At 69.2% G+C, this 55,072-nt stretch carries 57 protein-coding genes, 4 tRNA genes and 2 pseudogenes (1 of these 63 only partly in view); 27 read left to right on the top strand and 36 right to left on the bottom strand.

The features are described 5' to 3' along the window. Window positions 1-276 precede the first annotated feature (276 nt). The 12 genes from ACGFZQ_RS05985 to ACGFZQ_RS05930 form a co-directional block, all read right to left on the bottom strand. Window positions 277-675, bottom strand: a complete 399-nt coding sequence (locus ACGFZQ_RS05985) for a hypothetical protein (RefSeq protein ID WP_393839364.1) — start codon at window positions 673-675, stop codon at window positions 277-279. A gap of 20 nt (window positions 676-695) precedes the next feature. Next, entirely contained in the window at window positions 696-881 is a 186-nt protein-coding gene (locus ACGFZQ_RS05980) for a hypothetical protein (protein WP_393839363.1), read from the bottom strand. A 1,042-nt stretch (window positions 882-1,923) separates the two neighbouring features. Continuing rightward, window positions 1,924-5,823, bottom strand: coding sequence for a DNA-directed RNA polymerase subunit beta' (locus ACGFZQ_RS05975; protein ID WP_351748945.1), 3,900 nt, complete (start codon window positions 5,821-5,823; stop codon window positions 1,924-1,926). A 102-nt stretch (window positions 5,824-5,925) separates the two neighbouring features. After that, window positions 5,926-9,411, bottom strand: coding sequence for a DNA-directed RNA polymerase subunit beta (rpoB, locus tag ACGFZQ_RS05970; protein ID WP_351693782.1), 3,486 nt, complete (start codon window positions 9,409-9,411; stop codon window positions 5,926-5,928). Between the two features lie 554 nt (window positions 9,412-9,965). After that, window positions 9,966-10,349, bottom strand: a complete 384-nt coding sequence (gene rplL, locus ACGFZQ_RS05965) for a 50S ribosomal protein L7/L12 (RefSeq protein ID WP_351694530.1) — start codon at window positions 10,347-10,349, stop codon at window positions 9,966-9,968. A gap of 145 nt (window positions 10,350-10,494) precedes the next feature. Beyond that, on the bottom strand, window positions 10,495-11,025 hold the full coding sequence (gene rplJ / locus ACGFZQ_RS05960) for a 50S ribosomal protein L10 (protein ID WP_351748947.1): 531 nt from the start codon (window positions 11,023-11,025) through the stop codon (window positions 10,495-10,497). 295 nt (window positions 11,026-11,320) lie between these two features. After that, window positions 11,321-12,181 (bottom strand): hypothetical protein, encoded by an 861-nt coding sequence (locus tag ACGFZQ_RS05955; protein WP_393839362.1) that lies wholly within the window; start codon window positions 12,179-12,181, stop codon window positions 11,321-11,323. A 191-nt stretch (window positions 12,182-12,372) separates the two neighbouring features. After that, window positions 12,373-13,098: a 50S ribosomal protein L1 gene (gene rplA, locus ACGFZQ_RS05950; protein ID WP_351748951.1), complete on the bottom strand. Its 726-nt coding sequence runs from the start codon at window positions 13,096-13,098 to the stop codon at window positions 12,373-12,375. Window positions 13,099-13,179: 81 nt separating this feature from the next. Beyond that, on the bottom strand, window positions 13,180-13,614 hold the full coding sequence (gene rplK / locus ACGFZQ_RS05945; protein WP_037858373.1) for a 50S ribosomal protein L11: 435 nt from the start codon (window positions 13,612-13,614) through the stop codon (window positions 13,180-13,182). Between the two features lie 251 nt (window positions 13,615-13,865). Then, the gene (gene nusG / locus ACGFZQ_RS05940) at window positions 13,866-14,768 is read right to left on the bottom strand and encodes a transcription termination/antitermination protein NusG (protein ID WP_393839361.1); all 903 of its coding nucleotides are present in this window, start codon (window positions 14,766-14,768) and stop codon (window positions 13,866-13,868) included. A gap of 80 nt (window positions 14,769-14,848) precedes the next feature. Continuing rightward, window positions 14,849-15,136, bottom strand: coding sequence for a preprotein translocase subunit SecE (secE, locus tag ACGFZQ_RS05935; RefSeq protein WP_071385039.1), 288 nt, complete (start codon window positions 15,134-15,136; stop codon window positions 14,849-14,851). Between the two features lie 108 nt (window positions 15,137-15,244). Beyond that, window positions 15,245-15,317: transfer RNA gene (locus ACGFZQ_RS05930), tRNA-Trp, on the bottom strand. Window positions 15,318-15,579: 262 nt separating this feature from the next. On the opposite strand from ACGFZQ_RS05930, the gene ACGFZQ_RS05925 reads away from it, so the two are divergent. After that, the gene (locus ACGFZQ_RS05925) at window positions 15,580-16,806 is read left to right on the top strand and encodes a pyridoxal phosphate-dependent aminotransferase (protein ID WP_351693801.1); all 1,227 of its coding nucleotides are present in this window, start codon (window positions 15,580-15,582) and stop codon (window positions 16,804-16,806) included. Window positions 16,807-16,938: 132 nt separating this feature from the next. Then, window positions 16,939-17,979: an adenosine deaminase gene (locus ACGFZQ_RS05920; protein ID WP_393839360.1), complete on the top strand. Its 1,041-nt coding sequence runs from the start codon at window positions 16,939-16,941 to the stop codon at window positions 17,977-17,979. Window positions 17,980-17,991: 12 nt separating this feature from the next. Here the strand turns inward: ACGFZQ_RS05920 and ACGFZQ_RS05915 are convergent, their stop codons facing one another. Together ACGFZQ_RS05915 and ACGFZQ_RS05910 are read right to left on the bottom strand one after the other, a co-directional pair. Continuing rightward, on the bottom strand, window positions 17,992-18,660 hold the full coding sequence (locus ACGFZQ_RS05915; RefSeq protein ID WP_393839359.1) for a hypothetical protein: 669 nt from the start codon (window positions 18,658-18,660) through the stop codon (window positions 17,992-17,994). 18 nt (window positions 18,661-18,678) lie between these two features. Next, window positions 18,679-19,302, bottom strand: a complete 624-nt coding sequence (locus tag ACGFZQ_RS05910) for a TetR/AcrR family transcriptional regulator (RefSeq protein ID WP_351748060.1) — start codon at window positions 19,300-19,302, stop codon at window positions 18,679-18,681. 160 nt (window positions 19,303-19,462) lie between these two features. Between ACGFZQ_RS05910 and ACGFZQ_RS05905 the strand changes: the two genes are divergently transcribed. Continuing rightward, complete coding sequence (locus ACGFZQ_RS05905) at window positions 19,463-20,092, top strand: NAD(P)-dependent oxidoreductase (protein ID WP_393839358.1); 630 nt, start codon at window positions 19,463-19,465, stop codon at window positions 20,090-20,092. A gap of 64 nt (window positions 20,093-20,156) precedes the next feature. Here ACGFZQ_RS05905 and ACGFZQ_RS05900 read toward each other — a convergent pair whose 3' ends face one another. From ACGFZQ_RS05900 to ACGFZQ_RS05865, 8 genes are all read right to left on the bottom strand, one after another. Then, window positions 20,157-21,212, bottom strand: coding sequence for a UDP-N-acetylmuramate dehydrogenase (locus tag ACGFZQ_RS05900; RefSeq protein ID WP_393839357.1), 1,056 nt, complete (start codon window positions 21,210-21,212; stop codon window positions 20,157-20,159). A gap of 113 nt (window positions 21,213-21,325) precedes the next feature. Continuing rightward, a complete protein-coding gene (locus ACGFZQ_RS05895) occupies window positions 21,326-22,774 on the bottom strand; it encodes a DHA2 family efflux MFS transporter permease subunit (RefSeq protein ID WP_351748064.1) in 1,449 nt (482 codons plus the stop codon). 97 nt (window positions 22,775-22,871) lie between these two features. After that, window positions 22,872-23,453, bottom strand: coding sequence for a TetR/AcrR family transcriptional regulator (locus tag ACGFZQ_RS05890; protein ID WP_393839356.1), 582 nt, complete (start codon window positions 23,451-23,453; stop codon window positions 22,872-22,874). 149 nt (window positions 23,454-23,602) lie between these two features. Then, entirely contained in the window at window positions 23,603-24,031 is a 429-nt protein-coding gene (locus tag ACGFZQ_RS05885; RefSeq protein ID WP_393839355.1) for a MaoC family dehydratase, read from the bottom strand. Between the two features lie 7 nt (window positions 24,032-24,038). Next, window positions 24,039-24,503, bottom strand: a complete 465-nt coding sequence (locus ACGFZQ_RS05880; protein ID WP_351748069.1) for a MaoC family dehydratase N-terminal domain-containing protein — start codon at window positions 24,501-24,503, stop codon at window positions 24,039-24,041. 117 nt (window positions 24,504-24,620) lie between these two features. Then, window positions 24,621-24,785, bottom strand: coding sequence for a 50S ribosomal protein L33 (rpmG, locus tag ACGFZQ_RS05875; RefSeq protein ID WP_003948671.1), 165 nt, complete (start codon window positions 24,783-24,785; stop codon window positions 24,621-24,623). Window positions 24,786-24,874: 89 nt separating this feature from the next. Beyond that, window positions 24,875-24,947, bottom strand: a tRNA-Met gene (locus tag ACGFZQ_RS05870). Between the two features lie 44 nt (window positions 24,948-24,991). Beyond that, window positions 24,992-25,064, bottom strand: a tRNA-Thr gene (locus ACGFZQ_RS05865). Window positions 25,065-25,329: 265 nt separating this feature from the next. Between ACGFZQ_RS05865 and ACGFZQ_RS05860 the strand changes: the two genes are divergently transcribed. Beyond that, entirely contained in the window at window positions 25,330-26,598 is a 1,269-nt protein-coding gene (locus tag ACGFZQ_RS05860; protein ID WP_393839354.1) for an amidohydrolase family protein, read from the top strand. Between the two features lie 146 nt (window positions 26,599-26,744). Further along, a complete protein-coding gene (locus tag ACGFZQ_RS05855; RefSeq protein ID WP_382528336.1) occupies window positions 26,745-27,401 on the top strand; it encodes an SDR family oxidoreductase in 657 nt (218 codons plus the stop codon). Between the two features lie 55 nt (window positions 27,402-27,456). On the opposite strand, the gene ACGFZQ_RS05850 is transcribed toward ACGFZQ_RS05855, so the two are convergent. Beyond that, the gene (locus ACGFZQ_RS05850) at window positions 27,457-27,669 is read right to left on the bottom strand and encodes a hypothetical protein (protein ID WP_393839353.1); all 213 of its coding nucleotides are present in this window, start codon (window positions 27,667-27,669) and stop codon (window positions 27,457-27,459) included. Window positions 27,670-28,290: 621 nt separating this feature from the next. Here ACGFZQ_RS05850 and ACGFZQ_RS05845 point away from each other — a divergent pair. Next, complete coding sequence (locus ACGFZQ_RS05845) at window positions 28,291-29,079, top strand: NUDIX domain-containing protein (protein ID WP_393839352.1); 789 nt, start codon at window positions 28,291-28,293, stop codon at window positions 29,077-29,079. Here the strand turns inward: ACGFZQ_RS05845 and ACGFZQ_RS05840 are convergent. Then, window positions 29,063-30,070: an XRE family transcriptional regulator gene (locus tag ACGFZQ_RS05840; protein WP_393839859.1), complete on the bottom strand. Its 1,008-nt coding sequence runs from the start codon at window positions 30,068-30,070 to the stop codon at window positions 29,063-29,065. The two genes, ACGFZQ_RS05845 and ACGFZQ_RS05840, sit on opposite strands and share 17 nt — an antisense overlap. 802 nt (window positions 30,071-30,872) lie before the next feature. Here ACGFZQ_RS05840 and ACGFZQ_RS05835 point away from each other — a divergent pair. The 16 genes from ACGFZQ_RS05835 (at window position 30,873) to ACGFZQ_RS05760 (ending at window position 41,785) form a co-directional block, all read left to right on the top strand. Continuing rightward, complete coding sequence (locus ACGFZQ_RS05835; RefSeq protein WP_362564569.1) at window positions 30,873-31,142, top strand: DUF6284 family protein; 270 nt, start codon at window positions 30,873-30,875, stop codon at window positions 31,140-31,142. Then, window positions 31,139-31,588, top strand: a complete 450-nt coding sequence (locus ACGFZQ_RS05830) for a Pycsar system effector family protein (RefSeq protein ID WP_362564567.1) — start codon at window positions 31,139-31,141, stop codon at window positions 31,586-31,588. The genes ACGFZQ_RS05835 and ACGFZQ_RS05830 overlap by 4 nt, the downstream gene beginning before the upstream one ends. Further along, complete coding sequence (locus ACGFZQ_RS05825; RefSeq protein WP_393839351.1) at window positions 31,585-32,250, top strand: GGDEF domain-containing protein; 666 nt, start codon at window positions 31,585-31,587, stop codon at window positions 32,248-32,250. The genes ACGFZQ_RS05830 and ACGFZQ_RS05825 overlap by 4 nt, the downstream gene beginning before the upstream one ends. Then, window positions 32,247-33,116: a protein spdB gene (locus ACGFZQ_RS05820; protein WP_393839350.1), complete on the top strand. Its 870-nt coding sequence runs from the start codon at window positions 32,247-32,249 to the stop codon at window positions 33,114-33,116. The genes ACGFZQ_RS05825 and ACGFZQ_RS05820 overlap by 4 nt, the downstream gene beginning before the upstream one ends. Continuing rightward, window positions 33,116-33,508, top strand: a complete 393-nt coding sequence (locus ACGFZQ_RS05815) for an RRQRL motif-containing zinc-binding protein (RefSeq protein WP_393839349.1) — start codon at window positions 33,116-33,118, stop codon at window positions 33,506-33,508. Before ACGFZQ_RS05820 ends, ACGFZQ_RS05815 begins: the two co-directional genes overlap by 1 nt. Further along, window positions 33,492-33,872: a DUF6251 family protein gene (locus ACGFZQ_RS05810; protein WP_362564562.1), complete on the top strand. Its 381-nt coding sequence runs from the start codon at window positions 33,492-33,494 to the stop codon at window positions 33,870-33,872. The genes ACGFZQ_RS05815 and ACGFZQ_RS05810 overlap by 17 nt, the downstream gene beginning before the upstream one ends. Window positions 33,873-33,950: 78 nt before the next feature. After that, a complete protein-coding gene (locus tag ACGFZQ_RS05805) occupies window positions 33,951-34,157 on the top strand; it encodes a DUF6257 family protein (protein ID WP_393839348.1) in 207 nt (68 codons plus the stop codon). Between the two features lie 91 nt (window positions 34,158-34,248). Further along, window positions 34,249-36,330, top strand: a complete 2,082-nt coding sequence (locus ACGFZQ_RS05800; protein WP_393839347.1) for a cell division protein FtsK — start codon at window positions 34,249-34,251, stop codon at window positions 36,328-36,330. Window positions 36,331-36,479: 149 nt separating this feature from the next. Next, window positions 36,480-36,752: a hypothetical protein gene (locus ACGFZQ_RS05795; RefSeq protein ID WP_393839346.1), complete on the top strand. Its 273-nt coding sequence runs from the start codon at window positions 36,480-36,482 to the stop codon at window positions 36,750-36,752. Next, the gene (locus tag ACGFZQ_RS05790) at window positions 36,743-36,931 is read left to right on the top strand and encodes a hypothetical protein (RefSeq protein WP_393839345.1); all 189 of its coding nucleotides are present in this window, start codon (window positions 36,743-36,745) and stop codon (window positions 36,929-36,931) included. The genes ACGFZQ_RS05795 and ACGFZQ_RS05790 overlap by 10 nt, the downstream gene beginning before the upstream one ends. 11 nt (window positions 36,932-36,942) lie before the next feature. Then, window positions 36,943-37,485: a hypothetical protein gene (locus ACGFZQ_RS05785; protein ID WP_393839344.1), complete on the top strand. Its 543-nt coding sequence runs from the start codon at window positions 36,943-36,945 to the stop codon at window positions 37,483-37,485. Window positions 37,486-37,573: 88 nt separating this feature from the next. Continuing rightward, window positions 37,574-38,479, top strand: coding sequence for a bifunctional DNA primase/polymerase (locus ACGFZQ_RS05780; protein ID WP_393839343.1), 906 nt, complete (start codon window positions 37,574-37,576; stop codon window positions 38,477-38,479). Beyond that, entirely contained in the window at window positions 38,476-38,892 is a 417-nt protein-coding gene (locus ACGFZQ_RS05775) for a hypothetical protein (protein WP_393839342.1), read from the top strand. The genes ACGFZQ_RS05780 and ACGFZQ_RS05775 overlap by 4 nt, the downstream gene beginning before the upstream one ends. Then, window positions 38,889-40,034: a DUF3631 domain-containing protein gene (locus tag ACGFZQ_RS05770; protein WP_393839341.1), complete on the top strand. Its 1,146-nt coding sequence runs from the start codon at window positions 38,889-38,891 to the stop codon at window positions 40,032-40,034. The genes ACGFZQ_RS05775 and ACGFZQ_RS05770 overlap by 4 nt, the downstream gene beginning before the upstream one ends. Window positions 40,035-40,214: 180 nt before the next feature. Then, window positions 40,215-40,424: a helix-turn-helix transcriptional regulator gene (locus ACGFZQ_RS05765; RefSeq protein ID WP_393839340.1), complete on the top strand. Its 210-nt coding sequence runs from the start codon at window positions 40,215-40,217 to the stop codon at window positions 40,422-40,424. Continuing rightward, entirely contained in the window at window positions 40,421-41,785 is a 1,365-nt protein-coding gene (locus ACGFZQ_RS05760; protein ID WP_393839339.1) for a tyrosine-type recombinase/integrase, read from the top strand. Before ACGFZQ_RS05765 ends, ACGFZQ_RS05760 begins: the two co-directional genes overlap by 4 nt. A 153-nt stretch (window positions 41,786-41,938) precedes the next feature. Here ACGFZQ_RS05760 and ACGFZQ_RS05755 read toward each other — a convergent pair. Continuing rightward, window positions 41,939-42,020 (bottom strand) — tRNA-Tyr (locus ACGFZQ_RS05755). A gap of 223 nt (window positions 42,021-42,243) precedes the next feature. On the opposite strand from ACGFZQ_RS05755, the gene ACGFZQ_RS05750 reads away from it, so the two are divergent. Further along, the gene (locus tag ACGFZQ_RS05750) at window positions 42,244-42,732 is read left to right on the top strand and encodes a YajQ family cyclic di-GMP-binding protein (RefSeq protein ID WP_351748076.1); all 489 of its coding nucleotides are present in this window, start codon (window positions 42,244-42,246) and stop codon (window positions 42,730-42,732) included. A gap of 80 nt (window positions 42,733-42,812) precedes the next feature. Here the strand turns inward: ACGFZQ_RS05750 and ACGFZQ_RS05745 are convergent, their stop codons facing one another. Continuing rightward, a complete protein-coding gene (locus ACGFZQ_RS05745) occupies window positions 42,813-43,079 on the bottom strand; it encodes a GlsB/YeaQ/YmgE family stress response membrane protein (protein ID WP_351693843.1) in 267 nt (88 codons plus the stop codon). Window positions 43,080-43,268: 189 nt separating this feature from the next. On the opposite strand from ACGFZQ_RS05745, the gene ACGFZQ_RS05740 reads away from it, so the two are divergent. Beyond that, complete coding sequence (locus tag ACGFZQ_RS05740) at window positions 43,269-44,513, top strand: APC family permease (protein ID WP_393839338.1); 1,245 nt, start codon at window positions 43,269-43,271, stop codon at window positions 44,511-44,513. A gap of 30 nt (window positions 44,514-44,543) precedes the next feature. Here ACGFZQ_RS05740 and ACGFZQ_RS05735 read toward each other — a convergent pair whose 3' ends face one another. Beyond that, a complete protein-coding gene (locus tag ACGFZQ_RS05735; protein ID WP_393839337.1) occupies window positions 44,544-45,116 on the bottom strand; it encodes an SMI1/KNR4 family protein in 573 nt (190 codons plus the stop codon). A gap of 111 nt (window positions 45,117-45,227) precedes the next feature. Further along, window positions 45,228-45,519: pseudogene (locus tag ACGFZQ_RS05730) on the bottom strand (YccF domain-containing protein). A 118-nt stretch (window positions 45,520-45,637) separates the two neighbouring features. On the opposite strand from ACGFZQ_RS05730, the gene ACGFZQ_RS05725 reads away from it, so the two are divergent. The 3 genes from ACGFZQ_RS05725 (at window position 45,638) to ACGFZQ_RS05715 (ending at window position 47,473) form a co-directional block, all read left to right on the top strand. Next, the gene (locus ACGFZQ_RS05725; protein ID WP_393839336.1) at window positions 45,638-46,039 is read left to right on the top strand and encodes a YccF domain-containing protein; all 402 of its coding nucleotides are present in this window, start codon (window positions 45,638-45,640) and stop codon (window positions 46,037-46,039) included. 377 nt (window positions 46,040-46,416) lie between these two features. Then, on the top strand, window positions 46,417-47,049 hold the full coding sequence (locus ACGFZQ_RS05720) for a GNAT family N-acetyltransferase (RefSeq protein WP_393839335.1): 633 nt from the start codon (window positions 46,417-46,419) through the stop codon (window positions 47,047-47,049). Window positions 47,050-47,095: 46 nt separating this feature from the next. Then, the gene (locus ACGFZQ_RS05715; RefSeq protein WP_393839334.1) at window positions 47,096-47,473 is read left to right on the top strand and encodes a transposase; all 378 of its coding nucleotides are present in this window, start codon (window positions 47,096-47,098) and stop codon (window positions 47,471-47,473) included. Here the strand turns inward: ACGFZQ_RS05715 and ACGFZQ_RS05710 are convergent. The 8 genes and pseudogenes from ACGFZQ_RS05710 to ACGFZQ_RS05675 form a co-directional block, all read right to left on the bottom strand. Then, a pseudogene (locus ACGFZQ_RS05710) lies at window positions 47,448-47,546 on the bottom strand (YccF domain-containing protein); the annotation flags it as partial. The gene ACGFZQ_RS05715 and the pseudogene ACGFZQ_RS05710 sit on opposite strands and share 26 nt — an antisense overlap. Window positions 47,547-47,562: 16 nt before the next feature. Further along, a complete protein-coding gene (gene htpX, locus ACGFZQ_RS05705) occupies window positions 47,563-48,426 on the bottom strand; it encodes a zinc metalloprotease HtpX (RefSeq protein WP_351748081.1) in 864 nt (287 codons plus the stop codon). Between the two features lie 227 nt (window positions 48,427-48,653). Then, window positions 48,654-50,177 carry an NADH-quinone oxidoreductase subunit N gene (locus tag ACGFZQ_RS05700; protein WP_393839333.1) on the bottom strand — a complete coding sequence of 508 codons (1,524 nt, stop codon included), beginning with the start codon at window positions 50,175-50,177 and terminating at the stop codon, window positions 48,654-48,656. Continuing rightward, the gene (locus ACGFZQ_RS05695; protein WP_393839332.1) at window positions 50,174-51,748 is read right to left on the bottom strand and encodes a NuoM family protein; all 1,575 of its coding nucleotides are present in this window, start codon (window positions 51,746-51,748) and stop codon (window positions 50,174-50,176) included. Before ACGFZQ_RS05695 ends, ACGFZQ_RS05700 begins: the two co-directional genes overlap by 4 nt. A 6-nt stretch (window positions 51,749-51,754) precedes the next feature. Next, window positions 51,755-53,749: an NADH-quinone oxidoreductase subunit L gene (locus ACGFZQ_RS05690; RefSeq protein ID WP_393839331.1), complete on the bottom strand. Its 1,995-nt coding sequence runs from the start codon at window positions 53,747-53,749 to the stop codon at window positions 51,755-51,757. Next, the gene (nuoK, locus tag ACGFZQ_RS05685) at window positions 53,746-54,123 is read right to left on the bottom strand and encodes an NADH-quinone oxidoreductase subunit NuoK (RefSeq protein WP_393839330.1); all 378 of its coding nucleotides are present in this window, start codon (window positions 54,121-54,123) and stop codon (window positions 53,746-53,748) included. The genes ACGFZQ_RS05690 and nuoK overlap by 4 nt, the downstream gene beginning before the upstream one ends. Further along, on the bottom strand, window positions 54,123-54,788 hold the full coding sequence (locus tag ACGFZQ_RS05680; protein WP_351748088.1) for an NADH-quinone oxidoreductase subunit J: 666 nt from the start codon (window positions 54,786-54,788) through the stop codon (window positions 54,123-54,125). The genes nuoK and ACGFZQ_RS05680 overlap by 1 nt, the downstream gene beginning before the upstream one ends. Further along, on the bottom strand, window positions 54,785-55,072 hold the 3' portion of the coding sequence (locus ACGFZQ_RS05675; protein WP_393839329.1) for a NuoI/complex I 23 kDa subunit family protein. Its footprint extends 264 nt past the window's final position; only the last 288 of its 552 coding nucleotides appear in the window; the start codon falls outside the window, past its right edge — the gene reads right to left on this strand; it ends in the stop codon at window positions 54,785-54,787. Before ACGFZQ_RS05675 ends, ACGFZQ_RS05680 begins: the two co-directional genes overlap by 4 nt.

The raw sequence follows: 55,072 nt of genomic DNA, 5'->3' as shown, positions 1-55,072 counted from the left end.
TGCCGAACAGCACTCGAGAGCGCTCTTCCCGCTGGTCCGGGCCTGATCCGAGCGGTCTCGGAGACCACCGGTGTCGGCCCGCACGCCGGCGGGCGCGGAGTGGCTTCTCCACGACTCCGCGATCCTCGTCTCCGTCCGGTACCCCTCCCCCACTGTTGTCGGCCCTGGCGCCCAATCCGCCGAGCCTGACAGTGTTCTTCACCACGGCCGCGGTGGCGCCGGAGCCGTCCCCGCCCTACGTGATCTCCGAGACCGGGATTCCGTAGCGGGTGCCGTTCAGGTGCCCTCGGCCGCGGCCAGGGCCTCGACGACGAGGCTGTTCGGCAGGCGGCCCTTGGAACTGACCGGCCGCCCGTTCGCCTTGGCCCAACGCCCCACCTGTTCCGGGGCGACGTCAGGAGTGGCCCGCCCGGGATTCCGCACCGCGGCTTCCTCCTGCTCCGGCGACAGCACGTGATGGTCCGAGGCAGACGACCCGGCCAGTCCGGGAAGGCCGTCCTCCAGGGCGCCGGCGAAGGTACGCAGTCGGGCCGCGACAAGTTGGGGCGGTGCCGTCGCGATGAATTCGCCGTTCTTCGTCCTGACGGAGGCTGCCAGCAGTGGATTGCTCAGGAGCGAAAGTGCGTCCTCGATCTCACGAGGGCTGAGGGGATTTCTCTCCGTACCCTTGCTCATGCGCCAGATGTCGCGAGCGGTCAGCGCACCTCGTTGAATTCGATGTCATTCTCGTCGTTACCACTCTCCCAGAGAGCGCTCGACACCTGCCCGATGGCTTCAAGACTTCGTGTGACAGAAGTCCAGACAGAGTGCGCAGACTCGGAGAAGATGATGTCGAGCAACTCCTGAGGGAAGAGCCGCGCACAGCAGAACGATTGAGCCACTCCGCGATGTTGCTTGCGGAGATGAGGGGGATGTTTTTCCTCTTGGCCCACTGCGGCAGGCGACCACCGAAGTCCGGGCCCACCACGATGACCCGTTCCGCCTTGTGAATCTTCCGATGCTCCTCCAGAGCATCGAATTTGATGTCGTTCTCGTGGACCACACCAGCCGAGTCCGTCTTCACTTCGACAGTCACGCGGCAGCGCCTCGTGGGAGAAATACAGAAGACCACGAGCAGGTCTGTCTTTCCAGGTCCGCCATGCTGTTCGACTTCCATACCCAGGAGGCGAAAGGACCGCTACGGCTTCCTCGAACCGTCGGGGGTTAGCACTGTCGAAGGCCGCATCGAGGACCTGCACATGGTTACCCACGAGGTTTCTGCCGGCCTGGCTGCTGTCCGATGCGCCTGCTCGGCTGAGGATTTCTTGACGGTGAACTGGTCGACGCATTGCCGCCGCACTCGAAAGCCTCGACCAGAACGCACTGGCTAAGCGTAAGAGGCCCCATAGGCTTCGTCTGTGTGAGCTGGAGGGCATTGCGCAGCGAACGGCCACGATCAGTAAGCACCACCTGATTACTGTGATCCCACAGCTCCGCCCGTACAAAATCTCCGCCGCCTTGTTGAGCTCGGCGTGACTCCTTCCTGAATCAATCTCCCGCAACATCTCGCCCACGAAAGCGGACGTTCACGTGAAGAACCGCGGCCAAGTAATCGGTGTCCTCACGGTCCAGGAAGACCCTGGCTTCGTGCGACAGACGCAGCGTGTCCCTGCCTTTGACGAGGAGTCCGCAGGAGCCAAGACTGTGCACGGCCGCCTTGATTGTTGTCTCTGCACCGGTAATACGCCAGGTGAAGGGCCTCTCCACCGCCCCGTCGCAGCCGATCTCGCGCAGCAGGTCACGTATGGGATTAAGACCCTAGCTTTCATGCTGGCCTAGCGGATAAATCCTCCACTCAATGATGAAGTGGGAAACTGCTGCGAGTCCGAACACGCCGAAGGGCGGCCACCCCGCAACGGGGTGGCCGCCCCTCAGAACCCACTACTACTGGTTGTACGGACCGTAGTCGTAGTCCTCCAGCGGAACGGCCTGGCCGGAGCCCGTGCCGAACGGCGAGTAGTCGATGTCGTCGTAGCCGACGGCCGAGTACATCGCGGCCTTCGCCTCCTCGGTCGGCTCGACCCGGATGTTGCGGTAGCGGGAGAGACCCGTACCGGCCGGGATGAGCTTACCGATGATGACGTTCTCCTTGAGGCCGATGAGCGAGTCGGACTTGGCGTTGATCGCCGCATCCGTGAGGACTCGCGTCGTCTCCTGGAAGGACGCCGCCGACAGCCAGGACTCCGTGGCCAGCGAGGCCTTGGTGATACCCATGAGCTGCGGACGACCGGAGGCCGGGTGACCGCCCTCCTGGACCACACGACGGTTCTCGTGCTCGAACTTCGAGCGCTCGACCAGCTCGCCGGGCAGCAGCTCGGCATCGCCGGACTCGATGATCGTCACACGGCGCAGCATCTGCCGGATGATGATCTCGATGTGCTTGTCGTGGATCGACACACCCTGCGAGTTGTAGACCTTCTGGACCTCGCCGACCAGGTGGACCTGGACGGCACGCTGGCCCAGGATGCGCAGCACGTCGTGCGGGTTGGTGGCACCCACGGTGAGCTTCTGGCCCACCTCGACGTGCTCGCCCTCGCTGACCAGGAGCCGGGCGCGCTTCGAGATCGGGAACGCCGTCTCGTCGCTGCCGTCGTCCGGGGTGATGACGATCTTCTTGGTCTTCTCGGTCTCCTCGATCCGCACGCGGCCCTGGGCCTCGGAGATCGGGGCGACACCCTTCGGGGTACGGGCCTCGAAGAGCTCGACGACACGCGGCAGACCCTGGGTGATGTCGTCACCGGCCACACCACCGGTGTGGAAGGTACGCATCGTCAGCTGGGTACCGGGCTCACCGATGGACTGGGCGGCGATGATGCCGACCGCCTCACCGATGTCGACCAGCTTGCCGGTGGCCAGCGAACGGCCGTAGCACATGGCGCAGGTGCCGACGGCGGACTCACAGGTCAGGACCGAGCGGGTCTTGACCTCGGAGACGCCACGGGCGACCAGTTCCTCGATGAGGACGTCACCGAGGTCGGTGTTGGCCGGGGCCAGCACCACGCCGTCGACGACGATGTCCTCGGCCAGCGCACGTGCGTACACGCTGGTCTCGACGTTCTCCGCCTTGCGCAGCACGCCGTCCGCGCCGAGCTCCGCGATGTGCAGCTTGAGACCGCGCTCGGTGCCGCAGTCCTCCTCGCGGATGATGACGTCCTGCGAGACGTCCACCAGACGACGGGTCAGGTAACCCGAGTCGGCGGTACGCAGGGCGGTGTCGGCGAGACCCTTACGGGCACCGTGCGTGGAGATGAAGTACTCCAGCACCGACAGACCCTCACGGAACGAGGCCTTGATCGGACGCGGGATGGTCTCGTTCTTCGCGTTCGACACCAGACCACGCATACCGGCGATCTGCCGCATCTGCATCATGTTTCCTCGGGCACCCGAGTCAACCATCATGAAGATGGGGTTCGTCTTGGGGAAGTTCGCGTTCATCGCCTCGGCGACCTCGTTGGTCGCCTTGGTCCAGATCGCGATGAGCTCCTGCGTGCGCTCTTCCTTGGTGATCAGACCGCGCTCGTACTGCTTCTGGACCTTCTCGTCCTGCGCCTCGTAGCCCGCGACGATCGCCTTCTTCGCCTCGGGGACGACGACGTCGGAAATGGCCACGGTGACGCCGGAGCGGGTGCCCCAGTAGAAGCCGGCCGCCTTCAGGTTGTCGAGCGTCGCCGCCACGATGACCTTGGGGTAGCGCTCCGCCAGGTCGTTGACGATCTCGCCGAGCTGCTTCTTGCCCACCGAGTAGTCGACGAACGGGTAGTCCTCGGGCAGCAGCTCGTTGAAGAGCGCGCGGCCCAGGGTGGTGCGCAGCCGGAAGGTGTCACCGGTCTGGTACTCCGGCTCGCCCTCCTCGACGGCCGGCGGGGTCCAGCCGCGCGGCGGGATGGTGCCCACCGGGAAGCGGATGTCGATCGCCGACTGCAGCGCCAGCTCGCCGGCGTCGAACGCCATGGTCGCCTCGGCCGTGGAGCCGAACGCACGGCCCTCGCCCTTGGTGTCGCGCAGCTCGCCGTCGGTGGTGAGGAAGAACAGACCGAGGACCATGTCCTGGGTCGGCATCGTCACCGGACGGCCGTCGGCGGGCTTGAGGATGTTGTTCGAGGACAGCATCAGGATGCGGGCCTCGGCCTGCGCCTCCGCGGAGAGCGGCAGGTGCACGGCCATCTGGTCACCGTCGAAGTCCGCGTTGAACGCGGTGCAGACGAGCGGGTGGATCTGGATGGCCTTGCCCTCGACCAGCTGCGGCTCGAAGGCCTGGATGCCGAGGCGGTGCAGGGTGGGCGCACGGTTCAGCAGCACCGGGTGCTCGGCGATGACCTCTTCGAGGACGTCGTACACGACGGTGCGGCCGCGCTCCACCATGCGCTTGGCGGACTTGATGTTCTGCGCGTGGTTCAGGTCGACCAGGCGCTTCATCACGAACGGCTTGAAGAGCTCCAGCGCCATCGCCTTCGGCAGACCGCACTGGTGCAGCTTCAGCTGCGGACCGACGACGATCACGGAACGCGCCGAGTAGTCGACTCGCTTGCCGAGCAGGTTCTGACGGAAACGACCCTGCTTGCCCTTGAGCATGTCGCTCAGGGACTTCAGCGGGCGGTTGCCGGGACCGGTGACCGGGCGACCACGACGACCGTTGTCGAAGAGGGCGTCCACGGCCTCCTGGAGCATGCGCTTCTCGTTGTTCACGATGATCTCGGGCGCGCCGAGGTCGAGAAGCCGCTTCAGGCGGTTGTTGCGGTTGATCACACGGCGGTACAGGTCGTTCAGGTCGGAGGTCGCGAAGCGGCCACCGTCCAGCTGCACCATCGGGCGAAGGTCCGGCGGGATGACCGGGACGCAGTCCAGGACCATGCCCTTGGGGCTGTTGGAGGTCTGCAGGAACGCGGACACGACCTTCAGCCGCTTCAGGGCACGGGTCTTCTTCTGGCCCTTGCCGGTGCGGATGATCTCGCGGAGCTTCTCGGCCTCCTCGTCGAGGTCGAAGGACTCCAGGCGCTTCTGCAGCGCCGCGGCACCCATCGAACCGTCGAAGTAGGTGCCGAAGCGGTCCCGCAGCTCGCGGTAGAGGAGCTCGTCGCCCTCCAGGTCCTGGACCTTGAGGTTCTTGAAGCGGGTCCACACCTCGTCGAGGCGGTCGATCTCGCGCTGCGAACGGTCGCGCAGCTGCTTCATCTCGCGCTCGGCACCCTCGCGCACCTTGCGGCGCACGTCGGCCTTGGCACCCTCGGCCTCCAGCTCGGCCAGGTCGGCCTCGAGCTTCTTGGCGCGGGCTTCGAGGTCGGAGTCCCGGCGGTTCTCGACCTGCTGGCGCTCCACGGAGACATGGGCCTCCAGGGAGGGCAGGTCGCGGGTGCGGCGCTCCTCGTCGACGAACGTGATCATGTACGCCGCGAAGTAGATGACCTTCTCCAGGTCCTTCGGGGCGAGGTCGAGCAGGTAGCCCAGGCGCGACGGGACACCCTTGAAGTACCAGATGTGCGTGACGGGCGCGGCAAGCTCGATGTGGCCCATCCGCTCACGGCGCACCTTGGCGCGGGTCACCTCGACGCCGCAGCGCTCACAGATGATGCCCTTGAAGCGGACACGCTTGTACTTGCCGCAGTAGCACTCCCAGTCCCGGGTGGGGCCGAAGATCTTCTCGCAGAAGAGCCCGTCCTTTTCCGGCTTGAGGGTGCGGTAGTTGATCGTCTCGGGCTTCTTGACCTCGCCGTGGCTCCACTGACGGATGTCGTCAGCGGTGGCCAGGCCGATCCGGAGCTCGTCGAAGAAGTTGACGTCGAGCACTATGCGTCAATCCCTCTCAGGGTTGTGAGTCTTTGGTCTGATACGGGGGCCTGGGGGTCGGCGGGGGCCTCACACGGTGGCGAGGCCCCTACCGGACTCCCGTCAGACCTCTTCGACGCTGCTCGGCTCGCGCCGGGACAGGTCGATGCCGAGCTCCTCCGCCGCGCGGAAGACGTCCTCGTCGGTGTCACGCATCTCGATGGACATACCGTCGCTGGACAGCACCTCCACGTTCAGGCAGAGCGACTGCATCTCCTTGATGAGGACCTTGAAGGACTCGGGGATGCCGGGCTCGGGGATGTTCTCGCCCTTGACGATGGCCTCGTAGACCTTCACGCGGCCGGTGACGTCGTCGGACTTGATGGTCAGCAGCTCCTGGAGGGCGTACGCGGCGCCGTAAGCCTCCAGCGCCCACACCTCCATCTCGCCGAACCGCTGGCCACCGAACTGGGCCTTACCACCCAGCGGCTGCTGGGTGATCATCGAGTAGGGGCCGGTCGACCGGGCGTGCAGCTTGTCGTCGACCAGGTGGTGCAGCTTCAGGATGTACATGTAGCCGATGGAGATCGGGTCCGGGAACGGCTCACCGCTGCGGCCGTCGAACAGCCGCGCCTTGCCGGACGGCTGCACCAGGCGGTCGCCGTCGCGGTTCGGGATGGTGTGCTGGAGCAGACCCGCCAGCTCGTCCTCACGGGCACCGTCGAACACCGGGGTGGCGACGTTGGTGCGCGGGGCGACCTGGTCGGCGCCGATGACCTGGAGGCGCTGGGCCCAGTCGTCGGCGAGGCCGGAGACGTCCCAGCCGCGGCTGGCGAGCCAGCCGAGGTGGATCTCCAGGACCTGCCCCGGGTTCATTCGGGACGGGACACCCAGCGGGTTGAGGATGATGTCGACCGGGGTGCCGTCCTCCAGGAACGGCATGTCCTCGATCGGCAGGATCTTGGAGATGACACCCTTGTTGCCGTGCCGGCCGGCGAGCTTGTCACCGTCGGTGATCTTGCGCTTCTGCGCCACGTACACGCGCACCAGCTGGTTCACACCGGGGGGAAGCTCGTCGCCCTCCTCGCGGTCGAAGACGCGGACGCCGATGACCTTGCCGATCTCGCCGTGCGGGACCTTCAGCGAGGTGTCACGGACCTCACGGGCCTTCTCACCGAAGATCGCGCGCAGCAGGCGCTCCTCCGGCGTCAGCTCGGTCTCGCCCTTGGGCGTGACCTTGCCGACGAGGATGTCGCCGGCGACGACCTCGGCACCGATCCGGATGATGCCGCGCTCGTCGAGGTCGGCGAGGACCTCCTCGGAGACGTTCGGGATGTCCCGGGTGATCTCCTCGGGGCCGAGCTTGGTGTCACGGGCGTCGACCTCGTGCTCCTCGATGTGGATCGAGGAGAGGACGTCGTCCTGCACGAGGCGCTGCGACAGGATGATCGCGTCCTCGTAGTTGTGACCCTCCCACGGCATGAACGCCACGAGCAGGTTCTTGCCGAGGGCCATCTCGCCGTTCTCGGTGGCCGGACCGTCGGCGAGCACCTGGCCCGTGATGATCCGGTCGCCCTCGTTGACGATGACCTTCTGGTTGACCGAGGTGCCCTGGTTGGACCGGGAGAACTTGGCCAGGCGGTACGTGATGTACGTGCCGTCGTCGTTGGCGGTGGTGATGTAGTCCGCGGAGACCTCCTGGACCACACCGTCCTTCTCGGCCTTGACCACGTCACCGGCGTCGACGGCGGAGCGGTACTCCATGCCGGTGCCGACGAGCGGGGACTCGCTCTTGATGAGGGGCACGGCCTGGCGCATCATGTTCGCACCCATGAGGGCACGGTTGGCGTCGTCGTGCTCCAGGAACGGGATCATGGCGGTCGCGACCGACACCATCTGGCGCGGCGAGACGTCCATGTAGTCCACGTCTTCACCGGCGACGTAGTCGACCTCGCCGCCACGGCGGCGGACCAGGACGCGGTTCTCGGAGAAGCGCATGTCGTCGTTGAGGCCGGCGTTGGCCTGCGCGATGACGAATCGGTCCTCTTCGTCGGCGGTCAGGTAGTCCACCTCGTCGGTGACCTGGCCGTCGACGACCTTGCGGTACGGGGTCTCGACGAAACCGAACGCGTTGACGCGACCGTAGGAGGCGAGCGAGCCGATCAGACCGATGTTCGGGCCTTCGGGCGTCTCGATCGGGCACATACGGCCGTAGTGCGACGGGTGCACGTCACGGACCTCGAAGCCAGCCCGCTCACGGGAGAGACCACCCGGGCCAAGAGCCGACAGACGGCGCTTGTGGGTGAGACCCGACAGCGGGTTGTTCTGGTCCATGAACTGGGACAGCTGGCTGGTGCCGAAGAACTCCTTGATGGAGGCGACGACCGGCCGGATGTTGATCAGGGTCTGCGGCGTGATCGCCTCGACGTCCTGGGTGGTCATGCGCTCACGCACGACGCGCTCCATACGCGCCAGACCCGTACGGACCTGGTTCTGGATGAGCTCGCCGACGCTGCGCAGACGACGGTTGCCGAAGTGGTCGATGTCGTCGGTCTCGACGACGATCGAGCCACCGCTGTCGCCGACCGTCTCGGTCTCGCCCGCGTGCAGCTTCACCAGGTACTTGATCGTCGAGATGATGTCCTCGACGGTCAGGATGCCGGCGTCCAGCGGAGCGTCCGCGCCCAGCTTCTTGTTGACCTTGTAGCGGCCGACCTTGGCGAGGTCGTAACGCTTCGGGTTGAAGTACAGGTTCTCCAGGAGCGTCTGCGCGGCCTCGCGCGTGGGGGGCTCGCCCGGACGCAGCTTGCGGTAGATGTCGAGCAGCGCGTCGTCCTGGCCCTGGGTGTGGTCCTTCTCCAGGGTGGCGCGCATCGACTCGTACTCGCCGAACTCCTCGAGGATCTGCTCGGTCGTCCAGCCGAGCGCCTTGAGCAGCACGGTGACCGACTGCTTGCGCTTGCGGTCGATGCGGACACCGACCATGTCGCGCTTGTCGATCTCCATCTCCAGCCAGGCACCCCGGGACGGGATGATCTTGGCTGAGAAGATGTCCTTGTCGGACGTCTTGTCGATCGAGGAGTCGAAGTAGACACCCGGCGAACGGACCAGCTGCGACACCACGACGCGCTCGGTGCCGTTGATGACGAAGGTGCCCTTGTTCGTCATGAGCGGGAAGTCGCCCATGAAGACCGTCTGGGACTTGATCTCACCGGTCTCGTTGTTGGTGAACTCGGCCGTGACGAAGAGCGGGGCGGCGTACGTGAAGTCGCGCTCCTTGCACTCGTCGATGCTGTTCTTCGGCGGCTCGAAACGGTGGTCGCGGAAAGTCAGCGACATCGACCCGGAGAAGTCCTCGATCGGGGAGATCTCCTCGAAGATCTCCTCCAGACCGGACTTGGTGGGGACGTCCTGACCGGACTCCAGAGCCTCCTCGACCCGACTCTGCCAGGCGGTGTTGCCGAGCAGCCAGTCGAAGCTCTCGGTCTGCAGCGCGAGCAGGTTGGGAACCTCGAGAGGCTCCTTGATCTTTGCAAAGGAGATGCGCAGCGGGGCGGTGCTGGCGCCGTTGTTCGTATTCGCGTTCGAGGCAGTGCGCGAGGCGGCCAAGAGGGGGTCCTTCCGAGGGCTCGGACTCACTACGCGCTCCCCGGTCCCTTCCCGGACACAGAGACAGAAACCCCAGTTCAGAGGAGGTTCGGTCGTCGGCATTCGGGTGAGGGCAGACCCCTGGTGACGGGCAGGGGACAGCTAACAGGCAGCGCAAAGGGTCAGTGTAGCCACTTGGCACACTGATGTCCAGTCTCCATTTTCTGAGACCCTCGCCATCGTCAACGCCTGCGTCATGCCTGCCCTCAACGCACGTTGATACTGCCCTCTTCGTCGCCGATCCATGCCTCGGATTCGGACCGTTCTGGCGACGCGTCCTGAGAATTGCGCGCTGCGTGCGGTTCGTCAAGGCCCCCCTGCGCAAACCCGGTGCGCCAGGGACACGACGAAGATCACCATACCTCCCGCCGGGGCGGGTGCAAGGTAACCGTGGTCGGCCTCCCAGGAACGCCGAAGAGCGACCACCCGGATGGATGATCGCTCTTCGCGGTCCGCGCGTTACAGCCCCGGAGGACGTGTTTCAGCGCACAGAGGTCTGGTCGACCTCAGAGGCCTTACTTGACCTCGACGGAGGCGCCGGCGCCCTTGAGGGACTCGGCGGCCTTCTCGGCGGCGTCCTTGGCGACCTTCTCGAGGACGGGCTTCGGGGCGCCGTCCACGAGGTCCTTGGCCTCCTTCAGGCCGAGCGAGGTCAGCTCGCGCACGACCTTGATGACCTGGATCTTCTTCTCGCCGGCACCGGTGAGGATGACGTCGAACTCGTCCTTCTCCTCCTCGACCGGGGCGGCGGCGGCCGGACCGGCCGGGCCCGCGACGGCGACCGCGGCGGCGGCGGTGACGTCGAACTTCTCCTCGAACGCCTTCACGAACTCGGAGAGCTGGATGAGGGTCATGCCCTCGAACTCGGCGAGCAGTTCGTCCTGGGTGAGAGCCACGATGGCTTTCCTTCCACTAATTCGGCTGGTGCCGTATGTACATGTCTGGCGGGCGTACGCCTTGCGGCGTTACTGCGTAGACGTTCGGCCCGCTAACGACCTCTGCCTCGGCGGGGAGCCTCAGGCGGCGGTCATTTCGGGAGCCGAATTACTCGGCACCGCCCTGCTCGTCCTGCTTGGCACGGAGCGCGTCCACGGTGCGGACGAGCTTCGAGGGGAGCGCCTGGAAGAGCTGAGCAGTCTGCGTCTGCTTGCCCTTCATGGCACCCGCCAGCTTGGCGAGCAGAACCTCGCGGGACTCGAGGTCCGCAAGCTTCTTGATCTCGTCGGCGGACAGCGCCTTGCCGTCAAGGACACCGCCCTTGATGACGAGGTTCGGGTTGTCCTTGGCGAAGTCACGAAGACCCTTCGCCGACTCCACCGGGTCACCGGTGACGAAGGCGACCGCCGTCGGACCGTTGAACAGGTCGTCGAGCGTCGAGATCCCGGCCTCGTTGGCCGCAATCTTGGTCAGCGTGTTCTTCACCACGGCGTACTGGGCGTTCTCACCGAGCGAACGACGCAGCGTCTTGAGCTGCGCCACGGTGAGACCCCGGTACTCGGTCAGCACGGCGGCGTTCGAGCTGCGGAACTGCTCCGTCAGCTCGGCTACCGCGGCAGCCTTGTCGGGCCTTGCCATAGAGCGTCGGCCTCCTTCCGGGTGATGAGGACCGCTCAGAAGGGGCTGGGAAAACGAAACGCCCCGGCGCAGGCGCACGGGGCGTAGCTCGACCGATCACACACACCTGAGCATGTGTCCCGGGAGCACTGTCCACAGTCACCTGCGCGGGTCGTCCGCGGTTCAGCGGATCCTTCGGCCACCGCGCACTCTGACGAGCACACGGCAACGACCAGCGGTCTTTGGCTTCGTGAGGAGCGTACGGGACCGGTGCACTGTCAAGCAAATCCGGCCCTGCGACGCTGCCGTGCGGGGCTCAGGAGACGGTGCCGCCCTGTTTCTTCAGCAGCGTCCTGAAGTCCTCGGTGTCGCCGGCCGGGGGCCGCTCGGCGGTGACCTTCACGCCGTAGTCGCTGTAGTAGGCGGTCTGGGTCATCGCGCCGTTCGGCGTGGCGGCCTTCTCGACCTTCTTGACCAGCAGGTCCTTGTCGTCGACCCAGATGTCGACGGTCTCGGTGCCGACGCCGGCCTGGGTGAGCTGGTCGCGCAGCTCGCTCTCGCCGCTCAGGTCGGAGACGCTCACCGTGCCCGAGTAGTGGGTGGCGTGCACGCCGGAGACCTGCTCCTCGCCCGTCCTGCGCACGTCCCCGGAGGCAAGCAGCAGCCGTACCGACTGGTTGGGCGTGGTGTGGCGCATCAGGTCGGTCATCATCGCGCCCGAGCCGCCGCCCAGGGTGGCGAGGTAGTCGTACGGGTACCTGATCCAGTGCTTGCCGCCCAGCTGCCGGGCGAAGGCGGGGCCGACCTTGGCGTAGTAGGCGTCCCGGAGGTACCGGGTCTCCAGGGACGTGGAGTCGAGCCGGCGCATCAGGTCGGCGGTGCTGCCGCCGGTGTAGGTGATGGTGAGCGTGCCGGTGAGGCCGTCCGTCCAGCCGAGGGTGCCCTGGGCCTTGGTGGACATCAGGGAGCCCAGCGCCGTGGTGGAGCGGACCCGCACCGAACGGGCCCGGTGCGTGGACCGCTCGGCGGAGCGGAGGGCGGTCATGGCGCGGGCCTGCTGGGCGGCGGTGCTGCCCTCGGGGTCCGGGGCTGCCGAGGAGGTACAGGCGGCCACCCCGGTCAGCGCGGTCGCCACCGCGAACGCCAGGGCCACCCGGCGCACACTCGACCTCGTCATCTCGGCCCACCCCCCACACGAGTCCCGCACCCCCGACGCTAACCCAGGCCACTGACAGCCGTGCCCGAAGCCCGCCAAGGGCCGGGCCGGCGTACGGGGAAAACGGGGCGGGCCCCGCAACCCTCTCGGATTGCGGGGCCCGACCTGTTGGCGACGCGTCCCTGACGCGGCTGCCGGACCGAGCGCGGGGCTCAGACGGCGGCCGGGTCCTCCTCGGTGAGGAGGTTGCGGGTGCGGTTCGAGTCGACCGGGATGCCGGGGCCCATCGTGGTGCTGATGGCGGCCTTCTTGATGTAGCGGCCCTTGGCGGCGGACGGCTTCAGACGGAGGATCTCCTCCAGCGCGGCGCCGTAGTTCTCCACCAGCTTGTCGTCGTCGAAGGACGTCTTGCCGATGATGAAGTGCAGGTTCGAGTGCTTGTCGACGCGGAACTCGATCTTGCCGCCCTTGATCTCGGTCACGGCCTTGGCGGTGTCCGGGGTCACGGTGCCGGTCTTCGGGTTCGGCATCAGACCACGCGGGCCGAGGACGCGGCCGAGGCGGCCGACCTTGCCCATGAGGTCCGGGGTGGCGACGACGGCGTCGAAGTCCAGACGGCCCTTCGCCACCTCGTCGATCAGTTCGTCGGCGCCGACGATGTCGGCGCCCGCGGCACGCGCGGCCTCGGCACGGTCACCGGTCGCGAAGACCAGGACCCGGGCGGTCTTACCGGTGCCGTGCGGGAGGTTCACGGTGCCACGGACCATCTGGTCGGCCTTGCGCGGGTCGACACCCAGACGGAAGGCGACCTCGACAGTGCCGTCGAACTTGGTCGTGGAGGTCTCCTTGGCGAGACGGACGGCCTCGAGCGGGGCGTACAGCTTCTCCCGGTCGATCTTCTCGTCCGCAGCGCGAAGGGCCTTGCTGCGCTTGCTCACAACTTGCTCCTGTGGGTTCTGAAGGAGTCGTGGTGTACGGGCCGAGCAGGCCCTACCACGGTGGTTCTACGAAGGTGGGGTTCAGCCCTCGACCGTGATGCCCATGGAGCGGGCGGTGCCGGCGATGATCTTCGACGCGGCGTCCAGGTCGTTGGCGTTGAGGTCGGGCAGCTTGGTCTGGGCGATCTCGCGGACCTGCGCCTCGGTGATCTTGGCGACCTTGGTCTTGTGCGGCTCGCCGGAGCCCTTCTCGACACCAGCGGCCTTGAGGATCATCTTCGCGGCCGGCGGGGTCTTGGTGACGAAGGTGAAGGAACGGTCCTCGTAGACCGTGATCTCCACCGGGATGACCCAACCGCGCTGCGACTCGGTCGCGGCGTTGTAGGCCTTGCAGAACTCCATGATGTTGACGCCGTGCTGACCGAGCGCGGGGCCGACCGGCGGAGCCGGGTTCGCCGCACCGGCGTTGATCTGGAGCTTGATGAGCCCCGTGACCTTCTTCTTCTTGGGAGGCATAGCTCTCCGGGTCCTTTCATTTCGGGTCCTGCCTGCGCGAGGGGACCAACCCGAACGCAGGCATACCGCACAACGATAGCGGGTATAGATGCGCGGCCAAAAACCGAGCAGGTCAGGGGCCAGAAAAGGCGCCTGACCTGACACGGACGTCCACTCGGGCGCCCCGAAAGGGGCGCGGGGCTGCATCGAATATGCGGCTGCCGCCGCGCGGGCGCGACCAGCCCCCACCGGCCCGCAGCTGAGGTACTACCTCAGTTCTTCTGGATCTGGTCGAACGACAGCTCAACCGGCGTCTCACGCCCGAAGATCTCGACGAGACCCTTGACCTTCTTGGAGTCGGGGTTGATCTCGTTGATCGTCGCCTGCAGCGTGGCGAACGGACCGTCGGTCACCGTCACCGAGTCGCCCACCTCGAAGTCCAGCACCTGGACCTCGACCTTGCGCTGCGGCGCCGGCTTGCCCTCGGCCTCCGCCGCCTCGCGCGCCGCCTTCTCCTCGGCCTCCGGCGCGAGCATCTTGACGATCTCGTCCAGGGTCAGCGGGTAGGGGTCGTACGCGTTGCCGACGAAGCCGGTGACGCCGGGGGTGTTGCGGACGACACCCCACGACTCGTTGGTCAGGTCCATACGGACGAGCACGTAACCGGGCAGCTTGTTCTGCTTGATGGTCTTGCGGTCGCCGTTCTTGATCTGGACGACTTCTTCCTGCGGCACCTCGGCCTGGAAGATGTAGTCCTCGACGTTCAGCGAGACGGCGCGCTGCTCCAGGTTGGTCTTCACGCGGTTCTCGTAGCCGGCGTAGGTGTGGATGACGTACCACTCGCCCGGCAGCAGCCGCAGTTCCTCGCGGAGCGCCTGGACGGGGTCGACCGGCTCGGCCGGCTCTTCCTCGGCGGCGTCAGCGGCCTCTTCGGCGTCTTCCTCGGCAGACTCGTCGGCGCTTTCCGCGTCGACATCCTCTTCCGCGTCGACATCCTCGTCCTCATCCTCGACGTGGACCGCGGTCTCCTCGGCCGGCTCCCCCAGTGCGGCCTCGGCAGCCTCGAACTCGTCCTGCTCGTCCGCGCCCTCGACGATGTCGAGCTCGTCGTCGACCGTCTCGGCCGCCTGCCCGCGGGGCTCGGTGGCGTCGTCGTTCAGGTTCGGGTCAGACACGATGGCTGCTTCTTCCTGGATACATAGGGGTGGAACATGCGAAAAGGGGCGCCGGTACCACGGCGCCCTTCGCTCTGTGCTCAGCCGAAGACGTACTTGGCAGCGTGGTTGAGTCCATAGTCAATCACGGTCACCAGAGCGATCATGATGGCGACGAAGAAGATCACCACGGTGGTGTACGACGTCAGCTGGTTACGAGTCGGCCAGACGACCTTGCGGAGCTCCGCGATGATCTGGCGATAGAAGGTGGCAAGGCGCTTCAGCGGGCCCTTCTTGGCACGCTTACCGCCCTTGCGGGCCTTCTTCTTGGACTCCGACACCTCGTCCTGGGCATCAGGCGTATCGATGGAGCCCACGGCGTCCGTCATTCATCCTCACCTGATCCCGGGTCGTGGCCGTGCCGCGCCCGGTTCCTGAGCCGCACGGCGGTGCAATGCTTGTACGTACATGCGCACACATCCTGGCGGTGTGTGTAGCAGGGCCGGAGGGACTTGAACCCCCAACCGCCGGTTTTGGAGACCGGTGCTCTACCAATTGAGCTACGACCCTTTGCGGTGTCCCCCAACGTACCGCATCCGGCCGAGTGCTCGGAGTGCACCCGCTCGGTCGCGCCTGCTGAAGGCCAACGAGGAGAGAGTGTACGTGGTCCACGGCGCCGCGTCGAACAGAAAGTGGCAGTCCGGGGCGACCGTACGGAAGATCGTCCTGGCCGGGGACCGGATCCGCACGCTTGTTCACGGTCTGGCCCGTGGTTGTTCAGTCTGTGAAACCGGCGTGCCACGCAGGTTTCCGGTCTGAAACGATGGGCCCCATGAGCGCTGCAACCCCTCCCACCGAGCGCCGGGTCTCCGCCCGAGTCGGCGCGATCTCCGAGTCCGCCACCCTCGCCGTGGACGCCAAGGCCAAGGCCCTGAAGGCCGCCGGGCGCCCGGTGATCGGCTTCGGCGCCGGTGAGCCCGACTTCCCGACCCCGGACTACATCGTCGACGCCGCGATCGAGGCCTGCAAGAACCCGAAGTACCACCGGTACACGCCGGCCGGCGGTCTGCCCGAGCTGAAGGCCGCGATCGCCGCGAAGACGCTGCGCGACTCCGGCTACGAGGTGGACGCGAGCCAGGTCCTCGTCACCAACGGCGGCAAGCAGGCGATCTACGAGGCCTTCGCCGCGATCCTGGACCCGGGCGACGAGGTGATCGTCCCCGCCCCGTACTGGACGACGTACCCGGAGTCGATCCGTCTCGCCGGTGGTGTCCCGGTGGAGGTCGTCGCGGACGAGACGACCGGCTACCGCGTCTCCGTGGAGCAGCTGGAGGCGGCGCGCACGGAGCGGACGAAGGTCGTGCTCTTCGTCTCCCCGTCCAACCCCACCGGCGCGGTCTACAGCGAGGCCGAGACCGAGGCGATCGGCCGCTGGGCCGTCGAGCACGGGCTGTGGGTGCTGACCGACGAGATCTACGAGCACCTCGTCTACGGCGACGCGAAGTTCACCTCGCTGCCGGCGATCCTGCCCGAGCTGCGCGACAAGTGCGTCGTCGTCAACGGTGTCGCCAAGACGTACGCGATGACGGGCTGGCGGGTCGGCTGGGTCATCGGCCCCAAGGACGTCGTCAAGGCGGCCACGAACCTCCAGTCGCACGCCACCTCGAACGTCTCCAACGTGGCGCAGGTCGCCGCCCTGGCCGCCGTCTCCGGCGACCTGGAGGCCGTGGCGAAGATGCGCGAGGCCTTCGACCGGCGCCGCAGGACCATCGTGCGGATGCTCAACGAGATCGACGGCGTGGTCTGCCCGGAGCCCGAGGGCGCCTTCTACGTGTACCCGTCGGTCAAGGCGCTGCTCGGCAAGGAGATCCGCGGCAAGCGCCCGGCCTCCTCGGTGGAGCTGGCCGGGCTGATCCTGGAGGAGGCCGAGGTCGCGGTCGTACCCGGCGAGGCCTTCGGCACGCCCGGCTACCTGCGTCTGTCGTACGCGCTCGGTGACGAGGACCTCGCCGAGGGCGTGAGCCGGATGCAGAAGCTGCTGGCCGAGGCGCAGGACTGACCCTCTTTCCGCGCTCCACGCGCGCGTGCGGGCCGTTTCCCTCCGGGGAGGCGGCCCGTTCGCGTGTGCGAGCAAGGCCACGAAAGGGGAATCGGCTACCGGTGCGGCGGCTGCGTACGGCAGGATCCTGGAATGGAGCACGTACGTGATGTCTCTGAGCTGCCGAAGGCTCATCTGCATCTGCACTTCACCGGTTCGATGCGGCCGGCAACCGTCCTGGAGCTGGCCGACAAACACGGCGTACGCCTCCCCGAGGCGCTCACCGACGCCCTGACCAGTGGCGAACCACCGAGACTGCGGGCCACCGACGAACGCGGCTGGTTCCGTTTCCAGCGGCTGTACGACGCTGCGCGCTCCTGTCTCAGAGAGCCCGAGGACATCCGGCGCCTGGTCCGGGAGGCCGCCGAGGAGGACATCAAGGACGGCTCGGGCTGGCTGGAGATCCAGGTGGACCCGACGTCGTACGCACCGCGCCTGGGCGGGCTGATCCCGGCGCTGGAGATCATCCTGGACGCGGTGGAGACGACGTCCAGGGAGACGGGCCTCGGCATGCGCGTCCTGGTGGCCGCGAACCGTATGAAGCACCCTCTGGACGCGCGCACGCTCGCGCGGCTGGCCGTGCGGTACGCGGACCGGGGTGTGGTCGGCTTCGGGCTCTCGAACGACGAGCGGCGGGGCATGGCGCGGGACTTCGACCGGGCGTTCCACATCGCCCGTGAGGGCGGCCTGCTGGCGGCTCCGCACGGCGGCGAGCTGACCGGCCCGGCGTCGGTGCGGGACTGCCTGGACGATCTGCACGCCTCCCGGATCGGGCACGGCGTGCGGGCGGCGGAGGACCCGCGGCTGCTCAAGCGGCTGTCGGACCGGGGCATCACCTGTGAGGTGTGCCCGGCCTCCAACGTGGCGCTGGGCGTCTACGAGAAGCCCGAGGACGTTCCGCTGCGCACCCTCTTCGAGGCGGGCGTCCCGATGGCGCTCGGCGCCGACGACCCGCTCCTGTTCGGCTCCCGCCTGGCCGCGCAGTACGACATCGCGCGCGTGCACCACGGTTTCACGGACGCCGAACTCGCGGAGCTGGCCCGGCAGTCGGTACGGGGTTCGGCGGCGCCGGAGGACGTGAAGTCGAAACTGCTGGCGGGCGTCGACGAGTGGCTCACGGCACCGGTGTCCTGATCGGGGTCTTCGTCAGGGCCTTCGGAAGTGGGTGTACGGCGGGTACGCCTTGAAGCAGACCAGGACCTCGACGGGGTGCCCGCCGCCGGGCGGCTGTCGCAGCCCCCACAGCCCCGACAGCAGTGCCGGGTGTCCCTCGGCCACCCGCTTCTGCCGGGGCCCCCAGCCGGCCGTGTAGGCCAGGGACATGGCGGTCTCGGCGAAGGCGTCCCGGCCGCCGAAGAGGAAGAAGGTGTTCGCGTGGGTGGTGTGCCGTAGCTCGTCCCGGCGGTCGTGGTACCGCCACCGCGCGCGCCAGGCGGCGGCGTCCCGCGCGGTGCGCGCCTCGTCGGTGCGGACGGTGAGCGGGCTGCCGCCGTGCCGCAGCCGCCGGCGCAGCTCGGGCCACTGCGACGCGCGCAGGCCCAGCGAGCCGTGGGCCAGGACGAGGTCGACGAGCGGTCCCTGTCCCTCGTCGGGCGGCACCCCGTCCCGCAGCGGCACATGGACGATCGTGTGCGGTGAGTGGGCGGCGAACGAGAACAGCCCGGCGAGCCGGTTGAGCCCGTCGTGGCCGCCCGTGAGGGTGCCGACGGGCGCGGGCCGGCACAGGGAGGTGTGGCGCAGGGGCTGCCGGGGCTGGACGACGCGGTGCTCGTGCGGACCGGTGCGGGGCCGGAACTCGCTGAGTCTCAGCCGCATACGGAGTGCCTCATGGCATCAGGGTCGCGGGCGGCCGGGTTCCTCGGCAACGGAGATTCCGGCGAGCAGGGTGCGCACGAGCCGGGCGGCGAACGTGTCCACCGGCGGGCGCTGGCCGGTCGGGGTCGCCTCGAAGGCGAAGACGCGCTGGACGCAGGCGCCGAGCAGCAGGGAGGCGGCGGCGAACGTGTCGGCGCCCTGGTGGATCCGGCCGGCGGCCTGTTCGGCGCGCAGATAGGCGTCGAGGGCCTGGATCGGCACGTGCGGGCCGGCACCGATCGTCCGCAACTGCTCGTCGAGCCGGTGTTTGAGCTGCTTCTCGGCGTAGAGGGAGGCGGCGATCGGGAAGCTCTCCTCGTAGAAGAGGGCGGCCTGGCGTGCGATGTGGGTGAGGTTCTCCTCCAGGGAGCCCCGGCCGGGTTCGTGGGAGAGCTCGCCGAGCAGCGGGATCAGCCGGGGCAGCCGTTCGGACAGGACGTGCACGAACAGCTCTTCCTTGCTGGGGAAGTACTTGTAGAGCGCCGCCTCGGAGCAGCCGGCCGCCCTGGCGATCTCCTTGGTGGTGGCGCGGGCGAGCCCGGCGGTGCGCATCAGCTCGTGAGCGGCGTCGAGGATGCGGACGCGGGCCGGTTTCTGCTGCATGACGCCCAAGGATCACATGCCCTTTCCTGCGGATGCGACGGATGTCCCGAAGAGCCTTGACGGGTAGGTGAGTGCTTACCCACTCTAGAGACGAGCAGAGGTGAGTGAATACTCACCCACCCCTTGGCGCACGAGCACGCATGAGCACACGGGAGCAGTCATGAACCTCACCGTCTTCGGCGCGACCGGCGGGATCGGCCGGGAGATCGTCCGCCAGGCGCTGGCGTCCGGCCACCGGGTCACGGCGGTCGTCCGCGACCCCGCCAGGCTGACCGTGACCGGCCCCGGCCTGGAGGTGGTCCGCGCGGACCTCACCGACCCCGGAGCGGTCCGCCCCGCGGTCGCCGGCCGGGACGCGGTCCTCTCCGGCCTGGGTCCGCGCGGCCGGGGGGACGCCGGGGTCGCCGCCCGCCTGACCCGCACGGTCCTGGCCACGATGCAGACCGAGGGGGTACGGCGCCTCGTGGTGGTCAGCGCGGCCCCGGTGGGCCCGGAACCGGCCGACGGCCTCCTGGACCGCACCGCGCGCGGCCTGGTCGGCAGGGTCCTCAAGCCGGTCTACGACGACCTGCGCGAGATGGAGGCGGAGCTGTCCGGCAGCGGCACCGACTGGACGTCGGTCCGCCCGCCCCGTCTCCAGGACAAGCCCCTCACCGGCAGCTACCGCACGGTGATCGGCGGCTTTCCCCCGAAGGGCCGCTTCATCGCCCGGGCGGACGTGGCCCACGCCATGCTGGCGGTGATCGAGGACGCGGGGACGGTGAAGCAGGGGGTGGGAGTGGCGTACTGAACCGACCCGCAAGGCGCGGGGGCTGAGCCTCGGAAGGGCCCCGCCGCACCCCTCGGTACGACCGCTACAGGCTCACGCCCACGGTCACCGGCTCGTTGACGAGCGTGACACCGAACGCCTTGTGGACACCGGCGACAACCTCGCGCGCCAGCGCCAGCAGATCCTCGGTCGTGGCCCCGCCCCGGTTGGTGAGCGCCAGCGTGTGCTTGGTGGAGATCCGGGCGGGCCCGCTGCCGTACCCCTTGGCGAACCCGGCCTTGTCGATCAGCCAGGCCGCCGAGGTCTTGGTACGCCCCTGGCCTGCCGGGTAGGCGGGCGGCTCGGCCTCGTCCCCGAGCCGCTCACGCACGCGCGCGTGGAAGTCGGCGAGCTGCTCGTCCGTGAGGATCGGGTTGGTGAAGAAGGACCCCGCCGACCAGGTGTCGTGGTCCTCGGGGTCGAGCACCATGCCCTTCCCGGCGCGCAGTTCGAGCACGGCCTCGCGTACGCGGGCCAGCGGCGCCCGGTCCCCCTGCGCCACTCCGAGCGCCCGCGCGGTCTCGGCGTACCGCACCGGCGCCGACAGCCCGGCCGCGTCCTCCAGCCCGAAGCGCACGCGCAGCACGACGTAGCGCTCGGGTGCGGCCTTGAACCGGCTGTGCCGGTAGGAGAACGCGCACTCCTCGTTTGCCAGCGTCACCGTCTCGCCGGCCCGCCGGTCGTAGGCGAGGACCTCGGTGATGGTCGAGGAGACCTCCTGGCCGTACGCACCGACGTTCTGGATCGGCGTGGCGCCCGCGGACCCCGGGATTCCGGCGAGGCACTCGATGCCCGCGAGGCCCGCCTCGACGGTGCGGGCGACCGCGTCGGTCCAGACCTCGCCGGCCGCCAGCTCCAGCGTCGTACCGCGTGCTTCGAAGCCGGTGGTGGCGATGCGCAGGGCGGTGCCGTCGAAGCCCTTGTCGCCGATGACCAGGTTCGAGCCGCCGCCGATGACCAGCAGCGGGGTGCCGCTGTCGTCGGCCTCGCGGACGGCGGCGATCACCTCGGCGTCGGTGGTCGCGGTGACCAGCCGGGTGGCGGGGCCGCCGAGCCGGAAGGTGGTGAGGGGGGCGAGGGGGGCGTCGTGGAGTTCCTGCACGCGCCCAAGACTACGAGACGCCACCGACACTCCCTCCGTGCTCTCCCCGTCACGAGCCGCACGCGCGCGTGGGGCCCCGTCCTGGGCGGACGGGGCCCCATGCGCGCGTGCCGTCAGCTGCCGACACTCTCCAGAGCCAGGGCCGGCTCCCCCTCGGTCACCGTCCGCGCGGCGCGGCGGCGGCCGGGGATGACCAGGGCCGCGATCCCGGCGAGGGCGACCACGGCCGAGCCGGTGACCAGGGCGGGCCGCAGCCCGTCCACGAAGCTCTGGGCGCTCTCGTAGCCGCCCTGGGCGGCGAAGATGGACGACATGACGGCGATGCCGAGCGCGCCGCCGACCTCGCGCAGCGCGTTGTTGGCGCCGGAGGCGATGCCCTGTTCCTGCGGGCGTACGGCTGACATCACGAGGTTGGCGGCGGGGGCGAAGTACAGCGCCATGCCGATCCCGCTGATGATCAGACCGGGCAGCTGGACACCGTAGGAGGCGTGGGCGGTGACCACGGAGGCCATGTAGCCGAGCCCGGCGGCCTGCAGGAAGAGTCCGGCGGCGGCGACCGGGCGGCCGCCTATCCGGTCGGAGAGGATCCCGGCGATCGGTGCGACGAGCATCGGCATGCCGGTCCAGGGCAGCATCCTGAGGCCCGCCTCGGTGGGCGAGTAGCCGAGGACGCCCTGCATGTACTGGCTGAGCAGGAAGATCGAGCCGAACATCCCGAGGAACATCAGCAGGCTGGCCGCGTTGATCCCGGAGAAGGCGCGGGAGCGGAAGAGCCGCATCGGCAGCATCGGGTTCTTGGCGCGGCTGCCGTGGATGACGAAGCCGACGAGCAGGGCGCCGCCCGCGAACAGCCCGGTGAGCACGAGGGAGCTGGTCCAGCCGTCGGCGGGGCCGCGCACCAGGCCGTAGACGATCCCGAAGAGGCCGCCGCTGGCGAGCAGGGTGCCGGGGAAGTCGAGCGGAGCGCCGGTGCCGTGGGACTCGGCGAGACGCAGACGGGCGAGCGGCAGCAGGGCGAGGCCGAGCGGCACGTTCAGCCAAAAGATCCAGTGCCAGGACACGTGTTCGGTGAGGCTGCCGCCGATGAGCGGCCCCGAGGCGACCGCGAGCCCGTTGACGGCGCCCCAGATGCCGTACGCCATCCCGCGCCTGGCCTCGGGCACGGCCGCCGTCAGCAGGGTGAGCGTCAGCGGCATCATCACGGCCGCGCCGACGCCCTGCACCGCGCGGGCGGCGATCAGGGAGTCGATGCCGGGCGCCATGGCCGCGGCGGCGGAGGCGACGGTGAAGACGGTGATCCCGGCGAGGAAGAGCCGGCGGCGGCCGAAGCGGTCGCCGAGGGCCGCGCCGAACATCAGCAGGACGGCGAAGGTGAGCGTGTAGGCGCTCACGGTCCATTCGAGGTCGTCCAGGGCGCCGCCGAGGTCCTTGCGGATGGAGGGCAGTGCGGTGGTGACGACGAGGTTGTCGAGGGCCGCCATGAATCCGGCGACGCTGGTGATGACGAGCGCCCATGCGGCGCTTCCCTTGCGTGCGGTCTGCTGTGCGGTCTGCTGTGACATCGCTCCCCCAGAGCGTGGTCTGCGAAATCCATTAGTTATCGGTCACTAAGTTTCTGGCTCATGAAGAGGCCCGGACAGGAAGGGCGAACCGCCCCTCTCAGTCGTCGCTGCACTTCTCCAGCCGCCCGGTGGCCCCGGCGTCCGGGTACATCCCCTGCCAGACCCGGTGTTCGGGCGGAAACCCCATGGCCGCATAGGTGTTGATGAGCATTCCCTTGGCCAGGAAGGTCGTGGTGCGGTCGACGTCGGCCCCCGAGAGCAGATGGACGGCGTCCCACAGTCGCCCCCAGCCGGCCCGCACGAGCTCACCGAACTCGTGCTCGCCTTCCGCCTCGGCAGCCGCGACCGTGATGTACGTCTGCATCTGCATCTGGAGCCGCTCCGGCCGCTCCTGGATGAGCCGCACGTATGCGTCACCCATGGCATGCAGGGCCTCTTCGCCCTGCAACCCCTCGGCAGCCTTCTCGAAGAGCTCACGCATGTCGTCGATGCAGCGCTGCGAGGCGGCGGCGAAGATCGCCTTCTTGCCCGGGAAGAGCCGGAAGAGGTACGGCTGCGAAACCCCGACCCGCTTGGCGATCGCCTCGGTGGAGGTGCCGTAGTAGCCCCTCTGCGAGAACTCGGCGATCGCCGCACGGACGACACTCTCGCGCCGCTCCTCAGCACTCATCCTGACCATGCGGGTAAGTTAGTACTCAATCACTAACCATGTCAAGGAACCGGGAACGCCCTCCCCTCGCGAGCCGTTTCACGGGTAGGGGCCGTACACGCGTAAGGGGCGTCCCACCATGGAGAGCGCCCCTTACCGGACCGTGGAACTCGCCGGGCTCAGCCCAGCCGTACGACCGCCCGCGACATGCCCAGCACCTTCTGCCCGGCGCTCATCGCCGTCAGGTCGACGCGCACGGTGTTGTCGTCGAGCTTGGCCGCGACCTTGCCGCTGACCTCGATGACGGCGCCCTGGTCGTCGTTCGGCACGACGACGGGCTTGGTGAAGCGGACGCCGTAGTCGACGACCGCGCCCGGGTCGCCGGTCCAGTCGGTGACCACGCGGATCGCCTCGGCCATGGTGAACATGCCGTGCGCGATGACGTCCGGCAGGCCCACCTCCTTGGCGAACTTCTCGTTCCAGTGGATGGGGTTGAAGTCCCCGGAGGCGCCCGCGTACCGCACCAGCGTGGCGCGGGTCACGGGGAAGGTCTGGGCGGGCAGTTCGGTGCCGACCTCGACGTCCTCGTACGCGATCTTCGACGTCATCGGATCCTCACGCCCCGCCTTCTTCGGCGTCCGCAGCGCGGGCCACCAGTTTGGTCACGGCGCTCACCACGAGCTCGCCCGTCTCGTCGTGGACGTCGCCGCGGATGTCGATGATGTCGTTGCCCGCGAGGGACTTGACGGCCTCGATCGTCGAGACGACGGTCAGCCGGTCGCCGGCACGCACCGGACGCCGGTACGCGAACTTCTGGTCGCCGTGCACCACCCGGCTGTAGTCCAGGCCCAGCTGCGGGTCCTCGACGACCTGCCCGGCCGCCCGGAAAGTGATCGAGAAGACAAAGGTCGGCGGAGCGATCACATCGGAATAGCCGAGCGCCTTGGCGGCTTCCGGGTCCGAGTACACGGGGTTGGTGTCGCCGACCGCCTCGGCGAACTCACGGATCTTCTCCCGGCCCACCTCGTAGGGCTCGGTGGGTGGGTAGGTCCGTCCCACGAAGGACTGATCGAGCGCCATTGGCCCGGCACCTCCTGATGTCTGCTGTGATGCCCCACAAACTAGCGGGAAAGCCAACTGCCGAAACGCCGTGAGGCCGCCCCCGAGCCGGGGACGGCCTCACGAACGAGCCTGTAGTTATCGCGTTTCGCGGTGCGCGGTGTGCGCATTGCAACGCGGGCAGTGCTTCTTCATCTCAAGACGGTCCGGGTTGTTACGCCGGTTCTTCTTGGTGATGTAGTTCCGCTCCTTGCACTCCACGCAGGCCAGCGTGATCTTCGGGCGGACGTCGGTGGCAGCCACGTGAGTGCTCCTAAGACGAACGGATGGACTGATACAACGCAAAAAGAGTAGCCGATCGAAGGACCGACCCCGCAATCGGCTACTGTCAGTAGCGGTGACCGGACTTGAACCGGTGACACAGCGATTATGAGCCGCTTGCTCTACCGACTGAGCTACACCGCTTTGATGAGATCAGTCCCGTCTCGCGACGGGACCTCTCACACCAGAGCCCCAATACGGAATCGAACCGTAGACCTTCTCCTTACCATGGAGACGCTCTGCCGACTGAGCTATTGGGGCGAGCGATGAAGACATTACACGCTCGGCCGCCGTTCACCCAAATCCGTTTCCAGCCGCCCCACCGGGCCCCTTCCGCCCCGCTCACGGCAGCCTCCCGGGCCCCTCCCGACGCTGCCCACGCGCGCGTGCCGCACCGTTCCCGACCGGTCCGACGAGGCCGGTACGACTATTGCGCTCCTCCCCGCCGCACGCGGCTCGCCACCCTAGGCTCGACTCACTCTGCGTGATCTTGAGTCCCGGCCCGGACCGACCTTCCTGGAGCGCGATGCCCGACAGCCAGCCGCAGCCGCCCTCGTCGTCGTCCAACTCCCCGGGCTCCTCGGGACAGTCCGAGCCGACCGGGCTCCTGCTCTGCGGGGCACGGCTCACCGACGGCCGGACCGTGGACGTACGGCTGGGCGGCGGGCGCATCGAGGCGGTCGGTACGGCCGGCAGCCTGGCACCGGGTCCGGCCCGCGCGGGCGGCGCGCGCGTGGACCTGAGCGGCTACCTCCTCCTCCCGGCCCCGGCCGAACCGCACGCCCATGGCGACACCGCCCTCTCCGCCGATCGCGGCGGCCCCGTCTCGTACGACCCCGACGACGTCCAGCGGCGCGCCACCGAGGCGGCCCTGCTGCAACTCGGCCACGGCGCGACGGCGGTACGCGCGCACGTGCGCGTGGGCGACGTCCAGGGGCTGGCCGCCCTTGCCGCCGTACTCCAGGCGCGCCGCTCGCTGCGCGGGCTCGCGGAACTGACGGCGGTCGCGATGCCGCGCGTACTGACCGGAGTGGCCGGCACCGAGGGGCTGGCGATACTGCGGGACGCCGCGAAGATGGGCGCGTCCGTGCTGGGCGGCTGCCCCGACCTGGACCCCGATCCCACGGGCTATGCGGAGGCCGTCCTGGAGGTGGCCTCCGAGCACGGCTGCCCGGTCGATCTGCACACGGACGCCGTCGACCCGGCCCGGCTGGCGCGGCTCGCGGCGATGGCGGGTGGCATGCGCCCCGGCGTGACGCTCGGCCCGTGCGCCGGGCTCGCGCGCCTGCCCGCCGAGGCGGCCGCCCGGGTCGCGGACCAGCTCGCCGCGGCCGGCGTCACGGTGGTGTGCCTGCCCCAGGGCGGCTGCGGCTCCGTCGACCGCCGCGGCACGGCTCCGGTACGGCTGCTGCGCGCGGCCGGGGTACGGGTCGCGGCCGGCAGCGGCGCCCTGCGCGACCTGTCGAACCCCGTCGGCCGGGGCGACCCGCTGGAGGCGGCCTACCTCCTGGCCTCCCGCCACGGCCTGCGCCCCGAGGACGCCTACGACACCGTGAGCGCCTCCTCCCGGGCCGCCCTGGGCCTTCCCGAGGTCCGCGTCGAGGCCGGCTTCCCCGCCGAACTCCTCGCCGTACGCGGCGACCATCTGGCCGGAGCCCTCTCCCTGGCCTACAGCCGGATCGTGGTGCACCGGGGGCGCGTGGTGGCACGCACGAGCGCGGTCCGCGAGTACTGCAACTCGGCGGCGACGGCGGAGCTGGGGCTGCCTCGGCAGGGGCGGGGCGAGGTGTCCTGAGGGGGCGCGGGGGAGCGTGTGGCGCGCGGGAGCGCGTGCACGAGGATGGCCCGAACCCGGCGGGGCGCTTCTCGGGACCTGCGTGAGCGCGTGGGGCGCGTGAAGTCGTGCAGCGAATGCGGGGCTTCGGGCGTACGGTCGGAAACATGCGCATTGTCATCGCTGGTGGTCATGGTCAGATCGCGCTGCGGTTGGAGCGGCTGCTCTCCGCGCGCGGGGACGAGGTCGCGGGAATCATCCGGAAGGCCGAGCAGGGCGACGACCTGCGGGCGGCCGGCGCCGAACCGGTGCTGCTCGACCTGGAGTCGGCGTCGGTCGAGGAGGTCGCGGCGCCTCTGCGGGGAGCGGACGCGGCGGTGTTCGCGGCGGGCGCGGGCCCGGGCAGCGGCACGGCCCGCAAGGAGACGGTGGACAAGGGCGCGGCGGTGTTGTTCGTGGAGGCGGCCGTACGCGCGGGCGTGCGCCGTTTCGTGGTCGTCTCGTCGATGGGCGCGGACCCGGCGCACCAGGGCGACGGGGTCTTCGACGTGTATCTGCGGGCCAAGGGCGAGGCCGACGCGTACGTCGCCCGGCAGAGTGCCCTGGACTGGACGATCCTGCGCCCCGGTTCACTGACGGACGAGCCGGGCAGGGGCCTGGTGCGTCTGGAGGCACACACGGGCCGGGGCCCGGTCACGCGCGACGACGTGGCCGCCGTACTCGCGGAGTTGGTGGACACGTCGGCGACGGCCGGTCTGACCCTGGAGCTGATCGGCGGTTCGACGCCGGTCACGGTGGCCGTGAAGTCGGTGGCCGGGAACTGAACCCACCGCCCTGGCCGTTGGGACTTGTGACGGTGACGACGGCCGGGCGGAGCCCTCAGAACAGCGACAGCTGTCCGGGAAAGTCCGGCACGGCGTAGCCGTCCAACGCCGGCTGGACCGCCCCCAGTTGGGCCTGCCGCCGCGAGCCGGAACAGGAGACCAGATCGCCGGTCTCCCGCACCCCGGGCGGGTCGTGCCGCGCGAAGCGTCCCGCGACAACGGCGATTTCACGGCGGCACACCGGACAGGTTCTACGTCGGGAGGACATGTGCCCAGTGTGCCCCGGGGCGGGGCACATGTACCGGGGGCCGTGGGGGTCCAGGGGCGGTTGGTCCGGGCTTCCCCGATGTCGGTGGTGCGGGTGCCAGCAGTGCGCCCCGTGCGGCCCGGCCGGTTACGAGGGCCGGCTCCACGCCGGGCGGCGACGGCTCCGGGGCACAGGTGCGCTCAGGCGCCCTCGGTCCGGCGCGCCTCCGCGTTCTCGCACCCTTTGGGAAGCGCCCACCTCGCCCCCGCTGTGGGACACGTCACGCCTCCGCTCGACGCCACTCGTGACGCAACGAAGAGACCCCCTCCGGTCTGTGTTTCCACAGTCCGGAGGGGGTCTTCCCCAAAGTGGCGGCGCCAGGATTCGAACCTGGGAAGGCGAAGCCGGCAGATTTACAGTCCTCCCAAGATCGCCACTTCACACCCCATCTGACCTGCGCCTTAGCCATGGTCAGTGTCCGGGTGAGCCAATCCCGTCCACGTGTCGTCCTGATCATGGAAAACCGTCCACGAATCGACCGGAGGTAGCTTGGCTCTGAGCGCCCACGCGACGAGTCCACTGGCGGGTAAATTTACTCAGTGACCTGGTACGCACCACGGCAGGACGGAGAGTGCTCTACGCATGGGACCGAAGACGACCAAGGTCTATGAGACGCTCCGCGATCGGCTCACCTCAGGCCGGTACGCCCCCGGCGGCAAGTTCCCTTCTGAACGAACGCTGACGGAGGAACTGAGCATCGGCCGGACGGCACTTCGGCAGGTCCTTGCGCGTCTCGTTACAGAGGGCGCGTTGGAGGTTCACGGTCGGAGTTCGTACCGGGTGCCGGGCGCAGTGAGCGTGAAGGCCCCCAACGGCCTGGAGCCGTGGCAGATCCACGGTGAACGCGACGTCTACGACAATGAATGGGTCAAACTCCAGGTCTGGGATGTGGAGCCACCCGGTGTGGAGCGATTCGAGCACCACGTAGTGAAGCTTCACCACGTGGCGGTTACGGCCGTTATCGACACCCAAGACCGCGTACTCATGCTGTGGCGCTATCGGTTCGTTCCTCAGCAATTCGGTTGGGAACTTCCCGGCGGGATTGTCGATGAGGGCGAGGAACCCTCAGAGACCGCACTTCGAGAAGTCGTCGAAGAGACGGGGTGGCGTCCGAATTCCGTTGAGCACGTGGTCACCTACCAACCAATGGTTGGCATGGTGGACTCCCCTCATGAAATCTTCGTCGCCCATGGCGCCGAAAAAGTTGGCCCCCCGACAGATCTCGAAGAATCGGGCCACATCGAATGGGTGCCGTTGGCCGATATTCCTGGGCTCATGGCACGCGGTGAGCTAATGGGGTCCGGCACCCTTGTTGCCCTGCTGCACATCCTTGCCACCCGGAGCAAGCAGCGGGCTACAGTCGCTCACTGAGCAGGTCGACACGACGGCGCTGCCGCACGGAACCCGTGCGGCTCGCCAGTAGCCGGGCCTGCCTGAGGTGGGTCTGAGCGTCGTCGTACTCGGCTCGCGCCAAATGCGCCTGCGCCAAATCCGCGTGCGTTCCGGCCCTTGCCCGTACAAAGGTGGGGTCCATCACCTTCAAGGCGTCATAGAGACTGGTCACGGCGCCAGAGTCCCCGAGCAGGGCAAGAACATTCCCCTGCCACCGCGCGAGATGTGAGCCGTTGAGAAAGATGCTCAGCATGTCGGGGTCTCGGTCTTCGCTTCCTCCAGGGATGCACTCCGCAGCCTTTTCCAACGCACGATGGCAATCGTCGACCATTTCGGCGTGCGCACACAATTCCGCCTCGGTTGCATGGAGCCACGCCCGGAGCCGGGGTGAGCCGTCCCCGCCAAGGGTGCGCTGCGCGTCGCGAACCAATTCGACTCCCAACGCCGGCCGTCCAGCCTCGCAAAGCACGTACGCCTGCTCACCCATGGCGTGCGCGAGATACATCGGAGCCTCAGCATCACGCGCGGCCCGTTTCGCGAGTTCGTAATGCCGCCATGCCCGCTCAACCGCCCCAGAGTCGATGGCCTGCCACGCGGCAAGAGTCGACGCCCCCGCGAGCGCGAGCGCTACCGGTCGGCGCGCAGAGGGCAGCACGGCAAAGTTCAGCGCTTCTTCGAGGGCGCCGAGGTGACCGGTCATCTGGTCCACAAGACCGGCAGCCCCCATCTGACGGTCCATAGTGCGGAGCAACTCCGTCTGTGCGTTGAATGCGCTCACCATGGACTCACTGACGGTACTGGCTGAATCGATCCTGCTGAGCAGGTCGTCGTACCCGTCAGCCGTCGGCATCGCCTGAACGGTCGCGGCCCCCCTCAGCTCCGCATCAGTGGCGCCGAGAAGCTTCCGCAGGATCCCTGCGTACCGGTCCGAGATGGCGCGCTTGCCGTTCTCCCACTCGGACACGTACACCCGCAAACTCGCGGTCGAGGCGACGTCGGTGAGGTTCTGTCGGGCGTACTGCTCGATCTCGCGCACCAGCCGCTCTTGCGACCAGCCGCGTGCAGTCCGCGCGCTCCGAAGTCCTGAACTCACAGGCCACCGCCCGACGTTAGTTCCGATCACTGGCCCTTCCATGGTGCCTCACGTTGCCGCAGGTCAACAGGGGTTAACAGGCCTGGAGTTAAGCCCTGTTGGCTACCGACACCTGCGCCACGAGCGGTCTTCTGGAGATGCGCCGCGAGGGGCGGTCGCCAATCAAAACGGCGAACCTCCTTGACTCTGGTGCGCACCAGTTGTCATCCTTCTGGTGCGCACCAGTTCACGGGATCGCATCCCGTTCGCGGTGCGCAAGGGCGGAGGACGCTGCAAGACCGCCCGCTAAGGCCCAGGTGCAACAGGGTTTCGGCCCGTACTGGGGAGGTGGCCCGGCGACCGCGAGCAACGGCCGGAGAGTGGGGACACGGTCCCCCTTGCAGTGCTTCACCCCTGTTGATCTCGCCGAAAGGACGCTTGATGTACCGACGAAGACCCTGAGCGTCACCGTCACGGACCGGCCGGCGGCGCCTGGACAGCGTGCACGGTCCATCACGGCTCGCAGCACGTCACGTTGCGGCCGGCTGCCTCTCCCGCCCGTACGCCCCGGCCGAAGTGCCGCATCGGACGGACGGGAGCGCGGGGAGCCGGACAACCCGACTTCAACGGCGCGCGGCCCCGGTGCTCGAACACCGGGGCCGCTGTTCGGGCCGTTCCTCTCTGGAAGGAACCAGACCCAATGGAACACATCGTTACTGTTCAGGACGCCGTTACCGCGTTCGAGCCGTGGATCGAGCCCACGGACGCGGAGCTGGACGCGATCGAGCGGGAGATGCCGCTGATCCTGGCGGACGTCGACCTGTTGGACGCGCAGATCACCACCCTGGACCGCACCCCGAACGAGCTGGACACCCGCCGCATCCGCCGGGCCCGCCGCCGGGTGCTCGCCGAACGGCTGGCACTCGCCAACCGCACGGCCGGTGCGACCCTGCCCGGCGGTGCCGCGTGAGCGCCCCGGCCGGACAGAGCCTCACCGCCGCGCACGCCGAAGTGAAAGCGGAGATCACGCGGACCGACAACAAGACCGCCCTGCTACTCGCGTTCGTCGGCGCGGTCCTGGCCGGCGCCTGGACCATCGGCAGCGCCCTCCCCCTCAACCCGCCGGCCGTGGTGGTCGGGGTGCTGGGGATGGTGCTGCTGATCGGTGCCGCAAGCGTGCTACTGACGTCGGTGCGGCCGAACCTGAACGGCGGTCACGGGTTCCCGCTGTGGGCGACCCTGACCCCCGAACAGATCACCGCGAGCCTGTCGACGGATCTCGCCGCCGACATCGCCGGACTCTCCCGCATCGCCGTCGTCAAGTTCACCTGCCTGCGCCGCGCGGTCGACCTGACCCGCGCCGGCGGCGCCCTGCTCGTGCTCGCCGTGGTGCTCGCGGTCGGGGGTGCGGCATGAACGCGCTGGTGAGCATGGCTTCGGCGGCCGGTCCGTTAGCGGCCGGCTGGGGCGTCCACGGGCTGTGGCTGCGCCGCCGTCTGTCGGTCGCGCGCCATGACCCGTTGTCGGGGCTGTGGACGCGGGACGCGTTCGAGCAGCGCGCCAGCAGGCTGCTGGCCCGGCATCCGCACGTCGCCGTGGTCCTGGTCGACCTGGACGGGTTCAAGGCCCTCAACGACACCCACGGGCACGCGGCCGGTGATGCTGCGATCCGTGCCACGGCCGGAAGCCTGGCCGACGCCCTCACCGGACACCGACGGGCGGTCGCGGGCCGGCTGGGTGGGGATGAGTTCGCCGCCGCCGTGGTCCTGCCGGATCCGGTGGCGTTGCCGTGGCTGCTGCGCGGTCTGCACGGCGAAATCACCGCCCCGTTCCGGCACGACGGACGTGACCTGAGGGTCGGTGCGTCCGTCGGCGGCGCGCTCTCCAGCGACGCCGCCGCCGGCACCGGACGGGAGCTGCCGGCGTTGCTGCGCCTGGCGGATGAGGCCATGTACACGGCCAAGCGCGGCGGTGGCGGCTGGCAGAACGCCGCGTTCGCGCCCCGCCGCACCACGACTGCCGGGCGGCGCACCGGACGCCCCGGCACCCACACCACCCCGGGGAGGGAAGCGGCATGACACGCCTGAACAAGACCCTGCTGACCGTGCTGCCGGCGGTCGCCATGACGGCCGTGTCCATGGTGCTCACCCTGGCCGTGGTCATGATGTGGCTGGGTACGGCCGTGCCCTGGTACGTCGCCCTGGTCGTCGGTCTGGGCATCGACGGCGGATGGCTCGCCACCCTCGCGTATGAGCGCCGGTTGGCCGCGCAGGGCGACCACAGCAACGCCGTGACCGCCGTCGGCTGGTCCTTCGGTGCGGTCGCCTCGGGTGTCCTGGTCACCCACGCGCTGACCGCCGACGAGTCGACGGGGGCGTGGCTGGCCGTGGCGTGGCTGCCGATCGCCGCCAAGGCTCTGTGGCTGGTCCACGGCTTGTGGGAGCGCACCGCACTCACCCCGGCCGCGCTCGACACGATCCGGGGCATTCAGCAGGAAGCCCGCGACGACGCGGCCGTGGCCCGTGCCCGACTGCGCGCGGAAGCGTCCACGGAGGAGACGCGGTTGACGGCCGTGACGGAGGCGGGGGCGCGCGTCGCACGCGTCCAGGCCAAGACCGCTGACAGGCTCGCGGGGGCGTGGTCGACGCTGGAAGCAGCCCGCAAGGGCGAGAGCACCGGCCGCGCCCTGACCAGCGTGACGGCCCGCGTCACACCCGACGTCACACCCTCGTGGAACCTTCCCGTCTGGGGGCCCTCCGAGCGGGTTGCGGCGTTGGAGCAGGCGCCCGCGCTCGCCGATGACGCACTCGATGTACTGGTGGACGGGATCCGGCTGAGTGAGCAACCGCCGTTGTCGTACCGGGAGATGGCCACCCGCTTCCGCGCGGCCGGCCACTCCGCATCCGAGGTCCGCCTGCGGGCCGCCTGGAAGCGGGTGGCGTGATGGCCGGCGTCTACGGGAAGTGCTTCGACCCCGAGGGCGCCCTGTGGGGCATACCCACCTTCCCCTGGAAGCTCGCCCCCGACGGGTATGCCACCCGCCGCCAGTTACGGGCCCAGGGCCTGCGTCCCGGGGGCCAGCCGGTAGCAGCGCAGGTCATGCGCCTGAACCGCCGCGCAGGAACCCCCAGGGTCGCCTACCTCTACCACGTCGACCGGGCGCTTCCGGTCCGGCCGATGACCTCCCGCAAGTGGGGCGCGCTCGCGCTGGCGATGCTCGCCCGCCGCACCTGCCCGAAGTGCCAGCTCACCTACAGCTACTGCATGCCGCGCTCCCTCGGGATGTGCGTGCTGTGCGCCTACCCCGAAGGGACCTGCGATGGAATCGCTGCCTGACGTGCCCCGGGTCGTCCAGCTCCCCGACGGCACCTACACCTACACCGACCGCCTCCCCGCCCCTCCCCAGCAGCAGCCCTACAGCGGCCCGCAGGTCATCCACCAGCATGTTCACCAGGCGCCGCCGGACCGCACCGTTCAGCGGATCGCGCTCGGCTCCGGGATCGGTGCCGGGACGGTGGCGGCCGGCGTCTACTTCGGCCCGCTGCTGGTCGGCGTCCTGACCGCCATCGCTGCCAATCTCGCGCTGCTCGCGCTCATCGCGGCGGTGTGCGCGTGGGGTGTCGTCACCGTCGTCCGCTCGGTCGGCGGTGAGGACGGCAAGCGCGCCGCCGACACCGCCCGCCGCTCCCGCCGGCGCTGACAGCTCCCCGCGGTTCCGGGCCCCCGTGTCCCGGGGCCGTGGGGAGCCGGACAGTCCGGCCCGGAACGGGAGACAGACGTGAGCAGCGAACAGCTCCGCTTCACCGCCGGCGAGAAGGCCCGCCTGACCCTGCTGGTCGCCCGGATGGCCAAGCGCGGACTCGCCGACGACCGCCAGTTCGGCGGACGGGTCGACCAGAGCGACCTTCAGCGCAGGGTCGAGCGGATCGAGAACCAGGCCCGCAAGCGCGCCGAACAGGGCCGCACCAGCAAGAACGGCAAGTAGCTACACCCCGGGGACGGTCGTCCCGGCCAAGGAAACCGGCCGCCCCCGGGCCACCCACCACCCACTTTGTGTGCAGCAGGGAGTACCCAGAATGACGGACAGCACCATGGGCCCGCACCTGCGCCCCGTGCCCGCCACCACCCCCGACGACGACATGCCGGCCGCACCCGTGCCGGTGGACAACCCGAAGTTGCCGGACCCGAAGATCAGGGTCGAGAAGCGCAAGCCGGTGCTCGCCGGATGGCTCACCAACCGGCGTGACTTCCTCGCCACCGCCCGCCACACGAGCGCGAACGTCGGTTACGCCGCGCTCTACCATGGCGTTCGCATCCCGGTGTATGCCGGACGCCTCGCCCTGATGTCGCCCCGGGGCGCGTGCCGGTTCATCGCGTCCACCAACCGGTGGATGTGGGACCGCGAAGCCGCACCCCTGCGGGACTTCGCGGTGCGGACCGAGGACGTCGAGGAGTACATGCGCCTGGCCCGGCTGCGGGCCGGCCGGATCCGGCTGCGCGGGCTGGTCACCCTGGTCGCCGCCGTCTTCGGACTCGGATTCGCCCTGTACCTGTACGTCCTCGCCCCCGCCTACCTGTACGCGTTCGCCGCCGGCGGGGTGCTGCTGCTCGGCATCGGCGGACAGCAGCCCGACGCCCCCGTGGTCGGCCCGGCGGTCCTGAAGACCGAGGTGCAGAAGCTCACCGGCTCCATCGTTCTGCGCGGCCTGGACAGCATCGGGAACGCGAAGATCACGACCGCCATCAAGAAGGGCGGGGACATGAACGGGCTGCGGTTCGTCTCGGAGATCGTGCGGGACGGGCCCGGCTACCGCGCGGACCTGGACCTTCCCTACGGCGTCACGCCGGAAGACATCATGGAGGCCCGCAAGCCTCTCGCCTCCGGGCTTCGCCGCAAGACCGGCTGCGTGTGGCCCGCCCCCGATCCCGAGCAGCACGAGGGGCGACTCGTTCTGTGGGTCGGTGACAAGCCGATGAACGAGACCACCAAGCCCGCGTGGCCGCTCGCGAAGTCGGGCACGGTCGACCTGTTCCGGCCGGTCGTGTTCGGCAACGACCAGCGCATGCGCGACGTGTCCGTGACGCTCATGTTCGCGTCCGTCGTGGTCGGCTCGATTCCCCGCATGGGGAAGACGTTCCTGATGCGGCTGCTGCTGCTCATCGCTGCTCTCGATCCGCGGGCGGAGCTGCACGCGTTCGACTTCAAGGGCACCGGTGACTTCGGCGCCCTGGAGCCGGTCTGCCACCGCTACCGCGCCGGCGAGGAAGACGACGACATCCTCTACGTCGTCCAAGCCCTGCGGGAGCTGAAGGAGGAACTGCGCCGCCGCGCGAAGGTCATCAAGTCCCTGCCCCGTACGCGCTGCCCGGAGTCCAAGGTCACCCCCGAACTGGCCAGTGACAAGAGCCTGGGTCTGCACCCGATCGTCGTCGGGTTCGACGAGTGCCAGGTGCCGTTCGAGCACGAGGAGTACGGCAAGGAGATCGAGTCGATCTGCACCGACCTGACCAAGCGCGGCCCCGCCCTGGGCATCGTGGCCATGTTCGGCACCCAGCGGCCCGACGCGAAGTCCCTGCCCACCGGCATCAGCGCGAACGCGGTTCTGCGGTTCTGCCTGAAGGTGATGGGCCAGCCCGCCAACGACATGGTGCTGGGTACGTCGATGTACAAGTCGGGGTACCGGGCCACGATGTTCTCCCGCTCCGACCGGGGCATCTGCTGGATGGCCGGTGAGGGCGACGACCCGCGCATCGTCGCGTCCGCGTTCGTGGACGCGGTCGCCGCCGAACGCATCGTCGCCCGCGCCCGGACCGTGCGCGAGCAGTACGGCAACGTCACCGGCCACGCCATCGGCAACGGCCCGGAGAACACCGGTCCCGGCTCCGACATCCTCGCCGACACCCTGAACGTCATCGCCGACGACGAGAAAGCCGTGTGGTGCGAGCGGATCGCCGCCCGTCTCGCCGCCGCCGACCCCGACACCTACACGGGGTGGCAGGGCGAGAACGTCACCGCCGCGCTCAAGCCCTGGGGCATCAAGCCGGGGCAGGTCTGGGGCACCACCGACGACGGCGAGGGCGCCAACCGGCGCGGCATCAAGCGCGCCGACATCACCGCCGCGATTACGCGCCGTAACGCCGATCGGGCCGCCGCCTGACCCAGCACCGCTGCTAGACCTAGCAGCCCCGGCCGCTAGGTCTAGCAGCCGTACTAGCGCCCCGCAGGGCCGCTGATCAGCTCACTAGCGTCTAGCGGCCCACCTGCGAAAACACCCCGAAACCGCCCTTGGAAGGGATGTGAGCCCTAGTGGCTCTCGCTAGCTGCGCCCTGCTGCTCGCACTCGCTGGTTACGCAGTGTTATGTGCGGTCAAGCCGTTCGCGCCGTGCCGGAAGTGCTCCGCAACCGGCGTCCGGCAGGCCCGCCGCAAGGTCAAGCTGTGCCGGCGCTGCCACGGCCGCCGCTACCGGCTGCGCGCCGGCCGGCGGCTGCTCAACACCGGCCGCGCCGTCCACCGCGACGGCACCCGCCGTGCCCACCCTCGCCGCCTCACCGATCGGGAGTTCTCCGAATGGCCGTGACCGTCTCCCTCGTCCTGCTCTTCGGGCTGGTCCTGTTCTTCCTGCTGCGGAGCAACAGCCTCAGCGCCGGCGCCGCGTTCATCGCCGTCATGTTCGGGTTCTTCCTCGCCTCCACCGGCGCCGCCGGACCCATCAACAACCTGGCCACCGCCGTCGTCCAGTCCCTCCCCAACCCTTGATCAGGAGTGCCGTGTTCGAGATCCGCGTCATCTGCGACCCCGACGACACCGACCGCGTCACCGCCGCCCTCGCCGACACGTTCGCCGCCGGCGCCACGCGTGCCTATCCGACCCGGGACGGCAAGCGCACCCGCCTGTACGTCACCGCCGACCACCGGCCCGACCCGGAACCCTTCCCGACCCCGGACACCGCGTACGTCCACGCCCCGAGCATCGTCAGCGAGATCGGGTGGACCGCCCGCACCCTCGCCACCGCCGCATGTTTCACCGAACTGGACCGGGTCTTCTACCTCCGCAAGGCCGCCCTCCTGGACCGCATCGCCCTGCTGGACGAACCGGACGGGTCCGGCGACACCTCGGAGACCGCGCTCACGTCGGCCCGGATGCTCCTGATGCTCGAAACCGACCGAGTGCCCATGGCCCCGTACCTCCTGGACCAGGCCGACCACGACCCGCGCGGCTACGTCCGCCAGCAGTACGCCCGGCAAGCCGCATGCGTCTGCGACGACTTCGGCGAGGGCGACTGCCTCCGGCACCCCGACCCCGACCACTAGATGCGCCAAGGGCGACCCCCCATTCCGCCAAGAACCGGGGTCGCCCTTGCCCAACCAGGACCCAACCAAGGAACTGGAGACATCCAGCATGACCCATGACCTCCGAACCGCGCTGCTGCATGCAGCCCTTGACGCGGCCGGTCGCGGCTGGCACGTCTTCCCCCTGCGCCCGGGAGGCAAGCCGCCCGCCCTGCACGGCGAGCAGGTGTGCCCCCGCACCGGGGAGTGCGCGGCCGGACACCGCAAGTGGGAGCAGCGCGCCACCACCGACCCCGACCGCATCCAAGTGGCCTGGTCGCGGGCCCCGTTCAACGTCGGCATCGCAACCGGCCCCTCTGGGCTGCTCGTGGTCGACCTGGACGTGCCCAAGGACAAGGGCAGTGCGGACGCGCCTGACGGCGCGGCGACCTTCGGGGCGCTCTGTGAGCGCGCCGGCCACGCCGTCCCGGACACCTACCGGGTGCGGACCGCGAGCGGCGGGGGGCACCTGTACTTCACCGCCCCGGCCGGCATCTGCCTGACCAACACCGCAGGGACGATCGGGAGGTTGGTGGACACGCGAGCGTGGGGCGGCTACGTCGTCGCCGCCGGCAGCACCACCCCTACCGGAACCTACGAAGCCCTGTGCGCCCCCGTAGCGGCGCCTCTGCCGCTCTGGCTCCAAACCATCCTGCAACCCGTCCCCAATCCCTCTCAGGCCCCCTCAGGGGTCGTTGCGGGGCAATCCAGTCGATATGCGGATGCAGCACTCGCCAATGAGGCCCGGAATGTGGCCATGGCCCAACAGGGGGCGCGGGAAGGCTCGTTGTTCCGGGCGGCGCGCGCACTGGGGCGCTTCGTCGCGTGGGGCGACCTCCCCCGGCACGTGGTCGAGCAGGCTCTTCAGGAGGCAGGGCAGGGGGCAGGACTGTCCGCCGCCGAGTGCCGCTCGACTCTCCGCAGCGCCCTGGACTGGTCCATCACCCACAACTCCGCACGCGGGCAGGCGGCATGAGCCCACGCTCCCGCCCCCTCCTGAAGAGCATCACCACCACCCCGACCGGCCAGCCGGACGCCTACTCACCGCAGGGCCCGCCGGCCGTGGGCGAGCCGAAAGGCGCCGCCCGCAAGGGCGTCCGAAGTGCCCTTCTCTCTGACTCGCAGCCGGCCGACTCGGCCAATCCGACGCCGGATCGGCCCGGGATCCGGATCTACGCCCCGCCGGTCTACCGCGACCACAACGACGGGGCCCGCTGGTCCAAGCGCTACGGAGACACCCCGACCGCCGCCTACGCCTGTCCCTGCGGACAGACCGGCACCGCGCCCGGACCGCGCACCGTCGCCGCGCTGGTCACGGAGTACGAGGCGCACCGGGCCGCCTGCACCGGCACGCCCGCATCCCCCATGGAAGGAAGGGCCGCCGCATGACCCCCACCACCGACGGGGCCGCACTGCTCAACGACGTCGAAGCCTTCCACCGCCGGTTCAACGTCTTCCCCACCGAAGCCGCCTACGTCGCCGTCGCGCTGTGGGACGCGCACGCGCACCTGCTCGACTGCTTCGACTCCACCCCCCGCCTGGCCTTCCTCTCCCCGGAACCGGGGTCGGGGAAGTCCCGCGCACTGGAGATCGTGGAAACCCTCGTGCCCGCCCCCATGACGGCGGTCAACGCGTCCGCCGCCGCCCTGTTCCGCTCCGTCTCCAACCCGTCCGGCCGACCGACGATCCTCTTCGACGAGATCGACACCGTGTTCGGGCCCAAGGCGGGGGAGAACGAGGAACTGCGCGGGTTCCTGAACGCCGGCCACCGCCGCACCGGGGTCACCTACCGGTGCATCGGCGACGGCGGCAACCAGACCGTTCAGGCCTTCCCCTCGTACTGCGCCGTCGCGGTCGCCGGTCTCGGCTCGCTGCCCGACACGATCATGACCCGGTCGGTCATCATCCGGATGCGCCGGCGGGCCCGCAACGAGCGTGTTGAGTCGTTCCGGGCCCGCGTCCACGAGGGGGAAGGGCACAAGCTCCGGGACCGGCTCGCCCAATGGGCCGAGCACGCGCGGGGGTTCGTGATGGGTGCCTGGCCCGACATGCCCGACGGGGTCACCGACCGTCCCGCGGACGTGTGGGAGCCGCTGCTCGCCATCGCGGACGCTGTCGGCGGTGGCTGGCCGGAGCGGGCCCGCGCCGCGTGTGTGGCGCTGGTGACCGCGTCCAAGGCCAACGACAAGGGCAGTCTCGGGATCCGGCTGCTCGCCGACCTGCGTGACCACGTCATGGTCGGTATCGACCGGCTGCCCACCGTGGCCATCCTGGATCGCCTGAACGCCCTGGACGACGCACCGTGGGCCGATCTGCACGGCAAGCCGCTCGACAACCGCAGGTTGTCGCGGATGCTCGCCGAGTACATGACGGCGGACAACGAGCCGATCGCCTCCCGCAACATCAAGACCGCCGGGAGTGTCCTCAAGGGCTATTACGCCGCCGATCTGTGGGACGCGTGGGCCCGCTACTGCCCCCCACCCCCGGAAAGTCCGCTACCTCCGCTACCTGGCACCGAAAACCTGGCCTGACCAGCAACTACGCGGTAGCGGCAACGGTCCCCGGTTGCCGCTACCGCGCCGCTACCCATCCGCTACCGCTACCCCTTCCCGCTACCCCGAACGGGCCCCTGACCTGCGCGGTAGCGGCGGTAGCGGAAGTAGCGCCCCCTCAGAGAGTCCCCCGAGGACTGCCCCCAGAGGAGCAACCGCATGAGCACCGCCACCCGCCGGCACCGCGCGCCGAAGGATGAACTGCTGCCCTTGAGCGAAGCCCTGGACGAGATCGGTATCAGCCGCGCCACCTGGTACCGGTGGCGAGACCGTGGCTACGGCCCCGAAGCGCGCCGCACACCGTCGGGCCGTATCTGCGTGCGCCGAAGTGTCCTGGACGCCTTCAAAGACGAATTGGATGCCGCGTGACCGAGTGGAGCTACACCGTCAAGATCTGGGCCATCCGGAAACGTGATTACCGGAAGCCCTACCAACTCCGATGGAAGGTGGGCATCCGGCCGCACTCGGAGTCGTTCCTCACCCACGGCCTGGCGGACAGCCGCCGAGCCCAACTCATTACGGCGGCCCGGGAGGGCGAGCCGTTCGACGTCGAGAGTGGATTGCCAAAGTCCATGGTCGACAAGAAGCGGGACATCACGTGGTACGAACACGCCCGCAACTACATCGAGATGAAGTGGGACGGCTCCCCCGGCAACACCCGGCGGACGCTCGCCGAAGCAATGGCGACCGTAACTCCGGCGTTCGTGAAGGACACGAAGGGGATGCCGGACCCGGGAATCGTCCGCCGTGCCCTCTATAGCTGGGCGTTCAACAAGAACCAGTGGGAGCAGGACACACCCGCCGACGTGGTCAAGGTGCTGAACTGGTTCGAGAGGAAGTCTCTCCCCATGTCAGCGCTTTCGGACAGATTGACCGTACGGGCCGCGCTGAATGCCCTTTCAAAGAAGCTGGACGGCAAGACTGCAGCACCTGGAACCATCCGCCGAAAGCGCGCAATCTTCTACAACTCACTCGAATACGCGGTTGACGCCGAACTGCTCAGCGACAACCCGCTAGACCGCATCAAGTGGAAGGCCCCGGAGCAGGTCGTCGAAGAAGTAGACCCAGCCTGCGCACCCAACCCCGGGCAAGCGGCGAAGCTACTGAACGCGGTTCGCGACCAGAGCAAGCGCGGTCGCCGACTCGCGGCATTCTTCGGCTGCATGTACTACGCAGCTGCCCGGCCGGCCGAAGTCATCGGATTACAAGTCGGAGACTGCGACCTGCCACGCCGTGGTTGGGGCCTGCTGAGGCTCCATGAAACGCGCCCGCGTTCCGGCAAGGACTGGACGGACAACGGCGAGACGCACGAGAAGAAGGGACTGAAGCACCGACCGAGGAAGGCCGTCCGTCGCGTGCCGATTCCGCCTGAACTGGTCGCTCTACTGCGCTGGCACCTCACCGCGTACGGCGCCGCCCCCGACGGCCGTGTCTTCCAGACGATGCGCGGCGGACTGGTCCAGGACACCGGGTACGGCGAAGTCTGGGCTGAGGCTCGCTCGCGGGCACTCACCCGGGCGGAATTTGAGTCCGTGCTGGCGAAGCGTCCTTATGATCTTCGTCACGCGGCAGTGTCCACGTGGCTCAGCTCAGGCGTCGAGCCTCAGCTTGTGGCAGAGCGCGCCGGCCACAGCGTGGCCGTGCTGTTTCGGGTGTACGCCAAGTTCCTCAAGGACGGGGACAGTGCGGCGAACGCCAAGATTTCTGCTCGCCTGGAGCAGGCGGGGTGACCGGCTCACGATCCCGTCCACGCCCCGTCCACGGAGTCCGAGAGAGGGCGTTCGAACGCGAGACAGAGTGAGACAGTCAGCTGTCCGTCGGGGTACATGACGAAGAGCCTGTGACCTGCGTACTACGCAGGTCACAGGCCCTTCGTTCCCGTGTGGCGGCGCCAGGATTCGAACCTGGGAAGGCGAAGCCGGCAGATTTACAGTCTGCTCCCTTTGGCCGCTCGGGCACACCGCCGGGGTTTGCCACCAAGTCGGACCGTTTTTCGGCGGTGCTCCCTGGCAACGACGTAAACAATACCCGATCCCCAGGGGTGCTCCGCCACCCGATTGATCTGCGCTCGCGAGACCTGGGGTGGCTAGGCTGGTGCGGATGCGGCCCGGTCCCCACACCAGGCGCGGCCGCCGTCGCGCGCCGGAACGCATCCCGTTACGCCCCCAGATACAAGGAGCCACAGGACATGGCCGACTCCAGTTTCGACATTGTCTCGAAGGTCGAGCGGCAGGAGGTCGACAACGCCCTCAACCAGGCCGCCAAGGAGATCTCGCAGCGCTTTGACTTCAAGGGCGTGGGCGCCTCGATCGCCTGGTCCGGCGAGAAGATCCTGATGCAGGCGAACTCCGAGGAGCGGGTCAAGGCGATCCTCGACGTCTTCCAGTCGAAGCTGATCAAGCGCGGCATCTCGCTGAAGGCGCTGGACGCGGGTGAGCCGCAGCTCTCCGGCAAGGAGTACAAGATCTTCGCGTCGATCGAGGAGGGCATCTCCCAGGAGAACGCGAAGAAGGTCGCGAAGATCATCCGCGATGAGGGTCCCAAGGGCGTGAAGGCCCAGGTCCAGGGCGACGAACTGCGCGTCAGCTCCAAGAGCCGCGACGACCTCCAGGCCGTGATCGCGCTCCTGAAGGGCCAGGACTTCGACTTCGCGCTCCAGTTCGTGAACTACCGGTAGTCACCGCCGGCCGAGGTACGAGGAGGGGTGGGCACCCCTGGTACCCACCCTTCTCGTCTGCCGGCCTGCGGTAGGGGCGCTCAGTCGCGCGAATTGCCGAACAGCAGGCGGTAGACGATCAGCAGGACCAGCGAGCCGCCGATCGCCGCCACCCAGGTCGCGCCGTCGTAGAAGTTCTTGGTGATGGGGTGGTCCAACCAGCGGGCCGATATCCAGCCGCCGAGGAACGCGCCCACGATGCCGATGAGGGTCGTACCGATGAAGCCGCCCGGGTCGCGTCCCGGCAGCAGGATTTTGGCGATGGCGCCGGCCAACAGTCCCAGGATGATCCAACCGATGATGCCCATGCCCTGAACCTGCCCTTCCGCGCTGTGTTCGCACTGTTCCGGCCCTGTGTTTTCGTTCTCGGCCGGCTGTGCCGGACAGGGTGTGCGAGAACGCCCGCAGACAGCCGTCGCGCGTGTGTTCGTGCGCTGTCGATGACGAGGACGCCACGGCGACACCTCACGGTTGCGGCGATCAGTAGGGTGCGGCGCATGGCCTCCTCCTCCCCCCGTCTGCGGCGCACGCTGGGCGTGCGCGACGCCGTGGTCGTCGGTCTCGGCTCGATGATCGGGGCCGGCGTGTTCTCGGCCCTGGGTCCGGCGGCCCACGCGGCCGGGTCGGGGCTGCTGCCCGGCCTGGCCGTCGCTGCTCTGGTCGCCTACTGCAACGCCATGTCCTCGGCCCGCCTCGCCGCCCGCTACCCGCAGTCGGGCGGCACCTACGTGTACGGGCGGGAGCGGCTCGGCGCCTTCTGGGGATACCTCGCGGGCTGGGCGTTCGTCGTCGGAAAGACGGCGTCCTGCGCCGCGATGGCACTCACCGTGGGCGCCTACGCCTGGCCGGGGCAGGCGCACGCGGTCGCGGTGGCGGCCGTGGTGGCGCTGACCGCCGTGAACTACGGCGGCATCCAGAAGTCGGCCTGGTTGACGCGGGTGATCGTGGCCGTGGTGCTGGCGGTCCTCGCTTCCGTGGTGGTCGTGTGCCTGACGTCCGGGCGAGCGGACGCCGGGCGGCTGGACATCGGCCTGTCTTCGGGTGTGGGCGGCGTGCTTCAGGCGGCCGGCCTGCTGTTCTTCGCGTTCGCCGGGTACGCGCGGATCGCGACCCTCGGCGAAGAGGTGCGGGACCCGGCGCACACCATCCCGCGCGCGATTCCGCTGGCCCTGGGTATCGCGCTGGTGGTGTACGCGTGCGTGGCGGTGGCCGTGCTCTCCGTGCTCGGCGCCGACGCGCTGGGGCGGGCGGGGGCGCCGCTGGCCGACGCGGTGCGGGCGGCCGGGGTGCCGAGGCTGGTGCCCGTGGTGCGGGTGGGGGCGGCGGTGGCCGCGCTCGGCTCGCTGCTGGCGCTGATCCTGGGCGTGTCACGGACCACGCTCGCCATGGCCCGTGACGGCCATCTGCCCCCGGCGCTGGCCGCCGTGCACCCGCGTTTCCAGGTCCCGCACCGCGCGGAGCTGGCCGTCGGCGCGGTGGTCGCCGTGACGGCGGCGACGGTGGACGTCCGGGGTGCCATCGGTTTCTCCTCCTTCGGCGTGCTGGCGTACTACGCGGTGGCCAACGCCTCGGCCTGGACACTCGATCGGGCCCCGCGTGCCCGTGTGGTTCCGGTGGCCGGACTGCTGGGCTGTGCGACGCTGGCCTTCGCGCTGCCGCTGGTGTCGGTGGCCGCCGGGGCGGCCGTGCTGGCCACGGGCGCGGTGGCGTACGCCGTACGGCGGCGGGTGACGGTTCGGTAGTCGGCGGTCGCGTTCAGGAGGCCTGGTTTCTCAGGAGGCCTGCTCCGGAGCCGGCGCCGTGCGTATCCGGACGTCGTCCCACGGCGCCAGATCCGTGCCCTCGTCGGTCTCCTCGTACCAGCCCGTGCCGTTCAGCCAGACGCACAGCCAGTCGGTGAGGGTGGGCGCGTCCACGAACCAGGCGCTGTCGGCGCCGTCGGCGTTCGGCTCGTAGAGCAGGACCGTGGCCTGCGGGGTGCGGCAGTCCACGCAGGCGTACATACCGCAGCCCCAGTGGGATATCGGCAGGACGCCCTCCGGCCAGGGCCACTCCGGGTTCCTGCGTCCGTACTCGCGGTTGGCGAGGTACTGGGTGACGGCGGCCGGTTCGCCGGAGGGGGCGGCGTCGAGCAGGGGCAGCAGGCCGTAGGACGGGCCGAAGCCTCCGTCGCCGACCTGCCCGTAGAGCGCGGCGAGGAGGGGTGGCAGGGGGAAGCCCAGGGCCTCGCGGGCACGGTCGAGCGTGGCTGCGTCGACGGGCGCGGGAAGCGAAGGCCAGCCCCATGGACGGGAGTCGCGGGCCTGTACGGCCACCCGTGTCAGCAACTGCTCGATCTCGGTCATGGCTTCATGATGCAGGCCGCCACTGACAATCGCGGCGGCCTGTGGACAACCCCGGGCCTGGGTCCGGGCCTGTGGACAACTCGTGTGCGGCAAGCTCCGGATGAGGTGTGGTCAGCGGGCCGCGAACGGCTGGTCCGTGGGCACGATCTCGCGTCCCAGCGGAAGCAGGGAGACCGGGATCAGCTTGAAGTCGGCGATACCGAACGGGATACCGATGATCGTCAGGCACATCACGACACCGGTGACGATGTGGGCGAGGGCCAGCCACCAGCCCGCGAGGACGAGCCACAGGACGTTGCCGACACAGGAGGGGACGCCGGCGTTCCCGCCGCTCGACGGTCGTGTACCCGAAGGGCCACAGGGTGTAGACGCCGATACGGAACGCCGCTATGCCGAAGGGGATCGTCTCGGGACGTTCCCAATCCCGCTACAAGGGCGCTGCGCTTCCGCCTGGACGCCTGACCGGCTGATACTTGTGGCAGCAGGCATGCCGACGGAGTGACCTGGAGAGGGTACCGACCATGAAGGTGTTCAACCTGCTGCTCAACATCCTGTGGCTCGTCTTCTGCGGCTTCTGGATGGCGATCGGCTACCTGATCGCAGCGCTGATCTGCTTCGTCTTGATCATCACCATCCCGTTCGGCATCGCGTCCCTGCGTATCGCCGGCTACGTCCTGTGGCCGTTCGGACGGACCACGGTGGACCGACCGGACGCCGGCGCCGGCTCCTTCATCGGCAACGTGATCTGGGTGATCTTCGCGGGATGGTGGCTGGCTCTGGCCCACCTGATCACGAGCATCCCGCTGTTCCTGTCGATCATCGGGATCCCCTTTGGGTGGGCGAACCTGAAGCTCATCCCTATCTCGCTCATGCCTTTGGGTCGCGAGGTAGTAGCCACGGACCAAGGGTTTGGCGGGCGCTGACCGCTCTGCGTGCATGGCAGGCGGGAACCGCGTGCACTCCTATCGCGATCTGACCACAACCTGCGGGCGGTCCCCGCTCCGAGTGGCCTGAAGCCGAACAGGAGCGCAGACCGCAGGGTGTTTCCCGGCAGAGGGCGACTGAACCGCTGGAGTCAACGTTTTCGTAGATGTGCCACAGCGGGTTGGTGGAGTGCGGCCGCTCCAACGCAGTGCGGTAACGAGAGAGTCCAGGTCAGCCTCCACACGCCGACCATGGAACTCCCTCCGTTCGTGTCGGCACCGACCTCTTGGACTTATGTGATGATCCGTCGATGGCTGCCACCACGTTTGTGTAAATCCAAATTTGGGTCTCAGCCATTACTTAGAGGGGTGTCTGGATGTTGGAGCTCGCGCGCTCGTGGGTCGACGGGTGGACCGTCTCGCGTCGGGCACCGAAGCCGGTAGCCATGCCGTGGGGGCTGAGCATCCAGGTCGGGCTGCCGGCCCAGGCGGTCCGTCACGTCCTGCTCGACGCCGATGTCGAGACCGCCCGCGGGCTCGTCGGCGCGATCACCGAACAGGCCACCTGGATCAAGGCTTTTCTGGAACCGGACGTCATGCAGCCGTGGTTCTCGCCCGCGTGGGAGCCGACCGATCCCGGCTTTCTGATGGCCGTCGACCTGCGTCCGTCCGTCGTGCGCGCGCCGGACGGTTACACAGCCACCGCCGAGACCGCCGACGATGTCACATTCGTACGCATTCTGGCCGCCGACGGGAAGCTCGCCGGCCGCGGCCAAATCGGTCTGACAGCCGATGTCTACGTGTTCGACCAGATCGTCACCGAGGAGGCTCACCAGCGCCTCGGCCTCGGGACGGTCGTGATGGGCACACTCACCAACGCGGCCATCGAGAACGGCGCGGCTACCGGCATCCTGGGCGCGACCGTCCAAGGCCGAGCGCTCTACGAAACGCGGGACTGGAAGGTCCTCGCACCGCTGACCGGCTTCATCTACAAGCCTGTCGCTCCCTGAATCGCAACCCGGATCCCCGAACGGCGCCATACGCCGGGGCCGCGAGTTGCGGCGAGGCGCTCAACAGATCGTCGGTCTTCACATACACAGCGGTAGAGACCAATGGGCCAGGGTAGCTCCCCTACTGCCCAATGGCCGCAGGGGCACCGTGCGCCGGTGCTTGGACGCCATCTTCTACAAGGCGCGTACCGGCAAATCGCGGCCTGAAGTGATCAAGGACACCGGCGCCACAATCCAGGCCTCGAAGCACTTCAACGCCTGGACATCCGATGACACGTGGGCCCGCGTGAACGCCGCGCTGTCGGACGTGGAGCAGGCCCCTCTTCTCGAACCTCAGCTCCTACCGCCAATGATCATCGAAGGGCGAGTCGACCCGAGCGCGATGCTGCACCCTGAGGGGCGATCCCGAACGGGATGCCGATGATCGTGATGCAGAGGATCACGCCCGCCAGCAGGTAGCCGAGGAACAGCCAGAAGCCGCTCAGGACGAGCCAAATGACGTCAGGATGGTCTTCACTGCGGGCGACCTGCCATCTTCTCCAGCCGGGCGATCCGCTCCGCCATGGGCGGATGCGTCGAGAACATCTTGGACAGTCCCTGGCCCGGACGGAAGGGGTTCGCGATCATCATGTGGCTCGCGGTCTCGATCCGGGGCTCGGGGGGCAGCGGGAGCTGCTTGGTGCCGGTCTCCAGCTTGCGCAGGGCGCTGGCGAGGGCGAGCGGGTCGCCGGTGAGCTGGGCGCCGGAGGCGTCCGCCTCGTACTCCCGGGAGCGGCTGATGGCGAGCTGGATGACGGTCGCGGCGAGCGGGCCCAGGATCATGATCAGCAGCAGGCCGAGGAAGCCGGGGCCGTCGTCGTCGTCCGAACGGCCGACCGGGATCAGCCAGGCGAAGTTGACCAGGAACATGATCACCGAGGCGAGGGCGCCGGCGACCGACGAGATGAGGATGTCGCGGTTGTAGACGTGGCTGAGCTCGTGGCCGATCACACCCCGCAGTTCGCGCTCGTCCAGGATGCGCAGGATGCCTTCCGTGCAGCACACGGCGGCGTTGCGCGGGTTGCGGCCCGTCGCGAAGGCGTTCGGGGCCTCCGTCGGGGAGATGTACAGGCGGGGCATGGGCTGGCGGGCCTGGGTGGAGAGGTCGCGGACCATCCGGTACAGGGCCGGCGCCTCGAATTCGCTCACCGGGCGCGCACGCATCGCGCGTAGCGCCAGTTTGTCGCTGTTCCAGTACGCGTACGCGTTCGTGCCGAGGGCGACGAGGACCGCGACGATCAGACCCGTCCGGCCGAAGAAGCTGCCGATGACGATGATGAGTGCCGACAGTCCTCCGAGGAGAACTGCCGTTCTGAGTCCGTTGTGCCGGCGGTGCACGGTACGCCCTCCAAGTCGTGCGGCAGGGGAACCCTTTGCCTGCGGTGCTGCCTTCCGATCTGCGATGCCACCGGTGTCGTGGTGTCACGTCCAGTGGACCCTTACGCACTGGTCAACGCCAGGCGGCGGCCGCTAGTTCCCTTGTGTCCGCTGTGCGCCGCGTGAGCCGTCCGGGTGAGATCCGCGCCCCGCCCGCGCCGGTGCTCCGCACGCGCGCGTGCGGAGCGTCAGAACAGGCCGGTGGCGGCGAAACGGAGCACCAGCTGGGGCGCGCCGGAAAGCGCGACGCCGAGGGCTCCGGTGAGGGCGAGTGCGGCCGTGAGGGGGGCTGGAAGGCGGTGCCTGGCGGTGTCGCCTTCGGGAGCGCGGAACAGCAGGGCCGTCCACTGGAGGTAGTAGTAGAGGGCGATCACGACGTTGACGGCCATGACGACGGCCAGCCAGCCGAGGCCGGCGTCGACGGCCGCCGAGAAGACGGTGACCTTGGCGAACAGTCCGATGATGCCGGGCGGGAGTCCGGCCAGGCACAGCAGGAAGAACGCCAGGAGCAGTGCGGTCAGCGGGTTCTTGGCGTACAGGCCGCGGTAGTCGGAGAGCCGGTTGAGTTCCTTCGTACGGCCGACCAGGGCGGCCACCGCGAAGGCGCCGAGGTTCACGGCCGCGTACATGAGGGCGTAGGCGACGGTGGAGCCGACGGCCTTCTGGGGGTCGTTGGCGTATCCGGCGGCGGCGATCGGCACGAGCAGGTAGCCGGCCTGGCCCACCGACGACCAGGCGAGCAGTCGTACCGCGCTGTACGCGCGCGTGGCCTGCTGGCGCAGGGCCGCGACGTTGCCGACGGTCATGGTGAGGGCGGCCAGGGCGGCGAGTGCGGGGCCCCAGACGTCGGCGTAGGACGGGAAGGCGACGACGGTGACCAGGATCAGGCCGGAGAAGCCGACGGCCTTGCCGACGACGGACAGGTAGGCGGCGATGGGGAGCGGGGCGCCGACGTAGGTGTCGGGGACCCAGAAGTGGAAGGGGACGGCGGCTGTCTTGAACGCGAAGCCCACAAGGGTGAGGACGACACCCGTTTGGGCGAGGGTGTGCAGCTGGCCGTCGACGTGCTGGATGCGGTCGGCGACCTGGGTGAGGTAGAGGCTGCCGGTGGTGGCGTACACGAAGCTGATGCCCAGGAGGCTGACGGCGGTCGCGGTCACCGAGGACAGGAAGAACTTCAGGGCGGCTTCGGAGGACTTCGCGTCGCCGTGCCGGATGCCGACGAGGGCGAAGGCGGGCAGGGAGGCGACCTCCAGGGCGACGATCAGGGTGGCGAGGTCGCGGGATGCGGGCAGCAGGGCGGCGCCGGCGGCCGAGGAGAGCAGGAGGAACCAGAACTCGCCCTGGGGGTAGCGGCGGTTGCCGTCCTTCAGGGTGGTGACGGACAGCAGGGCCGTGAGCAGGGCGCCGCCGAGCACCAGGAACTGCACGACCAGGGTGAACCGGTCGGCCGTGTAGCTGCACGCGCGCGTGGCGCCCGTCAGGCAGAAGGTGCTGCGGTCGTGGTCCAGGAGCGGCAGCAGCAGGACGGCGGCCGCGGCGAGTCCGGCGACCGACACCCAGCCGAGGAGGGGCTTTCTGGCCTCCGGCACGAACAGGTCGGCGACGAGGACGGCGAGGGCGACGACCGCGGTGAGGGTGGGCGGGGCGATGGCGAGCCAGTCGACGGACTGGACGAGGTTCGCGGCCGACGGCTGGGCCAGGACGCTCATCGGGGGCCTCCTGCGAGGAGCTGCTGCACGGCCGGGTCGGTGAGCCCGAGCAGGGCCTTCGGCCACAGTCCGGCGACGACGGTGAGGGCGACGAGCGGGGTCCAGGCCGCGAACTCGTAGGTGCGGACGTCGGCGAGTTTCGGCATGTCCTGCGGTACGGCGCCCATGCAGACGCGGCGGACCACGGTCAGCATGTACGCGGCGGTCAGCAGGGTGCCGAAGGCGGCGATCGCCATGAAGGTGAGGAAGGCGGGGCGGCTGAGGCCGGCGGCGGGTTCGAACGCGCCGAACAGGGTGAGCATCTCGCCCCAGAACCCGGCGAGTCCGGGCAGTCCGAGCGAGGCGACGGCGGCGAAGGCGAGGAGCCCGCCGAGGCGGGGCGCCTTGCCGTACAGAGCGGCACCCGTCTCCTCGGCCAGGGTGTCGAGGTCGGTGGTGCCGGTGCGGTCCTTGAGTCCGCCGATCAGGAAGAAGAGCAGACCGGTGATGAGGCCGTGGGCGATGTTGGCGAACAGGGCGCCGTTGACGCCGGTCGGGGTCATGGTGGCGATGCCGAGCAGGACGAAGCCCATGTGGCCGACGGAGGAGTAGGCGATCAGGCGCTTGAGGTCGCCCTTCGCGCCCCGTTTGGCCAGGTTCAGACAGGCCAGGGAGCCGTAGATGATCCCGACCACGGCGAAGGCGGCGAGGTACGGCGCGAAGGTGCGGAATCCGTCCGGCGCGACCGGCAGCAGGATCCGGACGAACCCGTACGTACCCATCTTCAGCAGGACACCGGCCAGGAGGACCGAGCCGACGGTCGGCGCGGCGGTGTGGGCGTCCGGCAGCCAGCTGTGCAGGGGCCACATCGGGGTCTTGACCGCAAGCCCGATCCCGATCGCCAGAACGGCGATGACCTGCACGGATGCGGTCAGTGACCGGCCGTTGTCAGTGGCGAGTGCCACCATGTCGAATGTGCCCGCATTGATTCCGATCAGGAGCAGGCCGAGCAGCATGACGACGGATCCGAGCAGGGTGAAGAGGATGAACTTCCAGGCGGCCCGGGTCCGTCCCTCGCCGCCCCAGCGGGCGATGAGGAAGTACATCGGGACGAGGACCATCTCGAACGCGAGGAAGAACAGCAGCAGGTCGAGGACGGCGAAGCTGGCGAGGGTGCCGGACTCCAGGACGAGCAGCAGCGCGACGAACGCCTTCGGGGAAGGGCCCGCCGGCATGTTGAAGTACGAGTAGAGCGCGCAGAGGAAGGTCAGCAGCGCGGTCAGGACCACCAGGGGGAGGGAGATGCCGTCGATGCCGAGGTGGATGCGCACGTCGAGTGCGGGGATCCAGCTGATGTCGGTCGTGGCCTGCATCCTCGACGGATGGTCCTGGTCGAAGCCGAGCGCGAGGACGATCGCGGCGATGAGGATCACGCCGGTCACGGTCACGCCGTGGCGGAGCACGGTCTGCTCGGGTGACTTCCCCTTCAGCCCGGGCGGGGCGGGGAGCAGGGCGGCGACGGCGCCGAGGAGCGGGCCGACGACGATCAGTGCCAGAAGGAACTGCATCACGGACTCGTTGATATCGATCACGCCTGCTCACGCTCCGGTGGCGACGAGGAGGACGGCGACCGCCAGGACGACGGTGCCGGCGAGCAGCGCGCTCACATAGGTCTGGACGTTGCCGGTCTGGGCGCGGCGTACGGCGGCGCCGAGCAGGCGGGGTGCGGCGGCCGCGCCTCGGACGTAGGTGTCGACGACCTCGCGGTCGAGGAACTGGACGAGGCTCGCCGCGGCCAGGACCGGGCGGACGAACAGCACGTCGTACACGGCGTCCAGGTGGAAGCCTTCGGCGGCGTGCCGGCGCAGCGGGCCGAGCAGCAGCCGGGCGGGGTCCGCCGGGTCGGGTGCGTAGGCGACGTCGCCGAACGCGGGCTCGTGGGTGGCGATGGCCTCGGCCTCGACCAGTCCGGCGTCGCCCTCGGGGTGTGCGGCGACGGCGCCGATCGGGGCGCGGGCGGCCAGCGCCCTGGTGCGCTGCCAAGCGCCGTAGGTGACGAGTCCGCCGGCGAGCGCGAGGCCGGTGCCGAGGATCGAGGTGGTGAGGGTCGGGGTGAGGTCGCGGCCGTCGAACCAGCCGGGCAGCGACCGGTAGGCGAGCCCGCCGAAGGCGACGGACGGGACGGTCAGGACCCACAGCACGACGGTCATGGACAGCGGCTGCCGGCCGTGGTCCGGGACCTCGGTGCCCCGGCCCCGGAAGGCGAGCAGCCACAGCCGGGTCGCGTACGCGGCGGTGAGTACGGCGGTGACCAGACCGGCGACGAGGACGATCCAGCCGGCGCTGCCGGGGGCGTGCGCGGTGTGGCCGGTGGCGGTGTGCTCGGCGGCGCCCAGGACGGACTCCTTGGAGAAGAAGCCGCTGAAGGGCGGGATCGCGGCCAGCGCGAGTAGCGCCACGGTCATCGTCCAGTAGGCGTCGGGGACGCGTTCGCGCAGTCCGGAGGCGCGGGACATGACGGCCAGCGAGTTGGTGCCGGCGGCGTGGATGACCACGCCGGCCGCGAGGAACAGCAGCGCCTTGAAGGCACCGTGGGACAGGAGGTGGAAGACGGCGGCACCGCGGTCGCCGACGGCGAGGGCACCGGTCATGTAGCCGAGCTGGCCGATCGTCGAGCAGGCGAGGACGCGCTTGATGTCGTCCTGGGCGAGTGCGGCGAGGGCCGAACCGACCATCGTGACGGCACCCATGACGGCGAGGACGACCATCACGGCCGCACTGGCCTCGAAGACCGGAAGGAGACGGGCGACGAAGTAGACGCCGGCGGCGACCATCGTCGCGGCGTGGATCAGCGCGGAGACGGGGGTCGGGCCCGCCATGGCGTCGGGGAGCCAGGTGTGCAGCGGGAACTGCGCCGACTTGCCCGCCACACCGCACAGGAGCAGCAGCCCGACCAGGGCCGGGTGGTGCAGTCCGCCGTTCGCGACGGTGCCGAGGATCGTGGTGATGCGGAAGGAGCCGGCGTCGGTGGCGAGCGCGAACAGGCCGATCAGGAACGGCACGTCGCCGAGCTTGGTGACCAGGAAGGCCTTGATGGAGGCGGCGCGGGCCTCGGGGGTCTCCCAGTAGTGGCCGACCAGGAAGTAGGAGCAGATGCCCATGACTTCCCAGCCGACCAGCAGGACGATCAGGTCGCCGGAGTAGACGACCAGCAGCATCGCGGAGGTGAAGAGGGAGACGAGGGCGGCGTACGAGGGGTAGCGCGGGTCGTCGCGCAGGTAGCCCGTCGAGTAGATCTGCACACAGGTGGCGACGAAGGCGACCAGGACGGCGACGAGGGCGGCGAAGCCGTCGATGTGCAGGGCGAGTTCGATCGGGACCGAGCCGGTCGGGGTGAGCTGGGTGTGGGCGTCGACGGGCCGGCCGCCGCCCTGGTCCACGGCGACCGTGATGGCCAGCGCGAACGCGGCGAGGGTCGGCAGGACCGCGAGCGGGCGGACGAAGCCGGGGGCCGTGCGCCCCACGAGCAGGCCGGCCGCGGCGGCCAGGAAGGGCAGGAGGGGGACGAGGACGGCCAGGTTGGTCGTGGTCACGCGGTGGCCTCAGCCTTCTCGTCGGCCGTCCCGTCCGTGGGCGTGCCGTGCTCGTGGCCCTCGGCGGTGTCGCGGAGCCGGTCGATGGCGGAGGTGCCGCGGTTGCGGTAGACGGCGAGGACGATCGCCAGGCCGATGCCGATCTCGGCGGCGGCGATGGCGATGGTGAACAGGGTCAGCGCCTGACCGGAGTGCAGGGTGTCCCGGGCGGCCCTGCTCAGCCACACGTCGAAGGCGACGAGGTTGAGGTTGACGGCGTTGAGCATCAGCTCGACCGACATCAGGACCAGGATCGCGTTGCGGCGGGCGAGGACGCCGTACAGGCCGGTGCAGAAGAGGAGGGTGGAGAGGACGGCGGGATAGGCGAGGTGCATCAGCGGGCGCCTTCCTGCTCGGATTCCTGCTCGGTCTTTTCCTCGATCGGGTGAATCCCGGAATCCGTGACCGAGGGGGAACTCTGCGTGACGGCCCGGCCGTTCACAGGAGGCGGGGCCGAGTCCGCCTTCGCCTTCCGGGACAGGACGATGGCGCCGACCAGGGCCGCGAGGAGAAGGACGGAGAGGGCCTCGAAGGGCAGGACCCAGTTCTGGAAGAGGCTCTCTCCGGTGACCTTCGTCGAACCGGCGGCAGGGCCGTCCAGGTCGATCCAGGTGGCGCGGAAGGCGTCCACGACCACCCAGACCAGGGCGGCCGCGGCGGCCACGGCGACGGCCGACGCGGCCCAGCGGTTCCCGGAGTCGGCGTCCGGGGAGCGGCCGATCGGGGCCTTGGTGAGCATCAGCCCGAAGAGAAGGAGGACGACTACGGAGCCCACATAGATGAGGACCTGCACCCAGGCGATGAACTCGGCGGTGAGCAGCAGGTATTCGACGGCGAGACCGCCGAGGGTGACCACCAGCCACAGGGCGGCGTGCACCAGTTGGCGGGTGGTGACCGTGACGAGGGCGGCGCCGAAGGTGACCAGGCCGACGAGGAGAAAGGCGATCTCCACGCCGGTCGGGGACAGGAAGCCGTGCGGCGCCTGGGCGAGGGCGCTCATGACTCCCCCTCCTGCGGCTCGGCCTGGGCGGCCGCGAGCTTCTCGGCGGTCTTCCGGGCGGCGGCGATCTCCTTCGGTTCCTCCGCACCGGGGTCGAGGGCGGGCGGGGCCGGGACCGTCCACATCCACTCACGGAGCTTGTCCCGCTCGTGGGTGAGTTCGTGGATGTCGGTCTCGGCGTACTCGAACTCCGGGGACCAGAACAGGGCGTCGAAAGGACAGACCTCGATGCAGATGCCGCAGTACATGCACAGGGAGAAGTCGATGGCGAAGCGGTCCAGGAC

This window comes from Streptomyces sp. NPDC048254 (assembly GCF_043201895.1).
Lineage (GTDB): Bacteria > Actinomycetota > Actinomycetes > Streptomycetales > Streptomycetaceae > Streptomyces.
The sequence above is the reverse complement of the archived record's forward strand: the minus strand, read 5'-3'. Positions and strand labels throughout refer to the sequence as shown.

Excerpts from the sequence above, each read along its gene's own strand:
- ACGFZQ_RS05925 (WP_351693801.1), top strand. The coding sequence starts at position 15,580 with ATGAGCGCTGCAACCCCTCCCACCGAGCGCCGGGTCTCCGCCCGAGTC.
- ACGFZQ_RS05800 (WP_393839347.1), top strand. The coding sequence starts at position 34,249 with ATGACGGACAGCACCATGGGCCCGCACCTGCGCCCCGTGCCCGCCACC.
- ACGFZQ_RS05720 (WP_393839335.1), top strand. The coding sequence starts at position 46,417 with ATGTTGGAGCTCGCGCGCTCGTGGGTCGACGGGTGGACCGTCTCGCGT.
- ACGFZQ_RS05815 (WP_393839349.1), top strand. The coding sequence starts at position 33,116 with ATGGCCGGCGTCTACGGGAAGTGCTTCGACCCCGAGGGCGCCCTGTGG.
- ACGFZQ_RS05915 (WP_393839359.1), bottom strand. The coding sequence starts at position 18,660 with ATGCGGCTGAGACTCAGCGAGTTCCGGCCCCGCACCGGTCCGCACGAG.
- ACGFZQ_RS05845 (WP_393839352.1), top strand. The coding sequence starts at position 28,291 with ATGGGACCGAAGACGACCAAGGTCTATGAGACGCTCCGCGATCGGCTC.
- nuoK (WP_393839330.1), bottom strand. The coding sequence starts at position 54,123 with ATGCACCTCGCCTATCCCGCCGTCCTCTCCACCCTCCTCTTCTGCACC.
- ACGFZQ_RS05780 (WP_393839343.1), top strand. The coding sequence starts at position 37,574 with ATGACCCATGACCTCCGAACCGCGCTGCTGCATGCAGCCCTTGACGCG.
- ACGFZQ_RS05825 (WP_393839351.1), top strand. The coding sequence starts at position 31,585 with ATGAACGCGCTGGTGAGCATGGCTTCGGCGGCCGGTCCGTTAGCGGCC.
- ACGFZQ_RS05765 (WP_393839340.1), top strand. The coding sequence starts at position 40,215 with ATGAGCACCGCCACCCGCCGGCACCGCGCGCCGAAGGATGAACTGCTG.
- ACGFZQ_RS05725 (WP_393839336.1), top strand. The coding sequence starts at position 45,638 with ATGAAGGTGTTCAACCTGCTGCTCAACATCCTGTGGCTCGTCTTCTGC.
- ACGFZQ_RS05985 (WP_393839364.1), bottom strand. The coding sequence starts at position 675 with ATGAGCAAGGGTACGGAGAGAAATCCCCTCAGCCCTCGTGAGATCGAG.
- ACGFZQ_RS05700 (WP_393839333.1), bottom strand. The coding sequence starts at position 50,177 with ATGAGCGTCCTGGCCCAGCCGTCGGCCGCGAACCTCGTCCAGTCCGTC.
- ACGFZQ_RS05955 (WP_393839362.1), bottom strand. The coding sequence starts at position 12,181 with ATGACGAGGTCGAGTGTGCGCCGGGTGGCCCTGGCGTTCGCGGTGGCG.
- ACGFZQ_RS05890 (WP_393839356.1), bottom strand. The coding sequence starts at position 23,453 with ATGGTCAGGATGAGTGCTGAGGAGCGGCGCGAGAGTGTCGTCCGTGCG.
- ACGFZQ_RS05750 (WP_351748076.1), top strand. The coding sequence starts at position 42,244 with ATGGCCGACTCCAGTTTCGACATTGTCTCGAAGGTCGAGCGGCAGGAG.
- ACGFZQ_RS05775 (WP_393839342.1), top strand. The coding sequence starts at position 38,476 with ATGAGCCCACGCTCCCGCCCCCTCCTGAAGAGCATCACCACCACCCCG.
- ACGFZQ_RS05860 (WP_393839354.1), top strand. The coding sequence starts at position 25,330 with ATGCCCGACAGCCAGCCGCAGCCGCCCTCGTCGTCGTCCAACTCCCCG.
- ACGFZQ_RS05835 (WP_362564569.1), top strand. The coding sequence starts at position 30,873 with ATGGAACACATCGTTACTGTTCAGGACGCCGTTACCGCGTTCGAGCCG.
- ACGFZQ_RS05885 (WP_393839355.1), bottom strand. The coding sequence starts at position 24,031 with ATGACGTCGAAGATCGCGTACGAGGACGTCGAGGTCGGCACCGAACTG.
- ACGFZQ_RS05735 (WP_393839337.1), bottom strand. The coding sequence starts at position 45,116 with ATGACCGAGATCGAGCAGTTGCTGACACGGGTGGCCGTACAGGCCCGC.
- ACGFZQ_RS05770 (WP_393839341.1), top strand. The coding sequence starts at position 38,889 with ATGACCCCCACCACCGACGGGGCCGCACTGCTCAACGACGTCGAAGCC.
- ACGFZQ_RS05905 (WP_393839358.1), top strand. The coding sequence starts at position 19,463 with ATGAACCTCACCGTCTTCGGCGCGACCGGCGGGATCGGCCGGGAGATC.
- ACGFZQ_RS05680 (WP_351748088.1), bottom strand. The coding sequence starts at position 54,788 with ATGAGCGCCCTCGCCCAGGCGCCGCACGGCTTCCTGTCCCCGACCGGC.
- ACGFZQ_RS05895 (WP_351748064.1), bottom strand. The coding sequence starts at position 22,774 with ATGTCACAGCAGACCGCACAGCAGACCGCACGCAAGGGAAGCGCCGCA.
- ACGFZQ_RS05740 (WP_393839338.1), top strand. The coding sequence starts at position 43,269 with ATGGCCTCCTCCTCCCCCCGTCTGCGGCGCACGCTGGGCGTGCGCGAC.
- rplJ (WP_351748947.1), bottom strand. The coding sequence starts at position 11,025 with ATGGCAAGGCCCGACAAGGCTGCCGCGGTAGCCGAGCTGACGGAGCAG.
- ACGFZQ_RS05810 (WP_362564562.1), top strand. The coding sequence starts at position 33,492 with ATGGAATCGCTGCCTGACGTGCCCCGGGTCGTCCAGCTCCCCGACGGC.
- ACGFZQ_RS05910 (WP_351748060.1), bottom strand. The coding sequence starts at position 19,302 with ATGCAGCAGAAACCGGCCCGCGTCCGCATCCTCGACGCCGCTCACGAG.
- ACGFZQ_RS05920 (WP_393839360.1), top strand. The coding sequence starts at position 16,939 with ATGGAGCACGTACGTGATGTCTCTGAGCTGCCGAAGGCTCATCTGCAT.
- ACGFZQ_RS05820 (WP_393839350.1), top strand. The coding sequence starts at position 32,247 with ATGACACGCCTGAACAAGACCCTGCTGACCGTGCTGCCGGCGGTCGCC.
- ACGFZQ_RS05790 (WP_393839345.1), top strand. The coding sequence starts at position 36,743 with ATGGCCGTGACCGTCTCCCTCGTCCTGCTCTTCGGGCTGGTCCTGTTC.
- rplK (WP_037858373.1), bottom strand. The coding sequence starts at position 13,614 with ATGCCTCCCAAGAAGAAGAAGGTCACGGGGCTCATCAAGCTCCAGATC.
- ACGFZQ_RS05855 (WP_382528336.1), top strand. The coding sequence starts at position 26,745 with ATGCGCATTGTCATCGCTGGTGGTCATGGTCAGATCGCGCTGCGGTTG.
- ACGFZQ_RS05880 (WP_351748069.1), bottom strand. The coding sequence starts at position 24,503 with ATGGCGCTCGATCAGTCCTTCGTGGGACGGACCTACCCACCCACCGAG.
- ACGFZQ_RS05850 (WP_393839353.1), bottom strand. The coding sequence starts at position 27,669 with ATGTCCTCCCGACGTAGAACCTGTCCGGTGTGCCGCCGTGAAATCGCC.
- secE (WP_071385039.1), bottom strand. The coding sequence starts at position 15,136 with ATGACGGACGCCGTGGGCTCCATCGATACGCCTGATGCCCAGGACGAG.
- ACGFZQ_RS05745 (WP_351693843.1), bottom strand. The coding sequence starts at position 43,079 with ATGGGCATCATCGGTTGGATCATCCTGGGACTGTTGGCCGGCGCCATC.